The sequence below is a fragment of the Streptococcus sp. FSL L8-0526 genome (assembly GCF_038007145.1).
In the GTDB taxonomy this organism is placed as follows: Bacteria; Bacillota; Bacilli; order Lactobacillales; family Streptococcaceae; genus Streptococcus; species Streptococcus thermophilus.
In genome coordinates, this window is sequence record NZ_JBBOWP010000002.1 from 173015 (window position 1) to 230685 (window position 57671).

47 protein-coding genes and 7 pseudogenes (1 of these 54 cut by a window edge) are annotated in these 57671 nt (G+C 40.2%); 48 read left to right on the forward strand and 6 right to left on the reverse strand.

From position 1 onward, the window contains the following. The 3 genes from dapB to NSQ85_RS08145 all read left to right on the forward strand — a co-directional run. A protein-coding gene (dapB, locus tag NSQ85_RS08135) for a 4-hydroxy-tetrahydrodipicolinate reductase (RefSeq protein ID WP_179972680.1) crosses the window boundary here: on the forward strand, window positions 1-724 show its 3' portion. Its footprint begins 44 nt before the window's first position; only the last 724 of its 768 coding nucleotides appear in the window; its start codon lies beyond the left edge, outside the window; its stop codon occupies window positions 722-724. Beyond that, window positions 721-1923 (forward strand): CCA tRNA nucleotidyltransferase, encoded by a 1203-nt coding sequence (locus NSQ85_RS08140; RefSeq protein WP_340781643.1) that lies wholly within the window; start codon window positions 721-723, stop codon window positions 1921-1923. Before dapB ends, NSQ85_RS08140 begins: the two co-directional genes overlap by 4 nt. Window positions 1924-2007: 84 nt before the next feature. After that, complete coding sequence (locus NSQ85_RS08145) at window positions 2008-3888, forward strand: ABC-F family ATP-binding cassette domain-containing protein (protein ID WP_179974284.1); 1881 nt, start codon at window positions 2008-2010, stop codon at window positions 3886-3888. A gap of 81 nt (window positions 3889-3969) precedes the next feature. Here NSQ85_RS08145 and NSQ85_RS08150 read toward each other — a convergent pair whose 3' ends face one another. The 3 genes and pseudogenes from NSQ85_RS08150 to NSQ85_RS08160 form a co-directional block, all read right to left on the reverse strand. Then, entirely contained in the window at window positions 3970-4473 is a 504-nt protein-coding gene (locus NSQ85_RS08150) for an HdeD family acid-resistance protein (protein WP_179974285.1), read from the reverse strand. Window positions 4474-4542: 69 nt separating this feature from the next. Continuing rightward, window positions 4543-5304, reverse strand: coding sequence for an NUDIX domain-containing protein (locus NSQ85_RS08155; protein ID WP_340781648.1), 762 nt, complete (start codon window positions 5302-5304; stop codon window positions 4543-4545). Between the two features lie 63 nt (window positions 5305-5367). Next, a pseudogene (locus NSQ85_RS08160) lies at window positions 5368-6480 on the reverse strand (AAA family ATPase). Window positions 6481-6827: 347 nt separating this feature from the next. Between NSQ85_RS08160 and gdhA the strand changes: the two are divergent. The 21 genes and pseudogenes from gdhA to metG all read left to right on the forward strand — a co-directional run bounded on the left by gdhA (window position 6828) and on the right by metG (window position 27618). Beyond that, a complete protein-coding gene (gene gdhA / locus NSQ85_RS08165) occupies window positions 6828-8180 on the forward strand; it encodes an NADP-specific glutamate dehydrogenase (RefSeq protein WP_340781650.1) in 1353 nt (450 codons plus the stop codon). A 257-nt stretch (window positions 8181-8437) separates the two neighbouring features. After that, a complete protein-coding gene (locus NSQ85_RS08170; protein ID WP_100285038.1) occupies window positions 8438-8848 on the forward strand; it encodes a peptide deformylase in 411 nt (136 codons plus the stop codon). A gap of 189 nt (window positions 8849-9037) precedes the next feature. After that, complete coding sequence (locus NSQ85_RS08175) at window positions 9038-9481, forward strand: MarR family winged helix-turn-helix transcriptional regulator (RefSeq protein WP_340781653.1); 444 nt, start codon at window positions 9038-9040, stop codon at window positions 9479-9481. Between the two features lie 3 nt (window positions 9482-9484). Continuing rightward, window positions 9485-11299 carry an ABC transporter ATP-binding protein gene (locus NSQ85_RS08180; RefSeq protein ID WP_340781656.1) on the forward strand — a complete coding sequence of 605 codons (1815 nt, stop codon included), beginning with the start codon at window positions 9485-9487 and terminating at the stop codon, window positions 11297-11299. Then, complete coding sequence (locus NSQ85_RS08185) at window positions 11289-13067, forward strand: ABC transporter ATP-binding protein (RefSeq protein ID WP_179974288.1); 1779 nt, start codon at window positions 11289-11291, stop codon at window positions 13065-13067. Before NSQ85_RS08180 ends, NSQ85_RS08185 begins: the two co-directional genes overlap by 11 nt. A 156-nt stretch (window positions 13068-13223) precedes the next feature. After that, entirely contained in the window at window positions 13224-13661 is a 438-nt protein-coding gene (locus tag NSQ85_RS08190; RefSeq protein WP_232086205.1) for a GNAT family acetyltransferase, read from the forward strand. A 276-nt stretch (window positions 13662-13937) separates the two neighbouring features. Further along, a pseudogene (locus NSQ85_RS08195) lies at window positions 13938-14511 on the forward strand (GTP pyrophosphokinase). Between the two features lie 52 nt (window positions 14512-14563). Next, window positions 14564-15242, forward strand: a pseudogene (locus tag NSQ85_RS08200) (response regulator transcription factor). Window positions 15243-15254: 12 nt separating this feature from the next. Beyond that, window positions 15255-16487 (forward strand): annotated as a pseudogene (locus NSQ85_RS08205) (sensor histidine kinase). A gap of 235 nt (window positions 16488-16722) precedes the next feature. Further along, entirely contained in the window at window positions 16723-17460 is a 738-nt protein-coding gene (pyrH, locus tag NSQ85_RS08210; protein ID WP_179972689.1) for a UMP kinase, read from the forward strand. 14 nt (window positions 17461-17474) lie between these two features. Further along, window positions 17475-18032 (forward strand): ribosome recycling factor, encoded by a 558-nt coding sequence (gene frr, locus NSQ85_RS08215; RefSeq protein ID WP_024704207.1) that lies wholly within the window; start codon window positions 17475-17477, stop codon window positions 18030-18032. A 90-nt stretch (window positions 18033-18122) separates the two neighbouring features. Further along, window positions 18123-18980: an RNA-binding virulence regulatory protein CvfB gene (cvfB, locus tag NSQ85_RS08220; protein WP_340781658.1), complete on the forward strand. Its 858-nt coding sequence runs from the start codon at window positions 18123-18125 to the stop codon at window positions 18978-18980. Between the two features lie 8 nt (window positions 18981-18988). Then, window positions 18989-19204, forward strand: coding sequence for a YozE family protein (locus tag NSQ85_RS08225; protein ID WP_024704209.1), 216 nt, complete (start codon window positions 18989-18991; stop codon window positions 19202-19204). A gap of 240 nt (window positions 19205-19444) precedes the next feature. Next, window positions 19445-20818 (forward strand): CHAP domain-containing protein, encoded by a 1374-nt coding sequence (locus tag NSQ85_RS08230; RefSeq protein WP_340781659.1) that lies wholly within the window; start codon window positions 19445-19447, stop codon window positions 20816-20818. Between the two features lie 262 nt (window positions 20819-21080). Then, window positions 21081-21580 (forward strand): annotated as a pseudogene (locus tag NSQ85_RS08235) (hypothetical protein); the annotation flags it as partial. A gap of 79 nt (window positions 21581-21659) precedes the next feature. Further along, window positions 21660-22721 carry a PhoH family protein gene (locus NSQ85_RS08240; protein WP_100262384.1) on the forward strand — a complete coding sequence of 354 codons (1062 nt, stop codon included), beginning with the start codon at window positions 21660-21662 and terminating at the stop codon, window positions 22719-22721. Between the two features lie 926 nt (window positions 22722-23647). Next, window positions 23648-23857 carry a hypothetical protein gene (locus NSQ85_RS08245; RefSeq protein WP_340781660.1) on the forward strand — a complete coding sequence of 70 codons (210 nt, stop codon included), beginning with the start codon at window positions 23648-23650 and terminating at the stop codon, window positions 23855-23857. A gap of 69 nt (window positions 23858-23926) precedes the next feature. Beyond that, window positions 23927-24340 (forward strand): hypothetical protein, encoded by a 414-nt coding sequence (locus tag NSQ85_RS08250; protein ID WP_084828536.1) that lies wholly within the window; start codon window positions 23927-23929, stop codon window positions 24338-24340. A gap of 470 nt (window positions 24341-24810) precedes the next feature. After that, entirely contained in the window at window positions 24811-25017 is a 207-nt protein-coding gene (locus NSQ85_RS08255; RefSeq protein WP_232085841.1) for a hypothetical protein, read from the forward strand. Continuing rightward, window positions 25014-25421 (forward strand): hypothetical protein, encoded by a 408-nt coding sequence (locus tag NSQ85_RS08260; protein WP_231910734.1) that lies wholly within the window; start codon window positions 25014-25016, stop codon window positions 25419-25421. The genes NSQ85_RS08255 and NSQ85_RS08260 overlap by 4 nt, the downstream gene beginning before the upstream one ends. A gap of 193 nt (window positions 25422-25614) precedes the next feature. Beyond that, window positions 25615-27618, forward strand: a complete 2004-nt coding sequence (gene metG, locus NSQ85_RS08265) for a methionine--tRNA ligase (RefSeq protein WP_100273301.1) — start codon at window positions 25615-25617, stop codon at window positions 27616-27618. 277 nt (window positions 27619-27895) lie between these two features. On the opposite strand, the gene NSQ85_RS08270 is transcribed toward metG, so the two are convergent. Further along, window positions 27896-28792: a LysR family transcriptional regulator gene (locus NSQ85_RS08270; RefSeq protein ID WP_179974291.1), complete on the reverse strand. Its 897-nt coding sequence runs from the start codon at window positions 28790-28792 to the stop codon at window positions 27896-27898. A 1301-nt stretch (window positions 28793-30093) separates the two neighbouring features. Between NSQ85_RS08270 and NSQ85_RS08275 the strand changes: the two genes are divergently transcribed. From NSQ85_RS08275 to NSQ85_RS08310, 8 genes are all read left to right on the forward strand, one after another. Continuing rightward, window positions 30094-31053 (forward strand): competence protein CoiA, encoded by a 960-nt coding sequence (locus NSQ85_RS08275; protein ID WP_164135616.1) that lies wholly within the window; start codon window positions 30094-30096, stop codon window positions 31051-31053. Window positions 31054-31063: 10 nt separating this feature from the next. After that, window positions 31064-32869 (forward strand): oligoendopeptidase F, encoded by a 1806-nt coding sequence (gene pepF, locus NSQ85_RS08280; RefSeq protein WP_340781662.1) that lies wholly within the window; start codon window positions 31064-31066, stop codon window positions 32867-32869. A 181-nt stretch (window positions 32870-33050) separates the two neighbouring features. Continuing rightward, the gene (locus NSQ85_RS08285) at window positions 33051-33758 is read left to right on the forward strand and encodes an O-methyltransferase (RefSeq protein WP_179974294.1); all 708 of its coding nucleotides are present in this window, start codon (window positions 33051-33053) and stop codon (window positions 33756-33758) included. 61 nt (window positions 33759-33819) lie between these two features. Continuing rightward, entirely contained in the window at window positions 33820-34962 is a 1143-nt protein-coding gene (locus NSQ85_RS08290) for a peptidyl-prolyl cis-trans isomerase (RefSeq protein ID WP_179974295.1), read from the forward strand. A 341-nt stretch (window positions 34963-35303) separates the two neighbouring features. Continuing rightward, window positions 35304-37922 carry an alanine--tRNA ligase gene (gene alaS / locus NSQ85_RS08295; RefSeq protein ID WP_340781664.1) on the forward strand — a complete coding sequence of 873 codons (2619 nt, stop codon included), beginning with the start codon at window positions 35304-35306 and terminating at the stop codon, window positions 37920-37922. 194 nt (window positions 37923-38116) lie between these two features. Continuing rightward, entirely contained in the window at window positions 38117-38404 is a 288-nt protein-coding gene (locus NSQ85_RS08300) for a hypothetical protein (protein WP_232086201.1), read from the forward strand. Beyond that, a complete protein-coding gene (locus NSQ85_RS08305; protein ID WP_232086302.1) occupies window positions 38382-38735 on the forward strand; it encodes a hypothetical protein in 354 nt (117 codons plus the stop codon). Before NSQ85_RS08300 ends, NSQ85_RS08305 begins: the two co-directional genes overlap by 23 nt. Then, entirely contained in the window at window positions 38672-38920 is a 249-nt protein-coding gene (locus NSQ85_RS08310) for an SH3 domain-containing protein (protein ID WP_232087381.1), read from the forward strand. The genes NSQ85_RS08305 and NSQ85_RS08310 overlap by 64 nt, the downstream gene beginning before the upstream one ends. Window positions 38921-38942: 22 nt before the next feature. On the opposite strand, the gene NSQ85_RS08315 is transcribed toward NSQ85_RS08310, so the two are convergent. Continuing rightward, complete coding sequence (locus NSQ85_RS08315; RefSeq protein ID WP_014621307.1) at window positions 38943-39623, reverse strand: IS6 family transposase; 681 nt, start codon at window positions 39621-39623, stop codon at window positions 38943-38945. Window positions 39624-39695: 72 nt separating this feature from the next. Here NSQ85_RS08315 and NSQ85_RS08320 point away from each other — a divergent pair. From NSQ85_RS08320 to NSQ85_RS08365, 8 genes and pseudogenes are all read left to right on the forward strand, one after another. Further along, window positions 39696-40361, forward strand: a pseudogene (locus NSQ85_RS08320) (SH3 domain-containing protein); the annotation flags it as partial. A 386-nt stretch (window positions 40362-40747) separates the two neighbouring features. After that, a pseudogene (locus NSQ85_RS10750) lies at window positions 40748-41675 on the forward strand (SH3 domain-containing protein). Between the two features lie 132 nt (window positions 41676-41807). After that, window positions 41808-42596, forward strand: a complete 789-nt coding sequence (locus NSQ85_RS08340) for a carbon-nitrogen family hydrolase (protein WP_014608049.1) — start codon at window positions 41808-41810, stop codon at window positions 42594-42596. 9 nt (window positions 42597-42605) lie between these two features. Continuing rightward, window positions 42606-43787 carry a pyridoxal phosphate-dependent aminotransferase gene (locus tag NSQ85_RS08345; RefSeq protein WP_014608050.1) on the forward strand — a complete coding sequence of 394 codons (1182 nt, stop codon included), beginning with the start codon at window positions 42606-42608 and terminating at the stop codon, window positions 43785-43787. Window positions 43788-43914: 127 nt separating this feature from the next. Further along, window positions 43915-44937, forward strand: coding sequence for an N-acetyl-gamma-glutamyl-phosphate reductase (gene argC, locus NSQ85_RS08350; protein WP_014608051.1), 1023 nt, complete (start codon window positions 43915-43917; stop codon window positions 44935-44937). Window positions 44938-44965: 28 nt separating this feature from the next. Next, window positions 44966-46159, forward strand: a complete 1194-nt coding sequence (gene argJ / locus NSQ85_RS08355; protein ID WP_002949910.1) for a bifunctional glutamate N-acetyltransferase/amino-acid acetyltransferase ArgJ — start codon at window positions 44966-44968, stop codon at window positions 46157-46159. 26 nt (window positions 46160-46185) lie between these two features. Further along, the gene (gene argB, locus NSQ85_RS08360; RefSeq protein WP_084828546.1) at window positions 46186-46923 is read left to right on the forward strand and encodes an acetylglutamate kinase; all 738 of its coding nucleotides are present in this window, start codon (window positions 46186-46188) and stop codon (window positions 46921-46923) included. Window positions 46924-46926: 3 nt separating this feature from the next. Beyond that, the gene (locus NSQ85_RS08365) at window positions 46927-48057 is read left to right on the forward strand and encodes an acetylornithine transaminase (RefSeq protein ID WP_023909447.1); all 1131 of its coding nucleotides are present in this window, start codon (window positions 46927-46929) and stop codon (window positions 48055-48057) included. 40 nt (window positions 48058-48097) lie between these two features. Here the strand turns inward: NSQ85_RS08365 and NSQ85_RS08370 are convergent, their stop codons facing one another. Continuing rightward, window positions 48098-48976, reverse strand: coding sequence for a polysaccharide deacetylase family protein (locus tag NSQ85_RS08370; RefSeq protein WP_179974297.1), 879 nt, complete (start codon window positions 48974-48976; stop codon window positions 48098-48100). A gap of 173 nt (window positions 48977-49149) precedes the next feature. Here NSQ85_RS08370 and NSQ85_RS08375 point away from each other — a divergent pair, with 173 nt between their 5' ends. From NSQ85_RS08375 to NSQ85_RS08410, 8 genes are all read left to right on the forward strand, one after another. Then, window positions 49150-50436, forward strand: coding sequence for a homoserine dehydrogenase (locus tag NSQ85_RS08375; RefSeq protein WP_179974298.1), 1287 nt, complete (start codon window positions 49150-49152; stop codon window positions 50434-50436). A gap of 83 nt (window positions 50437-50519) precedes the next feature. Then, window positions 50520-51380, forward strand: a complete 861-nt coding sequence (gene thrB, locus NSQ85_RS08380) for a homoserine kinase (protein WP_179974299.1) — start codon at window positions 50520-50522, stop codon at window positions 51378-51380. Further along, window positions 51373-52257: an EamA family transporter RarD gene (gene rarD / locus NSQ85_RS08385; RefSeq protein ID WP_179974300.1), complete on the forward strand. Its 885-nt coding sequence runs from the start codon at window positions 51373-51375 to the stop codon at window positions 52255-52257. The genes thrB and rarD overlap by 8 nt, the downstream gene beginning before the upstream one ends. Before the next feature lie 112 nt (window positions 52258-52369). Next, a complete protein-coding gene (locus NSQ85_RS08390; RefSeq protein WP_340781672.1) occupies window positions 52370-52987 on the forward strand; it encodes a PepSY domain-containing protein in 618 nt (205 codons plus the stop codon). Window positions 52988-53121: 134 nt separating this feature from the next. Next, a complete protein-coding gene (locus NSQ85_RS08395) occupies window positions 53122-53325 on the forward strand; it encodes a hypothetical protein (RefSeq protein ID WP_179974302.1) in 204 nt (67 codons plus the stop codon). A 448-nt stretch (window positions 53326-53773) separates the two neighbouring features. Further along, window positions 53774-54349 (forward strand): flavin reductase family protein, encoded by a 576-nt coding sequence (locus NSQ85_RS08400; protein WP_179974303.1) that lies wholly within the window; start codon window positions 53774-53776, stop codon window positions 54347-54349. Further along, window positions 54336-54905: a GNAT family N-acetyltransferase gene (locus NSQ85_RS08405; protein ID WP_179974304.1), complete on the forward strand. Its 570-nt coding sequence runs from the start codon at window positions 54336-54338 to the stop codon at window positions 54903-54905. The genes NSQ85_RS08400 and NSQ85_RS08405 overlap by 14 nt, the downstream gene beginning before the upstream one ends. 29 nt (window positions 54906-54934) lie before the next feature. Beyond that, complete coding sequence (locus tag NSQ85_RS08410) at window positions 54935-57586, forward strand: valine--tRNA ligase (RefSeq protein WP_340781675.1); 2652 nt, start codon at window positions 54935-54937, stop codon at window positions 57584-57586. The last annotated feature ends 85 nt before the right edge of the window (window positions 57587-57671 follow it).

Sequence of the window (57671 nt, forward strand, 5' to 3'; positions counted from 1 at the left end):
TTCAACTGCGGTTGAAATGGTTAAGGGAGATGATGAATTGACCTTGGCTGCCTTGCTTGACCCGTTTGCGGCAGAAAAAGAAGTGGATGGTGTTCCTGTCTTCACGGATAAAGCTGATTTGGTTGGTTTCGATGCAGATGTTTGGGTAGATTTCACCATGCCTGCTGTTGCCTATGAAAATACCCGTTTTGCCTTGGAAAATGGCTTTGCACCGGTTGTAGGAACAACAGGCTTTACTGAAGCACAAATTCAAGAATTGATAGATCTTTCTAAAGACAACTCTATAGGTGGATTGATTGCTCCTAATTTTGCTATTGGTGCTATCCTTCTTATGAAGTTTGCAGCAGAAGCTAGTAAATATTTCCCAGATCTTGAAATCATTGAGCTTCACCACGATAAAAAGAAAGATGCCCCATCAGGTACAGCAGTGAAAACAGCTGAACTTATTCGTGAGGTTCGCGAGAGCAAACGTCAGGGAGCTGAGGATGAAATGGAAACACTTGCTGGAGCACGTGGTGCAGAGTTTGATGGTTTCCGTATTCATAGTGTTCGTTTGCCAGGTCTTGTGGCTCACCAAGAGGTTATCTTTGGTGCCCAAGGAGAAGGATTGACCTTGCGTCACGATTCTTATGACCGTATTTCTTTTATGAGCGGGGTCAATCTTGGTATTAAAGAAGTGGTTAAACGTGATCAGCTTGTTTATGGTTTGGAACATTTACTATGAAATTAAGTTATTTGCCTTCTGAATTTCAGAAGGCTTTACCAATATTAGAGAAAATTAAGTCTGCAGGGTTTGAGGCTTACTTTGTTGGTGGTTCAGTCCGCGATGCCCTTCTCAACCGTCCTATTCACGATGTTGACATTGCTTCGTCTTCTTATCCTGAGGAGACCAAACAGATTTTTGAGCGTACGGTAGATATCGGTATTGAGCATGGGACTGTTTTGGTTTTAGAAAATGGCGGTGAGTATGAGGTGACAACCTTCCGAACAGAAGATGTCTATGTGGATTACCGTCGTCCGTCTAGCGTGTCCTTTGTGCGTTCATTGGAAGAGGATCTTAAGCGTCGTGATTTTACAGTCAATGCTTTTGCTCTTAATGAAGATGCTGAGGTTATTGATAAGTTCAATGGTCTTGCTGATTTGGACAACCGTGTCTTAAGGGCTGTTGGTAAGGCTGAGGAACGCTTTAACGAAGATGCCCTTCGCATCATGCGTGGGCTACGTTTTGCAGCGAGCTTAGACTTCGATATTGAAGAAAAGACTTTTGAGGCTATGACTAGTCATGCTTTTCTTTTGGAAAAGATTTCGATTGAGCGATGTTTCATCGAGTTTGATAAGTTGCTCTTAGCACCACATTGGAAAAAAGGGGTTAAGGCTCTTCTAGCGACTAAGGTATATCAGTATCTGCCAGATTTTCAAGAGACAGCAGAGGAATGGCAGTCTTTTGTATCAGATTATACTGAAGACTTTAGATTTACGAGTTCTGAGCAGGCCTGGGCAGCAACTCTTCTGGCTCTCAAGCACGATAATCCACGCTCTTTTCTTAAAAAATGGAAGACATCTGTCAATTTTCAGAAGACCGTTCAGTCATTGATTGAGATTTTTAGATTCCGAATGGAGAGGGAAGTGACCAAACAAGATATTTATCAGTATGGTAAGGACCTCTTAAAGGAAGCTGAAACCTTGAGACAGGCTCAGAGATTGGATGTGGATTATGAGCGTATTGCCGAGTTGGATGGTCAGTTGCTCATCCATGATAAGCACGAGATCGTTGTTAATGGTGGCATGCTGATGAAGGAGCTGGGATTCAAACCTGGTCCAGATCTTGGTCGTACTCTCAGAGCTATCGAAAATGCTATCGTTGATGGTGAATTAGCTAATGATGAGGAAGCCATCATGACCTTTGTTCTAGCTATGAAATAAGTCTAAAGACATAATAAAAATGACACACCGCTACAGAAACATGCGTAGTATCCGTAGCGGTGTTATTTGTAAAAAGGAAGTAAGATGTCAGATTTTATTGTTGAAAAATTGACCAAGTCCGTTGCGGACAAGACGGTTTTTAAAGAGATTTCATTTATTATCCATGATCTGGATCGTATCGGGATTATTGGTGTCAATGGGACTGGTAAGACAACCTTGTTAGATGTTGTATCAGAGCGTATTGGTTTTGATGGTGACGTGTCACCTTTTACCAAGGCTAAAGGTTATAAGATTGCTTATTTAACTCAGGAGCCTGAATTTGATGATAGCAAGACAGTGCTTGATACGGTCTTGTCATCAGACCTTCGTGAGATGGCCTTGATTCGTGAATATGAGACCCTCGTGGCGGATTATTTTGAGGATAATCAATCTCGTTTAGAGAAGGTTATGGCTGAGATGGATAGTCTTGATGCTTGGTCCATTGAGAGCGAGGTTAAGACGGTTTTATCTAAGCTAGGTTTGTCAGACCTCTCTCAAAAGGTTGGAGACCTCTCAGGTGGTCTCAGACGTCGTGTGCAGTTGGCTCAGGTTCTCTTGAATGATGCTGATCTTTTACTTTTGGACGAACCAACCAACCATTTGGATATTAATACCATTGCTTGGTTGACTAATTTTCTCAAGTCTTCCAAAAAAACGGTCCTCTTTATTACCCACGACCGTTATTTCTTGGATAGTGTAGCAACACGCATCTTTGAGCTAGACCAGGCAAATCTGATTGAGTACCAAGGGAATTATCAAGATTACGTGCGACTCAAGGCTGAACAAGATGAGCGTGATGCTGCAGCTCTTCATAAGAAAAAGCAACTCTATAAGCAGGAGTTGACATGGATGCGAACGCAACCACAGGCACGTGCGACTAAGCAACAAGCTCGCATCAATCGTTTTAAGGAGCTTAAGGGTGAGGTTCACCAAACGCTCAATAATGACGATTTTGAAATTAACTTTGAGACTAGCCGTATTGGTAAGAAGGTAGTTAACTTCGAACATATCGATTTTGCTTATGAAGATGGTAAGCCAATTCTCAGTGACTTCAATCTTATCATGCAAAACCGTGACCGTATTGGTATTGTTGGGGATAACGGTGTCGGAAAATCAACCTTGCTCAATCTGATTAATGGTGACCTTGTTCCCACAGCTGGTGTCTTAGATATTGGTGAGACTGTACGTATTGGCTATTTCTCACAGCAAATTAAAGATATGGATGAGAGCAAGCGTGTCATTAACTACTTACAAGAAGTCGCAGATGAAGTCAAAACAACTGTTAGGACCATCAGTATCACAGAGCTCTTAGAGCAATTCCTCTTTTCTCGTTCTACCCATGGAACACAGATTGCCAAGCTATCTGGTGGAGAAAAGAAACGTCTTTATCTACTCAAAATTCTGATTGAAAAGCCTAATGTTCTGCTTTTGGATGAGCCGACAAATGATTTGGATATTGCGACTTTGACTGTTTTGGAGAATTTCCTCAATGGTTTTGATGGCCCTGTTGTAACCGTCAGTCACGACCGCTATTTTTTGGACAAGGTGGCTAACAAGATTCTAGCTTTTGAGGAGGGTGGGGTGCGTGAGTTCTTTGGCAACTATACTGATTACCTTGATGAAAGAGCCTTCTTACAAGAGCAATCAGCCCTTCTAGAGAAAGAAAAAGAGCAAGCTAGCGTTAAGGTTGAGAAAGTCAAAGAAGATAAAAGACGCATGAGCTATTTTGAAAAACGAGAGTGGGCAACTATCGAGGATGAAATTACCGACCTCGAAGCTAAAATCGAAGAGATTGAAGCAGCCATGCTTGAAAGTGCTAGTGATTATGGACAGCTAGCAAGTCTTCAACGTGATTTAGACACCGCTAATGAAACCTTACTTGAAAAATACGAACGTTATGAGTATTTGAGTGGGCTAGAGGGATAAACTCTTTAACATTCAAAGCACGCTAAAAGCCCTGCATATGCAAGGCTTTTTCATATTATTACGTAGTGAAATAACTTTGTTCTACCATAAGTGGAATGAAAAGGAGAGGACAGATACACCCACAAAGATAATGAAGGAAGCTGCAAAGCGACCAATAAGAAAGGCTGAGAAAAAGGGTGCACAAAAGAGCAAGACTCCAAATACTAAACAAATCAAGGCAATTGACAAAGCAGGTTGCACTGAAAAACCAAACTGACGTTGGCGATAAGCTTGGAAGCCTTGGGTAAAGGCTGAGACAAGGAGCCACCAAGCGATGATGGTCACAGCGACACCTGAGAGTACCCATGGCGATGCCAATAGCAAAATAACACCAAAAACAATCGAAATGACGCTTTGGAGTAATTCGAAGAAGGAACGGTTCTCGTTATCACGTTTGAAATAAACCATGAGACTTGAACCCCCAGAAATGAGCATCACTAGAGCAAAAATCCAACCAACAATGGCAAGAAGGCTTATAGGATTAGCGAAGAAAAAGATACCTAAAAGAATAATGAGAATCCCGCTAATTAATGTAAAAGTTTTCATATGTTATACCTCTTATTAATTTTTCTTAATACTACTGCGTAAGATAAAAATTGTCAAACAAAACCTACTTTAGATTGGTTGGGTCTGATAAGTGTAGGTAACAGCTTTTTTAGTTCTGGTAGCTACTTGGCGTCCTGTTTTTTGGAAAAAATGTTTAAATCGACGTAAGAAATTTGTTGAATCCATCTTAAGGTATGTTTCATTACAGGTCCCAAACAGCTGACGGTAGGCGGTCAAGGTATTTTCCTCTGGCATAATGTTGAGGATAGTTGGGCAGTATTCGAGTCTTCCCTTAATACGTTCCATAGCAATCAAAAGGATTTCCCAGTGGTCAAAGGCGAGGTCATCATGATACAGCGTCTTGTCACCATCAGTAAGCTGCAACTTGCCATTGACCATAGCGATATCTAACCAATGCGTAGACGCTGCATCATCGGCAGCCTTATCCATTTGAATATCATTAAAAGTCATGAAACAGAGGTAAGCTATTGTAATGGTCCACATACGAGGATCTCGATAAGGTGTTCCTACTGTAACGAGTTGCTCGATGTGATCAGTGTTCAGTTGAACTGATGTCTCCTTACGTACTTCACGACAGACAGCCGTATTGAGGTCTTCTTGCTCTTGAACGAAGCCACTACTAAGAGCATATTTTCCCATGTAGGGATAATTTTTTCGTTTGATAAGCAAGGTTTGGACTCTTCCTTCAAAATAGCGGAAGATGACTGAGTCTACAGTTACTGAGGGTTTGGCATACTTACCCAATTCTTCATTACTGTAGATTTTCAGGAAGTCTTTTTCGCTACCAGAATTTTCAAAGGTTTTAGACATATTTTTAGCCTCCTAGTCTATATTGTTAATTTTAAGTGAAAATGCTTTTGCTGAAGCAATCCATTAGATTTCGATATGCAGACGTTCTTTAATTGTCTTCTTGGCGTAATGGTAGTTGTCAGCAAAAAAAAACTGTCACTATCACAGTTTTCTCCTAAAATAACGATTTTATCCTTGAATGGTGATAGTAGGTCCAAGAGATGTTTGGTAAACCAATCCCGTGTTCGGTTATCAGCCATAGTCATGTCACGGGAACCATCATCTACATAGTTTGATTTTGGTAGTATCACAAAAATCAAATCCCACTTTTCACGAGCTTGGGTTACCTGATAGAGTGGATCTAATAGATCAAACTCTTCTTGTGAGATGTTTTCTTTCAAATAGTAGTCGATATATACCTTAGTGACCGTTGAGTTGGTGTCTGCAAAAATAAGCCATGAGTGTTGCCCCGTTGTCAATAATCTCAGCTGTCTGGGCATATTGATCGGTTAAGAGGTGAATATAATCATTGGTATCCAACTCGTCATCTCGAACATTATACTTCTCTTGATATTCTCTGGCATATTCAAGTGAGCAAGGGGCGTTGTAAGTACGAGCTAAATCCTTAACAAGGGTTGTTTTTCCTCCACTGGCATATCCGACAACTAGGACCTTACGAGTAAAGTGGCGACGGAAAGGTTTAGTGATAAATCGCCAATTTTCTATAGTATTATCGCGAATCTCAGTAGCAGAGATATTGATAATAGAACGCTCGATGAGTTCTACCTGAGCTTGAGGGTAGTAGCGATTGAGCTCGATCACGTACTCTGACTCTCCAACATAGAAGGTAATTTTTTCGGGACCATCCGTATTCTTAGTGATAAGGTCTTTGACGCGGTTAACCCATGGCACCCAACCTTCTGGATAGGGAGACATATCGGCTTCGTCTAGTTTATCCACAACGATTAGTTCATCATCATCGTAGAAAACTTCACGGACATTACGAAAGCGTCGGTTGAGCGACAGGCCTGTGCGTGTCCCACGATCTTTTTGTGTGTTGCTGCCACTTACGATGACAAGGACGTTGTCGTTAGCGCGTTTTTCCTTTGTGATGAGGTCGACATGTCCTACATGCATTGGTGCAAAGGTTCCAAAAACAATACCAATACTCTTTCCTGATAGATGTTTTCTTTTCATAGGGTTATCCTTTTTAAATATAGTAAATTTACTAAATTAATGGTGGTATAGTTTCGAGGTAATGTAAATAGATGAAATAGTAAAATAACTAAATTGTTTTTTCAAACAAATTCAGCTTCAAGTCTTTAAATAAGGAGAAAATTTTTGAAAGAATAACCCCAAAAAAATAAAACGCTTACATTATTGACGTGATAGTTTTTTACAAAAGAGGAAGAATTAGCTATGTCATAAATTCTAACATGCAAATCAAAAAAAATGACAAAAAACACTTGACAAGAAGATTCTGAAAATTTATACTATTCATGTGATTAAATTACTAAGGTAATTATTTGAAAGGAAACATTGATATGACAACAGGTAAAGAATACGTTGCTAGCGTTTTTGAAAAAGTGAAAGCTCAAAACAGCCATGAGGCTGAGTTCCTTCAAGCAGTTGAAGAAGTTTTCGATTCACTTGTCCCTGTCTTCGATAAATATCCTAAATATATCGAAGAAAACCTTTTGGAACGTTTGGTTGAACCAGAACGTATCGTTTCATTCCGTGTACCATGGGTTGATGATAAAGGTCAAGTACAGGTAAACCGTGGTTTCCGTGTACAATTCTCATCAGCTATTGGTCCTTATAAAGGTGGTCTTCGTTTCCACCCATCAGTAAACCAATCAATCATTAAATTCCTTGGTTTCGAACAAATCTTTAAAAACTCATTGACTGGTCAACCAATCGGTGGTGGTAAAGGTGGATCAAACTTCGATCCTAAAGGTAAATCAGACAACGAAATTATGCGTTTTTGCCAAAGCTTCATGACTGAGTTGAGCAAACACATCGGTGCAGATACAGACGTGCCTGCTGGTGATATCGGTGTTGGTGGACGTGAAATTGGTTACCTCTATGGTCAATACAAACGTATTCGTAACGAATACACAGGTGTTCTTACTGGTAAAGGTTTGAACTGGGGTGGATCACTTGCTCGTACAGAAGCAACTGGTTACGGTGCTGTTTACTTTGCAGAACAAATGCTTAAAGCACGTGGTGAAGACTTTAACGGTAAAACAGCAGTTGTTTCAGGTGCAGGTAACGTTGCGATTTACGCTATTAAAAAATTGCAAAGTCTAGGTGCTAAAGCTGTGACATGTTCTGATTCATCTGGTTTTGTTTATGATCCAGATGGAATCGACGTTGATTTGTTGAAAGAAATCAAAGAAGTTAAACGTGAACGTATCGTGAAATATGCAGAAGCTCGTCCAAATGCAACTTTCACACCTGCTGGTGGTGAAAAGACAGTTTGGTCTATCAAAGCTGACTTGGCTTTCCCATGTGCAACACAAAACGAATTGGATGAAACAGATGCAGAAACACTTGTAGCAAATGGCGTTATTGCTGTTTCAGAAGGTGCTAACATGCCTTCAACTTTGGGAGCCATTGATGTCTTCCTTAAAGCTGGTGTATCATTCGGTCCTGCCAAAGCTGCTAACGCTGGTGGTGTTGCTGTATCAGCTCTTGAAATGGCACAAAATAGCGGACGTACATCATGGACATTCGATGAAGTTGATGCTAAACTCTACAATATCATGAAGGGTATCTATGAAAATGCTGCAGCTGCTGCTAAAGAGTTTGGTCATGAAGGTAACCTTGTTGTGGGTGCCAACATTGCTGGATTCCTTAAAGTTGCAGATGCAATGTCAGCTCAAGGTATTGTTTAATTAATAGGCCTGACCTGGTTAATAAGCCTCTCTATAAAATAAGAAAAGAAGCCTGCGGGTTTCTTTTTTTAGCTGTTTTCCTAGAAGTCAGCTATTTTTGATATAATAAGTCGAGGAAATTATATATATAATTGAAATCCCTTGGTTCAGAGATAAGGACTGGGGTAGCTATTTTTTTATGTCATTGGATATGAAGCTGATAAATAAAGGACATGTGATTTCATAGTTTAGATAAGAAACAATATGGGAGTAAATAGATGATAAAAACTATCGTAAGGGATGTCTTTTTTCTAGGACAAAAATCGACAGAAGCGACTAAAGAAGACCTCTATTTGGCAAAGGATTTACGTGATACGCTGGAGTTTCATAAGGATGCCTGTGTGGGTATGGCGGCCAATATGATCGGAGTCAAAAAGCGTGTTATTATCGTCAATATCGGTTTTGTCAATCTGGTTATGTTTAATCCTGTTTTGGTAAGCAAGTCTTCATCTTTTCAAACGGAGGAGTCTTGTTTGTCTTTAGAAGGAAGTCGCCCAACCAGACGTTATGAATCGATTGAGGTTGCCTATTTAGATGAACGATGGATGCCAAAACAGTTGAGTTTTTCTGGTATGCCATCCCAAATTATTCAGCATGAATTGGATCATTTGGAGGGTGTTATTATATAGATAGCATGGTTTAGGAAGTGCTTGATATTAGATTTTGAAACATCGATTAGGATAGTTATGGGAGTGAGAGTAGAAACTAAAAATTTCTACCTCACTCTTTTTTAGTTCTCATAGGAACTTTTTTCTTGACTTTAGTTCTTACAAGAACTAAAGTAGTTTCCATGAGAATTATTTAAGGAGGAGCTTGCGATGCATGGAAAAGATCCTTTTAGTGACTTCAGAGAATTCATCAATATTATGGAGTCTCGCGTGCAAGAGTTAGGTAAAGCGTATGGTGTTGAGCATTTAGCTGGTCCACAAGGGTTTGCCGTTAGGTACTTGTTTGAGAACCAAGATAAAGAGATATTTATCAAAGATATTGAGAAAAAACTATCTATTTCCAAGTCAGTGGCTAGTAATTTGGTCAAACGTATGGAGAAAAATGGTTTTGTTAAATTGGTGACATCTGACAAGGACAAACGCTACAAGTGTGTTCATCTGACAGACTTAGGCAAAAAGAAGGCTCAAGACGTCGGACATTTCCGAGAGGCTATCCATGGACAGTTATTAGATGGTATTTCGAAAGAAGATGCTGAAACAGCATTTCGAGTCTTTCACCAAATTCGTAAGAATTTAGAGAAAAATAAGGAGTAACTTATGTTTAAAATTTTTAAACGTTTGACGGCAAAAGAGTTAAGTATGATTGTCTTAGCTGTGATATTTGTTTGTTTGAACGTCTATCTAAACTTGAAAATTCCAGACTATATGTCTGACATTACAACCCTCTTATCAACCAAGGGGACTAAGGCGTCGGATATTTTTGCTTGGAATACGGATACCCCAGGGATGCGAATGCTTTTAATGTCTTTTGCGGGCTTTATGGCCTCTGTCGTGGTTAGTTTTCTAGCTGCCAGAACAGCAGCTAGTTTTACTACTCGTCTTCGTGATGATATCTTCCATCAGGTTTTAGATTTTTCGGATGCCGAGATTAAGAAATTCTCTATTCCTAGTCTTTTGACTCGTACGACAAACGATATTACACAATTACAGCTGGTACTGACCATGGGATTACAGGTTATTACACAGGGACCTATTATGGCAATCTGGGCTATTACAAAGATTGCTGATAAAAATGGGAATTGGCTTATTGCCTTGCTTGTGGCTGTGGCAGTAATTGCCATTCTTATGCTCTTCCTCTTGATTATGGTCATGCCTAAGCAACGTTTGATTCAGACTCTGACAGATAAACTCAATAGTGTGACGCGTGAATCTCTTACTGGGATTCGTGTGGTGCGTGCCTATAACGCCGAGAGTTATCAAGAGGATAAGTTTGAAAAGGCCAATACTGATCTAACCCAAAACAATCTTTTCATCGGTCGTTCTTTTGCCTTGCTGACACCGGTAATGACTGCTGTATCTAGTGGTTTGACGCTAGCTATTTATTGGATTGGTGCGCATCTGATTGAAGATGTTAAGATTCCAACCGATCCAACTAAGATTGCTAGTGCTATGGAAGACAAGGTTCATCTCTTCTCAGACATGGTGGTTTACTCATCTTATGCCATGCAGGTTGTTATGGGATTCATGATGATGATTGTTGTCTTCTTCCTTCTTCCACGAGCAGTTGTAGCAGCTGGACGTATCAATGAAGTTTTAGATACTCAATCTTCAGTTTCTTACCCTGAATATAGTTCTGAAAAGCCTAAAGAAGTCGGAACTGTTGAATTTGAAGACGTTTCCTTCCGTTATTCTGAAACTTCAGAGCCTGTTTTGGAGCATGTTAGCTTCAAAGCTAAAAAAGGAGATACGGTTGCTCTTATTGGTTCGACTGGATCTGGTAAATCAACTCTTGTCAACCTTATCCCACGTTTTTACGATGTAACGCAAGGAACTATCAAGGTCGATGGTGTAGATGTGAGATATTACGATCACGAAACCTTGCACAATATTGTTGGTTATATCCCACAAAAGGCAGTACTTTTCTCAGGGGACATCACGTCAAATATGACGATGGGAACCAGCAATAACACCCCTCTTGATGACGCTAAAATTTGGGAAGCTCTCGAATTGGCTCAAGGAAAAGACTTTGTTGAAAATAAAGAAGGTCAACTTAAGGCAGAAGTGGCTCAAGCTGGGTCTAACTTCTCAGGTGGTCAGAAACAACGTCTGGCTATTGCGCGTGCACTTGCCCGTAAGCCTGAAATCTTGATCTTTGACGATTCCTTCTCAGCTTTGGACTATAAGACCGATCGCAAATTGCGTCAAGAATTGGCTGAAAAAACACAAGATATGACCAAGTTGATTGTTGCGCAACGCATTTCTACTATTATGGATGCTGACCAAATTTTAGTTCTTGATAATGGTAAGGTCGTTGGTCAAGGAACCCACGAGGAACTCTTGGCTAACAATGAGGTTTACCAAGAAATTGCCTATTCACAATTGCCTAAGGAGGAGTTAGAAAATGGAAAATAAGTCAAAAACATCGTCCTATAAACGTTTAAAACCCTATATTAAAGGTTTCCAAGTTCCCTTTGTCCTTGCGATCGTTGGAGCCATTATTTCAGCTGTTATAACTGTTATTGGACCTGATAAATTAAAAGAAATCACCAATCTTATTACAGATGGGATTACGCCGACTAAGACGGGGGTTATTCCGGGCATTGATTTAGACAAGGTGGGCAGTATTGCTTTAACCTTGGCTGTTTTATATGCCATTTCAGCCATTGTTGGTTACTTGCAAAGTTTTACCGTTGCAACAATTACGCAACGATTTTCACAACGTTTCCGTACAGCAATCCAAAAGAAAATCAACACCGTACCTCTTAATTATTTTGATAGTCATTCTCAAGGAGACACACTCTCTCGTGTGACTAATGACGTTGACCTTTTGGGACAATCGCTTAGTCAGGGCCTGGGTACTCTAATTACTTCAAGCGTTCTCTTGGTAGCAGCCATTATTATGATGTTCTACTCAAATGTTACTATGGCTTTCACTGCGATTGGTTCTGTCTTGATAGGATTTGTTCTAGTAGCCTTTATCATGGGCTTCTCGCAACCACTTTTTAAACGTCAACAAGAAAATTTGGCTAACATTAATGGGTACATTGAAGAAATCTACACAGGTCAAGCAGTTGTAACGAGCTACAATGCATCTAAAGAAAGCAGTCAAGATTTCAAGGGGCTTAATGATAAGCTCTATAATTCTATGTGGCAATCTCAGTTTATCTCTGGTATTATGATGCCACTTATGTTTTTCATCGGGAACTTTGGTTACGTCATGGTCTGCTTGGTAGGTGCGGTTAAGGTAATTGACGGAAGCCTGACCATCGGTGATGTGGTAGCCTTCATGACCTATGTTCGTATCTTTTCACAACCTCTTTCTCAAATTGCACAAGGGATTACACAACTCCAATCAGCAACTGCAGCTATTGGTCGTATCTTTGAATTTTTGGAAGAAAAGGATATGGACGACGAGTCAGTCAAGACAGCAGAGTTGACAGATACCAAGGGTCAAGTAGTCTTTGACCATGTTTCCTTTGGTTTTACTCCTGAAAAGACTATCATTCATGATTTTTCAGCTCTTGCCAAGCCAGGACAAAAGATTGCTATTGTTGGTCCGACGGGTGCTGGTAAGACAACCATTGTTAACCTTCTTATGAAATTCTATAATATCGATCAAGGCCGTATCACTATTGATGGTGTGGATACGAACGACATGAAGCGTGAGACCGTCCATAATCAATTTTCTATGGTACTTCAAGACACTTGGCTCTTTGAAGGAACGATTCGGGATAATTTGATTTACAACCAAGAAAATATCTCTGACGAGCAAGTTATTGCTGCAGCCAAGGCCGTGGGTGTTCATCACTTCATCACTACACTTCCAAAAGGTTATGATACCTATTTGGATGATTCTGTTACTTTATCAGTTGGTCAGAAACAACTTTTGACCATTGCGCGTGCACTTATTAAGGATTCCCCTCTTCTTATCTTGGACGAGGCAACATCATCAGTTGACACACGAACAGAAGAATTGATTCAGAAGGCTATGGACAAGCTTATGGAGGGTCGTACATCCTTTGTCATTGCCCACCGCTTATCAACCATTCGAAATGCGGACCTCATCCTTGTGATGAAAGATGGTAACATTATTGAACAGGGAAATCATGATGAGCTCATGGCAGCAGATGGATTCTATGCTGATCTTTATAATAGTCAGTTTACGAAAGAAGTGGCCTAGGATATTCTTATAAAATTATAAGATTTAACAAAATTCCATAAAACGTATGATTGTAAGTCATGCGTTTTATGTTATACTGAGAAAAAAACAGACAGATTATGAGATAAGATGCAATATTGCAAAGCAAGACAAGATGAAGTTTAAAAAGTGACATGAGTGTGCGCAGATGCTTTTGAAGATTATCCCTTCCTTTCGATGAATGCTAGTAATTTAAAGAATCCTGAACAGTATGATGAGTTTGTCTTAGCTTTGCAGAAAATATTGATCCGTTTTGCTATAAAAATGGACTCTTGTTTGGTGGCTGAAGAGGATGGTCACATTGTTGCAGCATCTATTTTACAGCATCAGACGGTATCTATGCTTAACAATCTTCAAAATGGGGCGATCAAGCTTTTCCGTTTTATAAGCATTATTAGATTGTTCAAGTATTTTAACTTCGTTGAAGAGTCTGAAAGAAATCTAGAAGATTCTGCAGAGTACGACTGGTACCTGATGATGTTGTCAGTGACTCCGGATTATCAAAGAGAAGGGATAGGGAGTCGCTTCTCGCTTGAACCCTTTTACGTAGTACAGGAGGTTACAGTTTTGGCTTGATTACCAACCGAGACTATAATGTGCCTTTCTACGAGAAGAATAACTACAAGAAATGCGGTTATAAGGTCTTGACTTACGCGAAACACAAATTGGGCAACTGACCTTTTGTCAAATCTCTTGATGAATAGTTAAGTGGGAATTAAGGTGAGATAGGAATGATGAAGCTAGCTTCGGCTGTTTTTTTCTTATTCTTTAAGAGTCTCTCGAAGCCGGCTTATTGCTTATTTTTAAACCTATTTATGCTATAATTAAGAAATGATATTAGAGGAGTTTTATATGTCAACTCCAAGTATTTATGGGAAATATGCTCTGCATCTCCCAAAAATTTTACAAGAAATAACAGACCCAATTATTGCGGCTAATATTGCTAGCAAAAAAGAAACAGGCTTTAAACTCTATGAACATTTCATTTCTAGAATTAAGGAAAGTGATTCTATGCGTGAAAAGTGTCGTAGGAAAAATTTGCCTGAGACTAAGTCAGTCTGCTCTCAAGGAAATCCGGGATAGTATTGGTATCCGAATTGTTTATGGTTTTGTGGACTATGTTTACAAGATTATCAATGTCATCAAGGTTATTCCAGGAGTCTCTATCTAAAACGAGAAGGATTATATTCTAAATGCCAAGCCAAATGGCTATCGCTCTTACCACCTCATTTTGCAAATGGAGACGGATTTTCCAGATGTTCTAGGCAATGATAAAGGGACCTATTTTATTGAGGTTCTGCTTCGGACCATTGCTCAGGATTCCTGGGCCAGTTTGGAACATCAGATGAAGTATAAACATGACATTAAGAATCCAGAAATGATTACCCGTGAGCTTAAGCGCTGTGCAGATGAATTAGCTTCATAAGATCTGACCATGCAAACTATTCGTAACTTAATTCAAGAAGGTGGTGACTAGAATGGCTCTGAAAATTTTATTGGCCCAGGACGAGGAAGCCTTATTTTGAGTTTACAAGGCGGATCTTGAGCATCAAGGTTTTGAGGTTGATCAGGCGTTTAAAGGTCAAGAGGCAGTCGAGTTAGCTACATAGAATGCCTATCAAGTAATGATTATGGATATTATGATGCCTATCAAAATAGGTATTGAGACCCTGAAAGAGATTCGCTCTTCTGGGGATACTACTCATGTCATTATGTTGACGGCCATGGCTGAAGTTGGTGATCCTGTGACAGGACTTGATGCTGGGGCAGATGATTACTTGACCAAGCCAATTTCCCTAAAGGAACTTCTGGCTCGTCTGCGGTCCTTAGAGCGTCATGTTAGTGAAACCTTTACTGCCAAAATTTTGAGACTCTTTGTTCTGTTCGCTTGGGCCAAGAGGAATAAGAGTTGGTAGCTAGCAACGCCATTAGACTTCCAAGTATAGAGACAAGTTAATGGCCCACTTCATGATTAACCCTACTAAGAAATTAACCACTAAACACCTTTTTAGAACTATCTGGGATGATGAGGAAGATATGGACGAGTCAATTGTCTGGGTCTGTATTTCCTATCTGCGCCAGAAATTGCAAGCCATTCAAGCGGATATCAGTATTCTTGGTGAAAAGGGTGGCGACTTCTGTCTTCTGCAAGATTAGAAAGGAGTAGCCATGTTTAGACGTTTACAATTTCAGTTTATAACGATTACTTCTTTGGCTATCCTCTTTATTTTGATCTTTACGGTGGAAATCATCAACACTGTGAGGTCTTTTTCAGACGGAGCAGGAAATTACTAAGGTCCTCAACACACTCACAGAGAATAATGGAGGCTTCGGAAAAACCATAAAAATTGAGATCAATCAAGGAGATGAGATTCCTTCGGACAGTTTTCGATTTTTCAGCGTTATTTTATCGGGTGATATGGTTGTTAGTAAGGATACCAGTCCTATGTTCCTAAAAAACGACGATGAAGTGGCTACATATGCCCTGACAGTTAGACGTTTGACCGATAATCTTGGAACGATTAGAGAAAAAATATTAATCTTAGCTATCAAGTTAGTAAGGTCAGTGAAAATAAGGTTTTGGTAGTCTTTTTGGACACGACCTCTTATTATAATTCTTCCCAAGCCTTGTTCAATCTTTCTATTCTTTTTTCACTGTTTGCTTTTATCTTTTTTATCTTTTTTGTCATCATTGTCAGTTCTTTGTCAGGAATCGTCATTCGCCCCTTCATTCGAAATTACGAAAAGCAGCGACGTTTTATCATCAATGCTGGTCATGAATTAAAGACACCGTTAGCTATTATTTCTGCTAATATGGAGCTACAGGAACTCATGACAGGGGAGAATGAATGGACCAAGTCAACTAATGAACAAGTGGCACGTTTGACTAATCTAATCAATTCTCTTGTGGCTTTATCTCGTCTGGAGGAGCAGCCGGACATTGTTCTTCAAGGTATGAATTTTTCCTATATTACAGAGGATGCAGCCGAGGACTTTAAGGGACCTGTCGTCCGAGATGGCAAATCCTTCGTTATGGATATCACTCCAGATATCCATGTAAAAGCCGAGGAAAAGTCTCTCTTTGAACTTGTAACTCTCCTAGTGGAAAATGCTAACAAATATTGTGATCCTGAAGGAACGGTTACGGTAAGACTTCATCAGATTGGAAGAACGTGTAAAAGGGCTCATTTAGAAGTGTCAAGTACCTATAAAGAAGGCAAGGAAGTTGATTATGGTAAGTTTTTTGAGCGCTTTTATCGTATTGATGAGTCCTATAATAACAAAGAGCACAGTGGTTTCGGCATAGGTCTATCCATGGCGCAAAGCATGGTCAAATTATTTAAGGGGCGAATCTTTGCCTCCTATAAAAATGACACCATCACCTTTACGGTCATATTGTAAACATATTTTTTTAAATATTTGACTAGGTGAAAATCCTAATTTATGATAAAATGGTAAGGATGAAGATTTAGTGTTTGCTTTGCAAAAAGAAACCATTTTCTTATCCTAATCGTCAAAAGGAGAAGGTCAAATGACTTCCTTTGCAACCTTTAAAATGATGGCAACTGATGGATTAGAAATGATAAATCTCAGCTAAGAATCAAATCAGAAATATAATAGTTAATAGGGAGAAATCATGGCAGAACCAAAATACAAACGTGTCCTCATTAAACTTTCAGGTGAAGCTCTAGCTGGTGAAAAAGGTGTTGGGATCGATCTTCCAACCGTCCAAGCTATGGCTAAAGAAATTGCTGAGGTAGCGGACTCAGGTATTCAAATTGCTCTAGTTATCGGTGGTGGTAACCTCTGGCGTGGAGAACCCGCAGCTGAAGCAGGAATGGATCGTGTTCAAGCTGACTATACTGGAATGCTTGGGACAATTATGAATGCTCTTGTTATGGCTGACAGTTTGAAACAATTGGGTGTCGATACACGTGTTCAAACAGCGATTGATATGAAATCTGTGGCTGAGCCTTATATTCGTGGCCGTGCCCTTCGTCACTTTGAAAAAGGGCGTATCGTTATTTTTGCCGCAGGTATTGGTTCACCATACTTTTCAACAGATACAACGGCAGCACTTCGTGCCGCTGAAATCGAATCCGATGCCATCCTTATGGCTAAAAATGGTGTCGATGGTATCTACAATGATGACCCCCGTAAAAACGCTGATGCTGTCAAATTTGACGAATTGACACATGTAGAAGTTATCAAGCGTGGTTTGAAAATTATGGATGCCACAGCTTCTACCCTTTCAATGGACAATGACATTGATCTTGTTGTCTTTAATATGAACGAACCTGGAAATATCAAACGTGTTATTTTTGGTGAACAAATTGGGACAACTGTATCTAACAAAGCAGAATTACGTAAATAAGAAAGAGAGAACTCATGACAAACGCAATTATTGAAAAAGCAAAAGAACGTTTTGCCCACACACACGAGTCATTGGCCCGTGAATTCGGAGCTATCCGTGCAGGTCGTGCCAATGCATCACTTCTTGACCGCATCACTGTGGAATACTATGGTGCTCCAACACCGCTTAACCAATTGGCTTCAATCACTGTTCCTGAAGCACGTGTTCTTTTGATTTCACCATTTGATAAAGGATCAATCGCTGATATCGAACGTGCCATCAATGAATCTGACCTTGGTATCAACCCAGCTAACGATGGCTCTGTAATCCGCTTGGTTATCCCAGCACTTACAGAAGAAACTCGGAAAGAGTTAGCCAAAGAAGTGAAAAAAGTCGGTGAAAATGCTAAAATCGCTATCCGTAACATCCGTCGTGATGCTATGGATGAAGCTAAAAAGCAAGAAAAAGAAAAAGAAATTACAGAAGATCAATTGAAAACTTTGGAAAAAGATATCCAAAAAGTAACTGATGATGCTGTTAATAAGATTGACAGCATGATAGCAGAGAAGGAAAAAGAACTCCTTACTGTTTAATCAATAGAAAATAAGGAGAATGGGACAGAAAGCAAAAGAGCATGGACTATGTTAGCTTCCTTGTCCGACTCTCTTTTTAGAGGAAAAAAGATGAATACACTACTTGGAACCATCATTACTGCTCTAGTAACTGATGAAAATGACCACTTTTACTTTGTTCAAAAGGATGGTGTGACCTTTGCTTTGGCTAAAGATGAGGGAGAACACGCCATTGGTGACATGGTGAAAGGTTTTGCCTATACAGATAGTAAGCAAAAATTACGTTTGACTCAAAAGGAAATCAAGGCAACTCGAGAATCTTACGATTGGGGAGAGGTCACTGATGTCCGAAAAGATTTAGGTGTCTTTGTAGACGTGGGAATTCCAAATAAGGAAATCGTTGTCTCTCTTGATGTTTTGCCTGAACTCAAAGAGCTCTGGCCCAAGAAGGGGGACAAACTCTATATAAAACTAGGTGTGGATAAAAAAGATCGTATTTGGGGGCTTCCTGCTGAACCTGAGGTCTTTCAACGCATAGCTGGCCCTGCTTACGATAATATGCAAAATCAAAAATGGCCAGCCATTGTCTACCGTCTTAAACTGTCAGGAACCTTTGTCTATCTGCCAGAGAATAACATGCTTGGCTTCATCCATCCATCAGAACGTTATGCTGAGCCTCGCTTGGGTCAAGTCCTTGAAGCGCGTGTGATTGGATTTAGAGAAGTTGACCGCACCCTTAACCTTTCTCTTAAACCACGTTCTTTTGAAATGCTCGAGAATGATGCACAGATGATTTTGACCTATTTAGAGAGTAACGGTGGCTTTATGGCACTTAATGATAAATCGTCACCAGCAGATATCAAGGCGACCTTTGGTATTTCTAAGGGACAATTCAAAAAAGCCTTGGGTGGTCTGATGAAGGCTAAAAAAGTCAAACAAGATCAGTTTGGAACAGAATTAATCGGTTAGGAGAAGGTATGAGAAAATCCTTTTATACTTGGCTGATGGCTCAACGTAATCCAAAATCAAATGAACCGGTATCTATTTTAGCCGATTTGGCTTTTGAAGATTCAACCTTTCCTAAGCATACCGATGATTTTGAAGAAGTTAGTCGTTACTTGGAAGATCATGCTAGTTTCTCTTTCAATCTAGGTCAATTTGACCAGATTTGGGAAGACTATCTAGCACATTGATAGGGATAGGGCTTTACCATAGGTGTAACTGTTTTTTACAATTTTTTATTAAGTGGTTAGCATTTGAATTGAAATAAATTGTTACATTTTTTTTACAAATATCTCAGATGTTTTTCAATAAATCAGGGTTGTTACAACTAGTTAGTAATTGCTTTAAAGAGCAGTAAGTCACAATTTTTTTGATGGAAAGTGTGGTATTATTGTAGATATTAAAATCATTAAAGAAGGAATGAATTATACATGTTATCAAAATCTAAAACTACAAAGGCACTTCTTTACTCGACTGCAGCACTTTCGCTTTTTGCTGCTAGCCACGTACATGCCGATGAAACTTCTCACTGGACAGCACGTTCAGTAGATCAAATCAAGGCAGATATCTCTGTAAATGATAATCAACAAACTTACACTGTTCAATATGGTGATACTTTAGGTAGTATTGTTGAAGCGATGGGAATCGATATGAATGTTTTAGCTAATATCAAAGAAATTACAAACATTGACTTGATTTTCCCTGGAACAGTTTTGACAACAACATACAACGCCGATAATCAAGCAGTATCAGTTAAAGTTAAAACACCATCTTCAGAAACTTCTGACACACCTGTAGTAGCAGAATCTAACTTGACAACTAACGAAGTGACTGTAAATGGTCAATCTGTAGTAGCATCTGATTTGTCAGCTCTAGTTGAAACTGTTAGCTTGACAGCTACTCAAGCACCTGCTAAAGAAGAATCAACACAAGTTGTTTCAGAAGTAACAGAGGCTATCGCATCAGCATCAGATGCTCCAGCTTACGCAGATACTGAACAACCAGTTGCAGACGCTATTGATCATGTTACTTCATCAGCTGAAGAAACACTTGCAGAAGAGGAAGCTCCAGCAACTGAAACATCTGCACAAGCTGAAACAACTGAAGTAGCAGCACACCCAGCAGCAACATCAGAAGCTGCATCAGAGGCACCAGAGAGTTCAGAAGATGCACAGGATCCGGTTTCATCAGAAACATCAGAAGCACAACCAGAATCAGCTGCACCTGCTTTTTCAGAAGTACCAGCAGAACAACTAGCAGCAGCATCAGAAGCACCAGCAGAACAACTAGCAGCTGCATCAGAGGCACCAGCAGCATCAGAAGCTCCAGCAGAACAACTAGCAGCTGCATCAGAGGCACCAGAGAGCTCAGAAGCTCCAGCAGAACAACTAGCAGCTGCATCAGAGGCACCAGAGAGCTCAGAAGCTCCAGCAGAACAACCAGCAGCAACATCAGAAGCTGCATCAACTCCTAATACATATCCAGTTGGACAATGTACTTGGGGTGCGAAATCATTGGCTCCATGGGCTGGTAATAATTGGGGTAATGCTAAAGACTGGATTGCTAGTGCGAAAGCAGCTGGTCACTCAGTAGGTACAACTCCAGTAGCTGGTGCGATTGCGGTATGGCCATATGATGGTGGTGGTTATGGTCACGTAGCTTATGTTACATCAGCATCAGGTGCAAATTCAATTCAAGTTATGGAATCGAACTATGCTGGTAACATGTTAATCGGTAACTACCGTGGTACATTTGATCCAACATCATCAGCGCATGGTGGTTCTGTATTTTATATTTATCCATAATGAGTACAACAAAAGCGATTCGGATATTCTCGAATCGCTTTTATTTTATATAAATAATATATTCATCCTGAGAAAATAATGGTGTTTGAAAAAAATTCTAGACTAAGGGGAAGTAAAGTATTTTTATCCTTGTTAAGTTCATGTGACACCATTTATTTGGCGTTGAAAATCAACTTAAAAAAGGTAGAATGGTCTAGTAGATATTTTGGAGGAAATCATGTCTTATACGAATTTAAAGTTATTTGCTTTGTCGTCTAACCAAGAATTAGCAGCAACATCAGAAGCTGCATCAGAGGCACCAGCAACATCAGAAGCGCAAGCAAAATAACCAGCAGTGACATCAGAAGTGGCTTTAGAAGCCCCAGCAACTTCAGAGACACCAGCAACACAACCTGCATCAACAAATACACTTCCAACGGATCCAAATCTTCAACCACAGGCTGAAGCTTTCCGTCAAGATGTAGCAGCAAAATTTGGTCTTACTAATATCGGTGGTTCCGTGAAGGTGACCCACAAGATCATGGTAAAGGACTTGCCGTTGACGTTATGGTACCAGTTGGTTCAGAAGTTGGTAATCAAGTCGCTCAATATGCTGTAGACAATATCGCAAATGCAGGTATCTCATATGTCATCTACAGACGACATTTCTACGCACCAGTAGATAATATCTACGGACCAACCAATACTTGGAACCAAATGCCTGATTGTGGTAGCATTACTGAAAACCACTATGACCACTTTCACGTATCATTCAATGCATAATTAAGAATTACAAAAAGTCACGCCTGGCGTGATTTTTTTGATATAATGGATAAAAATACTTAAGAAAGAGGAACTCTATTTGCAAGAGTATTCTGTTGAAATTACCCTAAATCACCCAGATGATGTCTTATCGCTTTTTGGAACCAATGAGCGTCATTTAAAACTCATTGAAGAAAACCTAAATGTTATCATACATGCTCGAACAGAGCGTGTGCAAATCCTTGGGGATGACGAAGAAAGTGTCGAATTGGCCCGCTTGACCATTCAAGCTCTCCTTGTTTTAGTGGAACGAGGAATGCTAGTTAACACTTCAGATGTTGTCGCGGCCTTAACCATGGCTCAAGATGGTTCGATTGACAAGTTTGTCGCTTTATATGAAGAAGAGATTATCAAGGACAACAGTGGTAAGCCTATTCGAGTGAAGACCTTGGGGCAAAAGGTTTATGTTGATAGCATTAAAAGCCATGATGTGGTCTTTGGGATTGGTCCAGCTGGTACAGGTAAAACCTTTTTAGCGGTCACTCTTGCAGTCACAGCTCTTAAACGTGGTCAGGTTAAACGTATTGTTCTAACACGTCCGGCGGTTGAGGCAGGTGAAAGTCTTGGCTTTTTGCCTGGCGATCTCAAGGAAAAGGTAGATCCTTACCTTCGTCCCGTCTATGATGCCCTTTATCAAATTCTTGGCAAAGAGCAGACGACTCGCCTCATGGAACGTGAAATTATCGAGATTGCCCCTCTTGCTTATATGCGTGGTCGTACCCTCGAAGATGCCTTTATTATCCTTGATGAAGCGCAAAATACAACCATTATGCAAATGAAGATGTTCCTGACCCGTCTTGGTTTTAATTCTAAGATGATTATCAATGGAGATATGAGCCAGATTGACCTTCCACGTCGTGTAAAGTCAGGTCTTATTGATGCTATGGAAAAACTAAAAGGAATCAAGGCTATTGATTTTGTCCATTTCTCTGCTAGTGATGTCGTACGTCACCCAGTTGTTGCCGATATCATTAATGCTTATGAAAAAGATGCACCTAAGTTTAATCTTGAGGAAAAATCAGAGGGATCAGACCAGGCTGAAGAAGTAGCATCAGGATTGACCGAATACCCAGTCATTGGTGCTGAGGATGTTAAAAAGTAAATAGATGAAAAGAGGTTTGAGAGTAAGTGTTCTCTACCTCTTTTGCTTTTATAGTCAAGTAACAGATTTTCTCTCTATTTTGTTAAAATAGTACTAAAGAATAGGCTAATTTAGAGGAATGAAGTATGACTAAAACCCAAAATGGAAGGTTGCTATTATTTTGGTTCTTGGTCTTATGGTGATAGTCTTAATAGCTATTAGAGGTGGAAGGTTTTGGAAGTATCAAGAGAACCATATTATAGATGGCACCTATCAGATGTTAAAATAGGAAGATACTTCGACATATTCAGATGAGTTGGTAAATTGGACTAAGCGGGGTAGAAAATAATGATACCTTACATAAAGAGTTTATAGTTGTTGAGAATATGAAATCTCAATTTTATTCTCTTTCTTATGGGGATGGGTAACCTTTTGTTTCACTAAAAGAATCTTGAAAAAAAGACTTATGAGAAAAGACCTAACGGATTCGTAATAAATGTTTATGATATGGATGTCAATATTTCTTCTTGAAGAGTTTTTGAGCGTTTGGATTCGAATGAAGCTGATGACCTTCATTTGGGTTATGAAAATGCATATAAATTTGTACTAGAGTATAGATTTGATTGGCGAACTGAAAGTGATTATCTCATCTGGCGTTGATAAGTAAACTGACCTAGTAGTTCTTTACTGTGTAGAATCATTGTCTAAAAAATTATAAAAAAAACTTACAGTCTATATGATAATTGTCAAATACTATTTGGTCATTTATTTTAGTACAATAAAACAGTAGACCAATAAAAAAGGAGATTATTATAAACCAGCAAGAGTGGATTGATTACTTTGAATTAGTCAACGGTCGTAAACCAACTCCGGCAGAGTTATATCAAGTTCAAGCAACAGACGAGTTTATACTTGAACGACCTAACATTTTAAGCTCAAATGGACAAGTGAGGGAACAAAGGCCGACTAAGCCAGCTGAATCTGTGATTGCTATGACACAACAGCCTCAGTTTGCCAAAACAGCAGCAACTTTCCAACAAGTAGTGTCCCCTAAAAGAGCTATGTTTAAGAAAACTAAGATTATTTTGGTATCAGTCTTAGGATCCTTGACAGCGATTTTACTTATCGTTGATGGTTACTCAATATGGCGTTACTAATCAGGTAAGATTGCGGATGGAACATACGAGGTAGTAGCCTATTCTTAACGTAATGATGATAAAGATAAGATGGTAGACGCTTTTGATGATGTTTACTTTTACTCTTTTGTAGAAGTTAAAAATAATAATTCTAGATACTATACTTATCTTGAAGACAATAAATCATCTTACGTTAGCTTGTTAGAGTATGAAAGTGATATCCCTCAGAAGTTTGATCCATGGAACAAGACTCAGACAGAGGTTTTAACGGTTGAAGAGTTTGAATCTACTACCAAAGATTTCGTGAAGAAACTGTCTAAGGATTATTCATTCTACACTAAAGATGCTGCTAAAGAAGCTGTTGAAGAATCTGTAAAATCATATAAGAAATCTCTAAAAGAAAAACGTACTTACGTCAAAACAGGAAACGAGTATACTCTGTCTATTTATGACAAGGATGGAGAACTTCAATCACGTGTTATTTATAAACGTATGAGTAAGTGAGACGCTGAGGAGCGCTGGGATGACTATAAGGATGCCATCAAAGATTATAAGAAAGATTTGAAAAAATATAGTGATCAATATGATAACTACAAGGATCACTTTGATTATGGTTATGGCAGTGATTCTGAATCAGGCTCTAACGATAGCGATAGTAGCAAAAAAAGGAATTGATAAAATCTAATCAGTTAATTTCATAAATAAGTAAAGTGGTATTAGAAAGAGACTTGAGTTTCTAATCTGGTATTGCTTTTCTTTGTATGAAAATAGTCAAATAGCTTAAAAGTCTCTTTTCTTGTAGAATGGAAAGATCAATAAAAAGGGGACTTTTATGAACAAAAAATGAGTGGTTAGATTATTTCAAAACAATCAATAATCGCAAACTAACCGAAAAAGAAATTCAACAAGCTAAAGCGAACGGCGAATTTATAGCCTCAGAGCCTGTGTCAGAGAATAGTCAGCCACAAGTTCATGTGAGTGAGCCAGTAACTGAACAAGTGACACCAGTTGTGGCATCTAAAAAAGGCTTATCTAAGAAAGTTACAATCGTTATTGCTTCTGTTATTGGAGCAGATGTAATAATTTCACTTTCTTTTGGTGGTTATGCTTATACCTACCTAGAGGGAGGTGAAATCTTAGAAGAAAATTATCGATATTATGATAAGGACAAAAAAAGATGATTGATGGTATGAAATTCTATGAGAAAAGTAAGTTAAAAGACGGTGATTTTGTTAAAGTTAAAGGCAATCAGTTGAAATTTTATGAATATACCTTGGCTGGTGAGGTTAACTTGGATTGTGATACTGAAAAAGCTTTCCGTTTTGACAACTGGTCTATAACGCTCGAACTAACAATATCTTTGGTCGATTATACAAAAGTCGTTGAGAAAGCTGTAGATAATCATTATAAGGTGGACGAACATACCACTAAATCTGATATCGACGATAGTAAAAAGTTTATATTAAGTCTTATAAGGAATTTCATAAAGAGACAGTTCACTATAAGGTTAATAGCGATAAAATCAATGTCCTTACCTATGATAAAAAAGGCAAACTTTCAGAAGAAAAAATCTTTAAACGTCTAACAAAAGAAGAGAAAAAACTGGATTACGACTATGAGCGTGATGTTAGGGACGATAAAAAATTCTTTCATTCCTAGGTGAATATTAAAAGAGCAAAAATCAGCTAGTCTGGTTTTTTTAGTGTCCAAAACGTGCTATAATAAGATGTTATATCATCAGTGTTAGCCCATTTGTTAACACATGAAAGGAAATTAAAATGACAAAAACATTCTACATCACAACACCTATCTACTACCCATCTGGTAAATTGCATATTGGTTCTGCCTATACAACCATTGCTTGTGACGTCTTGGCACGTTACAAACGTATGATGAACTATGATGTCTTCTACCTTACTGGGCTTGATGAACACGGCCAAAAGATTCAACAAAGGGCTGAAGAAGCAGGAATCACACCACAAGAGTATGTGGATAGTATGGCTGTTGGTGTTAAGGATCTCTGGCAACTTTTGGATATCTCATACGATAAATTCATTCGTACGACTGATGATTACCATGAAAAAGTTGTTGCTCAAGTTTTCGAGCGTCTCTTGGAAAAAGGTGATATCTACCTTGGTGAATACTCTGGTTGGTACTCAGTTTCAGACGAAGAATTCTTCACTGAAAGTCAGTTGGTAGAAGTTTACCGTGATGAAGAGGGCAATGTCATTGGTGGTGTGGCTCCATCAGGACATGAAGTGGAGCTAGTGTCTGAAGAATCCTATTTCTTTAAACTCAGCAACTACGCAGACCGTTTGACGGCCTTCTATAAAGAACACCCAGAATTTATCCAACCTGATGGTCGTATGAATGAAATGCTTAAAAACTTCATTGAGCCAGGCTTGGAAGATTTGGCGGTATCACGTACAACCTTCACTTGGGGAGTTAAAGTACCATCAGATCCAAAACATGTGGTTTATGTGTGGATTGATGCCCTTATCAACTATATTACTGCCCTCGGTTATGGCCAGAATGAGCATGGTAATTTTGACCTTTTCTGGCAAAATGATAAAAACCACGAAATCATCCACATGATTGGTAAGGACATCCTTCGTTTCCACTCAATCTACTGGCCAATCATCTTGATGGCACTTGATTTACCATTGCCTACACGTCTTGTTGCTCATGGTTGGTTTGTCATGAAAGACGGTAAGATGTCTAAGTCTAAGGGTAATGTCATCTATCCAGAAATGTTGGTAGAGCGATTCGGTCTTGATCCCCTTCGTTACTACCTCATGCGTAGTCTTCCGGTCGGTTCAGATGGCACTTTCACGCCAGAAGACTATCTGGCCCGTATCAACTATGAGTTGGCTAATGACCTCGGAAACCTTCTTAACCGTACAGTTGCCATGATTAACAAGTATTTCGATGGTCAAGTACCTGCCTATATTGAGAATGTTACAGACTTTGATGCTGATTTGGCTAAGGTTGTTGCTGAAAATATCGAAGAGTTCCACAAACAAATGAATGCTGTGGACTTCCCACGCGCCCTAGATGCTGTGTGGAATATCATCTCACGTACCAATAAGTACATTGACGAAACAGCCCCTTGGGTACTTGCGAAAGAAGATGGTGACGAGGAACAATTGAGAGCAGTGATGGCTCACTTGGCAGCTAGCCTTCGTGTGGTAGCCCACCTGATCCAACCGTTCATGATGAGCACTTCAAATGCCATCATGGAACAGCTCGGATTGCCAGTGGTATTTGACCTTGAAAATCTTGAACTTTCAGGTTTCCCAGAAAATGTTACAGTTATTTCAAAAGGAACTCCAATCTTCCCACGTCTTGACATGGACGAAGAAATTGCCTACATCCAATCTCAAATGAACGCAGGCAAACCACAAGAAAAAGAATGGAACCCAGAAGAAGTCAAACTTAAATCTGAAAAAGACCAAATCAAATTTGAAGACTTTGACAAGGTTGAAATCCGTGTTGCTGAAGTTAAAGAAGTAGAAAAAGTCGAAGGTTCAGATAAATTGCTCCGTTTCCGTCTTGATGCTGGTGACGGTGAAGACCGTCAAATCCTCTCAGGTATCGCTAAATTCTATCCAAACGAACAAGAATTGGTCGGCAAGAAACTTCAAGTCGTGGCGAACCTTAAACCACGTAAGATGATGAAGAAATATGTCAGCCAAGGTATGATTCTTTCTGCTGAACATGACGGTAAACTCACTGTCTTGACAGTAGATCCATCTGTTCCAAATGGAAGTGTTATTGGCTAACAGTAATTCTGTTTTATAGTATTTCCTTAAGTGGGAGTGGGAAAACGAATTGATTTTGAATGATAAGCCTTCCGTTCCATTCCTTATTTTGATTTCGTTGTATACCCCTACTCACCTAAGAGTAATGAAAAGAGATATTTTTAACATTAAAACGAGTTCAGTCGAACTCGTTTTTTTATACACTATATTTCAATAAATGTTTAATTTGTTCTACGTTTCCATCAGGTCCATAGGCATTAGGGTATCTGTTTAGTTTACTAATAGCATCAAGGTCTCCTTAGTGGTGGGTTAGTAAGCTATCTCGAATTTCTTCGATAAATGCTTGAATAATTGTAGATTGTTTTTGTTTATTGTTGGTTACAAAACCCAAAGTGTGCTTGGGACTATCCTTAAGTGGGATTAGGACAATCTGGTCCTTGATAAAACTGTTGACAATACCAAGGCCAGAAGCATAACTATCAGAGGAACATAGCAGATTCATGACACTGCCTCGGTCATTACTGTAGATAACTTGCTGGTCAGGCAGGACTTCTAGCGGATCCTCGGTGAGATGAATTCCAGAGCTTTCCTGACGAAAACGGACTTGTGGATATCCCTCTAAATCCTTGAGATTTAGAGATTTTTTCTTGGCTAAGGGATGTTGACGTCCCAAGAAAATCTTGGTTTCAAAGTCTCCAAGTGGGGTGAAAGTCAAATCCATGTGTTTGAAACTGCGCTCTAGGATGTGGACGTTATCTTCATCAAGATAAATAATCCCCAAGTCACTTTCGAAACTCTCTACGCTCTTGAGAATCTTTCTAGTTGTTGTTTCGATTAATTGAAATTCTTGATAATCACTACGGAAACGTTTGGCAATATGAGCCATGGGAAGTGACAAAAAATCATAGTGGTGACTGGCAATGGTGAACGATTTCTTAAAGGACTTGTGATAGCGTCCTTCTAGTAGATCCAGCTCCCTAAGGATACGTTTGGCGTATTTTAGAAAATCATGGCCATCATCAGTCAGTTTGGCTCCCGTATTGGAGCGCTCAAAGAGTAGAACTCCCAGTTCTTCCTCTAAATCACGAATGGATGCTGAAAGATTGGGTTGGGTCAAAAAAAACTTCTTAGCAGCCTTACTAAATGAGCCTGTTTCAGAGATAGTCTGAACATAGCGACATTGTTGAAAATTCATAAGCAACCCCTTTTTAAGATATGATTGTGACCTATATTATAACAAAATGAGAAGTCTAATATCAGTAAAATCCTGATAGGAATAGATGAAGACCTGATATGAAATTTTTATAAAGTCAGGTCTTATAGGAGTACTGATGGAATGCTGTATAAAGTGTCAGTTGCTAAGACGTCTAATGGCTTCCAATTTTTTAGGACGAATGAGGCAGAGTACTATGGTAATCAGTAGTAACCAGAGAATGAAATACCAGATACTTGTAGCTGGAGCAGCCTGTGTCGCTTGTGACAGAAGGAAACTAGTAAAAATAAACAAAAAGTGCAGAACAATAGTCCATCAGAGGATGCCAGTACGTAGATAAATAGCGGAAAAGAATATACCGATAGCCGAGGCATAGTAAACTTGAACAAGGGTTGCGTCTAAAGGTTGGTGGGTGAGATTTTCTAGACGAGCAAATCCAAAAAATCAGGATGATAAGAAGACGACTTCTAACACATGTTTTGGAGATCTAATCCCATTTTGGAAGGCGAGTTTAAGGGAGAGTACTCTTTAAAGGGAGAGGGAAAGAAAATAAAGCAGTACCTGCAAATAGATCTATCAGAAGGCGGACTAAATCTTTTCTTAACAGGTGGTATGTTTTGAGAGTAGCTATTTTAGCTGATACTCTTCTAGAAAATAGTATTTTGTACGCAGTGTGACGATTTGCACAAAAGCTAGAGGGAAAGCTTTTTAGATTGACTGACTATCAATCACAAGATACTCTTTGATAGAAACCATTTTGTACCAACACGGTTTTGCGTTTGTTGGTATTGAACTGCACCTAGGGAAATGGTGGTTCAATGTTAGTAAATAAGGATTTTGGATGGTGATTATCCAAATCTAAAAATTGTTTTATCTTGTTATTGACTAAAGGAAGTAAGTCCTTGATGAGAATTAGGAACTAGAGGGTAAGAAGCATATTGGAATGGTGTTTTAGAGATGGAATTTGACTAGATGTTTGTGAGAGCATCTGTCTGTCTATGCTACATTGACTATTTTCAATGGTCGTGTGGGATAGAGACTGTTTTCGACTTTTAATTTCAGGGTAGATTGGGGGAGTTACCTCTAGAAATTGAAAAGAGTTCAAATGGATTGATCGGCACTTGTATCTTAAAGTAGGTAATACACCTATGAACCTATGTTTCCATACATCAGGGAGCAAGTTTTAATTTGAATAGGGGATACATCTAGAGAAATCTAGATGCTTTTTTTCATTTTATGACATCTTTTGCGAATAAGTAATGGAGTGTATAAAGGAGGGAGTCATGTTAATCGCTAAAAATCAGAAAGGGCTCTTGGTTTCGGCTCTTGAAAATGGGTTGAATCGTGAGGAAATTTATAGGTGCCCTGGCTGTCAAGGAATTGTATTGTTGAGACAGGGAAAGGTATTATGCCCGCATTTTGCCCATAAATCTTTGCAGGATTGTCAGTTTTTCTCAGAAAACGAATCGGCCCAACATTTATCCCTAAAAGCCACTGTGTATCAATCCCTGGACAATCATGGTGAAAGAGTTTGTATTGAAAAGGTTCTGCCTGAGTTAGGTCAAATTGCGGATTTATTCGTTGGAGATTCCTTAGCTTTGGAAGTCCAGTGTTCTCGTTTATCACAGAAACGTTTAAGAGAGCGGACTTTAGCTTACCATCAAATAGGTTACGAGGTACGATGGCTTTTGGGGAAAGAACTGTGGTTGGGACAGCGTTTAACAGATCTACAGCGTGATTTTCTTTATTTTACAACTAAGATAGGTTTCCACCTCTGGGAACTTGATTGGGAGAGGGAAGAGATTAGACTTAAGTATCTCATCTATGAGGATATTTTTGGGAGAGTTTATTACTTAACTAAGACCTGGTCTTTAATAGAAAATCTCATGACCATATTACGTTTTCCTTATCAGGCCAGAAAGGTGGGGACTTATCAAGTGACTCAGCGAAAGAAAGTCTCACATGTTATTCAACGGGAATTAATGGGGAAAAATCCAAGATGGATGAGAAGGCAGGAGGAGGCTTATCTTAAGGGGATGAATTTGTTAAGTTTGTCCGATCAGGATTTTTTTCCACAAGTGCGGTTTCCAGAGTCTAAGCAAGGATTTGTCCAAATTAGATTATCTATTGATGGTTTTGAAAAGCTTTTTATGCAGTATTATCGAAAAAGGGATTTTTCTTACAAGCAAACCCTGTGCCCTCCCATCTTTTATGTTAAAATAGTAGAGTATAGACACAATTAAGGAGAATATTATGTCAGACAATCGTTGTCATTTAGAAGAAAAATATACATGGGATTTGACCACCATTTTTGCGACAGACGCTAATTGGGAGACTGAATATGAAAGCATTGTTCAGGATTTGAAGAAGGCTAGTTCCTTTGCTGGTCACCTCTTGGACTCAGCCAAGAATTTGCTTGAGGCAACAGAACTTTATATGAGTTTGATGCGTCGTTTGGAAAAAATCTACGTTTATGCGTCAATGAAAAATGACCAAGATACAACGGTAGGTCTTTACCAAGAGTACAAAGCCAAAGCCTCAAACCTATACTCACAGTTGAGTGAAGCCTTTGCCTACTTTGAGCCTGAATTTATGGCTTTGGAAGCTGAAAAAATAGTATCCTTCAAAGAACAAGAGCCAGGTCTTGGACTTTATGACCACTATTTCGAACGTCTTTTGGCAAACAAAGACCACGTTCTTTCTCAAGAAGCAGAAGAACTCTTGGCAACAGCTGGTGATATTTTTAATGGTCCAACGGATACCTTCAACGTCTTGGATAATGCTGATATCCTCTTTCCATGGGTATCGGATGGTCAAGGGGATGTGATTGAGTTGACACATGGTAACTTTATCACCCTCATGGAATCTAAGAATCGTGAAGTCCGTAAGGGAGCCTATGAAGCTATGTATGGAACTTATGAGCAGTTCCAACATACCTATGCACAAACACTTCAAGGCGTTGTCAAGGTTCACAATTATATGGCTAAAGTTCGTCACTATAATTCGGCACGTCATGCAGCACTTGCAGCTAACTTTATTCCAGAAAGTGTTTATGACTCACTCTTAGAATCAGTGAATAGGCATTTGCCACTTTTGCACCGTTACCTTGATTTGCGTAAGAAGGTGTTGGGACTTGATAAGCTTAAGATGTATGATGTTTATGCACCACTTTCTGAGGCAGAGACTGCTCTTACTTATGAAGAAGCCCTCAAGAAAGCAGAGGAAGTCTTGGCTATCTTTGGTGAGGAGTATAGTAAAGGGGTTCATACAGCCTTTACGGAACGTTGGATTGATGTTCACCCTAACAAAGGGAAACGTTCAGGTGCCTACTCAGGTGGTGCCTATGATACCAATGCTTTCATGCTTTTGAACTGGCAAGACACTTTGGACAATCTCTTTACCTTGGTTCACGAGACTGGCCACAGTTTGCATTCAACTTTCACACGTCAGACACAACCATATGTTTACGGAGATTACCCAATCTTCTTGGCTGAAATTGCGTCTACAACTAATGAAAATATCTTGACAGAAACACTTCTTAAAGAAGTTAAAGATGATAAGACACGTTTTGCTATCCTTAACCACTATTTAGATGGATTTAAGGGAACCGTCTTCCGTCAAACGCAATTTGCCGAGTTTGAGCATGCTATCCATGAAGCGGATGCATCGGGTCAAATCTTGACAGCAGACTTCTTGAATAAGCTTTATGCAGACCTCAATGAGAAATACTATAACCTTAAAGCTGAAGATAACTACGAAATTCAGTTTGAGTGGGAACGTATTCCGCATTTCTACATGAATTACTATGTCTATCAATATGCTACAGGATTTGCAGCAGCAAGCTACTTGGCAGAAAAGATTATTCATGGTAATGAAGAAGATAAAGAAGCTTACCTTACGTACCTTAAGGCAGGTAGCTCAGACTATCCTTTGGAAGTTATCAAGAAAGCTGGCGTTGACATGACCAACACTGATTACTTGGATGCAGCTTTCAAGGTTTTCGAAGACCGCTTAGTTGAATTGGAAGCTTTGGTTGAAAAAGGTGTTCATCTTTCTTAAAAAGAAGTCAGTATACTATATTGAGAGAATCATTCTGGAAAAGAGTGGTTCTTTTTTAGGTTTAAGAGTGGCTGTCTTAAATGTAGGTTTTTACAATCTAATGACTGGGAATGTCAAAAAAGATGTTTCTATTAATCAAAATCTCTAGCACTCGATAGGGATTTTTTATATAATAATACACATGGTTAAATCATATAGTAAAAATGCAAACCACAACATGCGTCGTCCTATAGTAAACAAGGATATCGTGGACTACATGCGAAAGCATCTTAAGGAGAGTACAGGGCACTTGGCTGAACTGGAGGTCTTTGCTCGTAAGGAGAATATTCCGATTATCCAACACGAGGTTGTTGCATATTTCCGATTTTTGTTGCAGACCTTACAGCCTAAGAAAATTCTTGAGGTAGGAACAGCTATTGGTTTTTCAGCCCTTCTTATGGCTGAATATGCACCTGATGCTCAGATTACGACAATTGATCGTAATGAAGAAATGATTGGCTTTGCCAAGGAAAATCTAGCTAAGTATGACAGTCGCAAACAAATTACCTTGGTCGAAGGAGATGCTGCCGAGGTATTGCAAGACTTAGACACAAATTATGATTTTGTCTTTATGGACTCAGCCAAGTCTAAATATATCGTCTTTCTGCCTGAAATCTTAAAACATCTTACAGTTGGTGGTGTCATTGTCTTTGATGATGTTTTCCAAGGTGGGGATATTGCCAAAGACATCATGGAGGTTCGTCGTGGTCAGCGAACTATCTATCGTGGCTTGCATCGCCTTTTTGATGCGACTTTAGATAACCCTGATTTGACTGCTAGTTTGATACCTATGAGTGATGGACTTCTTATGATTCGGAAAAATTCTGAAAATATTATTTTGCCAGATTAAGCATTATTTAAGTAAGTGTGGTATAATAATAGAGATTTTGACAATTTAAGGAGTAGATAAAATGGCTAAAGAAAATGAAAACCTTGAGTCAACAGAAGAAACTGTTGAAGAGGTTGTAGCAGATAAAGATACAGAACAAGAGCAACTTGATCGTCAAAAAGAAGAAGAGGAAAGCATTGCCCTCGCCAGAGAAAAAGCGAAAGAAAAAGCTAAACGTGTTAAAACTAAGAAAACTCGTGATGCCGTTAAAACAAGATCAGGTGCTCCCTTTCTCCGAGGTCTTGCCCTTGTAGCTGTTTCAGCCCTTGTTGGTGCTGGTGCTATGTATGTTTATCTAGGAAACAAAACGACTGAAGAAACAATCTTAGTATCTATGAAAGGTGATACTGTTACTGTTGGGGATGTCTTTAATTTGCTTAAAGGTAGCAACCAAACACAACAAAGTGTTTTGAGTGTAACGTTGCAAAAGGTTCTTGAAAAAGAATACGGTAACAAGGTCAGCAAAGAAGATGTTGATAAAGCCTATAAACAAGCTTCAAAACAATACGGAGACCAATTTTCACAAGTGCTTGCAGCCTATGGTCAGACAGAAGAGTCATACCGTACTCAAATCCGTACACAGAAATTGGTTGAGTACGCTGTTAACCAAGCTGCACAAAAATATTTGACGGAAGCAAATTACAAGGCTGCTTATGATAATTACATACCAAATACAGAGGTGCAAGTAGTTTCAACTACTGATAAAGCCGTGGCAGATAAAGTAGCTTCTGAAGCTAAAGCAGAAGGAGCAGACTTCTCGAAAGTTGCTAAGGATAACAACTTGAAAGTAACTTCTAAGACAGTTAACTCGGCTTCTCAAGACTTTCCAACAGATGTTTTGACAGCGGCCTTCAAGCAAGATGCTAATGCCGTTTCTGATGTAGTAACTGTTTCAAACAGCTCAACTGGTGCTGCAACTTACTACGTCGTCAAAACTGTTTCAAAATCTGAGAAAAATGCAGATTGGAAAAACTATAAAGATGATTTGACTAAGATAATCATCAATGGTAAGAAAGCTGATACTAATTTCACTAACTCAGTAATTGCCAAGGTTCTTAAAAAATACAATGTTAAGGTTGTAGATAAAGCCTTTAGTGGAATTCTTGACCAGTATGTGACTGGTTCTGGAGCTTCATCAAGTTCAACATCAAGCTCTAGCAAATAAATCATAAGATCAAGTTGATAATGTTGTTATCAACTTGACCTAAGACCTAAAACACGTTAAAATGGAAAGCAACAAAGAGTTTTAATGTTAGGAAACTCTGAGTCTTCCCTTTGAGAAAGGTAATCATTGATTCAGATACAGAAAAGTGGCGGTCGCTGCGAGCCATGGACGGATGAGATTACTTGCTACTCAAAGTTTATAATTAAAGAAAAATAAGAATGACAAGGTCATTGAATGAAGGTGGTACCGCGGTTCACGTCGCCCTTCGTTTAGTGGTTTTGTCTTTTATTCTTTTAGTATTTTCTAAATGGTATAAATTAAGAAATAATTAAGGAGAAATAATGAAACAACTTACTTCAGCACAAATTCGCCAAATGTGGCTTGATTTCTGGAAATCAAAAGGTCATGCTGTTGAACCATCAGCTAACTTGATTCCAGTTAACGACCCAACTCTTCTTTGGATTAACTCAGGGGTTGCCACTCTGAAGAAATATTTTGATGGCTCTGTGATTCCTGAAAATCCACGTATCACCAACTCACAAAAGGCTATCCGTACCAATGATATCGAAAACGTTGGTAAGACAGCTCGTCACCACACAATGTTTGAAATGCTTGGTAACTTCTCAGTTGGTGATTACTTCCGTGATGAGGCTATCGAGTGGGGTTATGAGCTTTTGACAAGCCCAGAGTGGTTTGATCTTCCAAAAGACAAACTTTACATGACTTATTACCCGGATGATAAAGATTCATACAACCGTTGGATTGCTTGTGGAGTTGAGCCAAGTCACTTGATTCCAATCGAAGATAATTTCTGGGAAATCGGTGCAGGTCCTTCTGGACCAGACACTGAGATCTTCTTTGATCGTGGAGAAGAATTTGACCCTGATAATATTGGTATTCGCTTGCTTGAAGAGGATATTGAAAACGACCGTTACATTGAAATTTGGAACATTGTTTTGTCACAATTTAATGCAGATCCAGCTGTTCCACGTTCAGAATACAAAGAGCTTCCTAATAAAAACATTGATACGGGTGCAGGTCTTGAACGTCTTGTAGCCGTAATGCAAGGGGCTAAAACAAACTTTGAAACAGACCTTTTCATGCCTATTATTCGTGAAATTGAAAAAATGTCTGGTAAAGCTTATGATCCAGATGGTGAAACATTGAGCTTCAAAGTTATCGCAGACCACATACGTTCATTGGCCTTTGCTATCGGTGATGGTGCCCTTCCAGGTAATGAAGGCCGTGGTTATGTTCTTCGTCGTCTTCTCCGTCGTGCCGTAATGCACGGTCGTCGTCTTGGTATTTCTGATGCTTTCTTGTATAAACTTGTCCCAACTGTTGGTCAAATCATGGAAAGCTATTACCCAGAAGTTCTTGAGAAGAAAGACTTTATCGAGAAAATTGTTAAACGTGAAGAAGAAACCTTTGCACGTACTATCGATGCAGGTTCAAGCATGCTTGATGAACTTCTTGCTAACCTTAAGAAATCTGGTAAAGATACGCTTGAAGGTAAAGATATCTTTAAACTTTACGATACTTACGGATTCCCAGTGGAATTGACAGAAGAATTAGCTAAAGACGAAGGCTTCAAGATTGACCATGAAGGTTTCAAAGCTGCCATGAAAGAACAACAAGACCGTGCGCGTGCTAGCGTGGTTAAAGGTGGGTCTATGGGTATGCAAAATGAAACTCTTGCTAACATCACTGAACCATCTGAGTTCTTGTATGAAGCGGAAACTGCAGAAAGTCGTTTGAGCGTAATAGTTGCTGATGATGCTCGTCATGATAGTGTAAATTCTGGCCAGGCTCTTCTTGTCTTTGAACAAACACCATTCTACGCTGAAATGGGTGGACAAGTAGCAGACCACGGTACTATCTCTGATGCAGCGGGTACTACTGTTGCGCGTGTTGTTGATGTTCAACGTGCACCAAATGGACAAGCTCTTCATACTGTTGAGGTTGAAGGTGAACTTGTTGTCGGAGCTAACTACAAACTTGAAATTGACCACTCACGTCGTCACCGTGTTATGAAAAACCACACAGCAACTCACCTCTTGCACGCTGCCCTTCACAACATCGTTGGTAATCATGCAGTCCAAGCCGGTTCTCTTAACGAGCAAGAATTCTTGCGTTTCGACTTCACTCACTTTGAGGCGGTAACTCCAGAAGAATTACGTGCTATCGAAGAACAGGTCAACGAAGAAATCTGGAAAGCAACTCCAGTAACAACTATTGAAACAGATATTGACACTGCTAAGTCAATGGGAGCTATGGCCCTCTTTGGTGAAAAATATGGTAAGCGTGTTCGTGTTGTTTCAATCGGTGACTACTCTGTTGAGCTTTGTGGTGGTACTCACGTTGCCAACACAGCTGAAATCGGTATGTTCAAGATTGTTAAAGAAGAAGGTATCGGTTCAGGAACACGTCGTATATTGGCTGTTACATCACGTGAAGCTTACCTTGCTTATCGTGAAGAAGAAGATGCCCTCAAATCAATTGCAGCAACACTTAAGGCTCCACAATTGAAAGAAGTGCCTAACAAGGTTGCTAGCCTTCAAGAGCAATTGCATGCCCTTCAAAAAGAAAATGCTACTCTTAAAGAAAAAGCAGCTGCCGCGGCCGCTGGTGACGTGTTCCAAGATGTTAAAGAAGCTAACGGTGTTCGTTACATTGCTAGCCAAGTAGAAGTTTCTGATGCTGGTGCCCTTCGTACTTTTGCTGATCAATGGAAGCAAGCAGACTACTCAGATGTTCTTGTCCTTGCGGCTCATATCAGCGAAAAAGTTAATGTCCTTGTAGCAAGTAAGTCTGAAAACGTTCACGCAGGTAATCTTATCAAGGTTCTTGCACCAATCGTATCAGGTCGTGGTGGTGGTAAACCAGATATGGCTATGGCCGGTGGTAGCGATGCTAGCAGGATCCAAGATCTTCTCTCAGCAGTAGCAGAACAGTTTTAAGATGTGATACAATAAAAGAAACTTAAAAGGTAGGATGAAAATCCTATCTTTTTTCTTAAAAAAATTAGTAATAATATTGAAATAATTGTAAAAAATATTTCAAATTTCAAAGGAGTATAATAAAATAGTGAAAACGGTTCCTATTTTTTATCAAACAGCCTAGAAGGTGAGAGTGATCAAAAAGAGAAAGGCATATGTTTTTAAGGAACGTCAATTTTAGTCAATACGTAAATATTCTTTTGGAGCTACATCAAGTCTTGATTGGTGCAAGTTTGATGCTCGGTGGACATGTTTTGGATCAGGAACAAGCCAATAGCGTAAGTTCCAGCAAGGACTATGAAGTTATTGTAAATAATTCTGAAGCACCACAATTTGAGCAGGCAACTTCGGAAGCTGTTACCGATGTTCTCAATGAACCTGTGTCAAAATCGGAAGCATCAAGACCTAATCTTACCAGCAGTGAAGTTTGCTTCTGTTTCTAAATCAGAAGTGGCTAGCCCACGTTCTGAAGCGACATCAGTGGCTAGTTCAGAAGTGACAAGTGAAATTGATCGTTTAGCGACTTCAGAAGTTGCTGAAGCTAGACCTACTGACCGTGAAGCTGTCGATACTAGTCTTCGGACTGTCTTAACTAATGCTAGTCATCCTGATGCAGATTGTCTAGTGACTGCTGTGATGTTTCTCTTGATATCCCATCAAACGGTACGTTTTATTTCCGTCGTACAACTGAAATTCATACAGCTCCAGTCCTGGATATCAAACCTACTTTTGTCTTTAGTTCAGGCGACCATGTTATCTATGACAAGATCTTGAAGAGAGACAATCACCAATGGATTTCTTATGTGTCATACAATGGTACTCGTCGTTATGTCGACCTAGGTGTTGTCGTAGAGTCTCTGGCTAAACCAAGAGGCGACATGGCTATTGAAAGTCATGATAATGGTGACTTTAGCGTGGTTATCAGTGGTTCTGTTGCAAAGTTTCCCAAAAGAGTATAGAAGTCCTAGTTTAACATTTTGACTATGCTGGGATCCCCATCAGAACTTTAATTTCAGTCGACACCGAAAATCCGAAGAGCGTTCCGTTTCTTCGGTTCTTTTTGTATATTCCTCGAATAGTCTCCATGCCCTTAATCGTGGTTGAGGCAGTTCGTAAACTTCGATAAAATTTATTACGGCGCTTAATTGGACGATGGTCCTGCTCAATTAAATTATTGAGATACTTCACTGTCCGATGTTCTGTCTTGGTATATAAACCGTTAATCTGTAGCTTTCTGAATGCAGAACTAATCGATGGTGCTTTATCGGTTACAATCACTCTAGGTTGTCCAAATTGTTTATGGAGCCGTTTTAAGAAAGCATAAGCCGCCTGAGTATCCCGTTTCTTTCGTAACCAAATGTCTAAAGTTAATCCATCAGAATCAATTGCACGATAGAGATAATGCCAACGTCCTTTAATTTTGATATAGGTTTCATCCATTTTCCACGAATAGAAGGACTGTCTATTTTTCTTCTTCCAAAGATGATAGAGGACTTTACTGTACTCTTGAACCCAGCGATAAATCGTAGTGTGACAGACATTGATACCACGGTCATACAGTAGTTCTTGAACTTCACGATAGCTCAGATTGTAACGTAGATAATATCCCACAGCGACAATAATCACATCTTTTTGAAATTGTTTCCCTTTAAAGTGGTTCATTACTCTGTCCTCACTGTCTTTTTACTGAATTTTATACTAAAATAGATTTATTGGTCAACTTTGCAACAGAACCTTATCAGTAATGTATCAGATCAAAATGGTGTCGTAGGAGTGTCTGTTCCAATCTGGTCTGAAAGGAATGGCCAAGATGACATCATTTGGTACAATGCGACTCGTCTTAATAATCGTAACTACAAGGTTAATGTCGGTCTAAGTGACCACAAGAATGAACGTGGTCTCTACAATGTACATCTTTACTTTGTTGAAACTAATGGTAAATTAGTTGGTGTGGGTGGCACAACTCACACAGTTCCTGCCAAGGTTGAAGAAACTCATATAACTACTGGCCATAGCCTTCCTGACTCAGGAACTTATACCTTCAAAGAACGTTCTATTATTAAAGCAGAACCAAGTGTCGTAAGCCCAGAGTTGGCCTACTATGATGCTGGTATGTCTGTTAACTATGACAAAGTGGTGACTGCAGATGGTCATACATGGCTCTCTTATGTTAGTCGTGGAGGTAACCGCCGTTACATTGCTATTGATGGTAAGGCAACAGCAGTTGCTCAATCAGCAAGCCCAAGCCTAGCGATAACTGGAACCTATACCTTTACAAAACCTAGCTCTATTAAGGCTCAACCAAGTGTTGCTAGCCCAGAGTTAGCCTACTATGATAAGGTCATGTCCGTTCGCTATGACAAGGTCCTAACAGCTGATGGCCACACCTGGTTGTCTTAAGTAACCTATAGCGTTTAAGACGCTATGTGGTGGATATTTCTTAAGAGTTGTAACATCACTCTCTTTAACTAGTACGAAAAAGATTACTATTTGTTTAGTAATCTTTTTACTTTTGATTTTTAGAAAATAACGAATATATAAATATAAGTCGGTCATTTTTGTCGATTATGACGAAAATCGGATAGTTTATGAGTTTATGATTAAAGTGGGAACAAGTCAAAAAAATTGGTATACTAGTGGGCAAGTGAGAAATATTTAGTAATATTTTGTAAAACACTTGTAATGTTTGTTACCTAGCGTTACAATCAACCTGTAACATCAATTTGATAGGGAGAATAATTGATATGAAACGAGAAAAATTTTTACACGAACAATAACGTTTTTCAATTCGTAAATATTCTTTTGGGGCTGCGTCAGTTCTTTTAGGAGCTAGTTTGGTCTTTGCGAGCCAAGCTTTGGCTGACGAACACCACGAAGTAGCAACAACCTCAGATACCATTTTGCGTGCGACTTCAGATAGTGATGCTATGACAGCGACTGATATTTTCAGTGGCGTAGCAACAGATGGAGTAGCGTCAAGTAATAAAGCAAGCCAAGTCTCAACAACTAGCCAAACCGCTAGTGAAGCTGCTACTAGCGAGGCTACAAGTGAAGTGAGTGCTAGTATCTCACAAGCAGCATATAAAACATCTGAATCAACAGTTGCCAGCTCAGAAGCAGCAAGTGGTACAAATACTTCATCTGAAACAGTCACTAACTTTGATGTATCTGCCTTAACGAGAGCAGCTGTCAATACTAGTTTGGTGAGCCAACCGGATACAACTACAGCAAGCGGCCTTCTAAGCCAAGGAACTTATGTCTACAAGGAGCGTACAGAAATAAAGAATCAACCGAAGGTTTCTGCCAAGGCTGAATTCTATGTGAATCCAGGGGGACAGCGTCTTTTACGACCAAGTCGTGACAGCTGACGGCTACCAATGGATTAGCTACAAATCATACTCTGGTGTGCGTTATTATGCTCAAGTGAAACCGGTGGAAGCTGGTAGTGGTGACGGTAATAGTGGTAATGGGAATGGGAATCCTTCTAATGACGCTTAGGCCACAACAGGTGCTTTGAACATCCCAGCGACAGGAACTTTCTACTTTACACGCGATACAGATATTAAGAAGGAACCAAAAGAAGACCTCAAACCCACTTTTGTTTTTGGCAAGGGAGACCATGTCATCTATGATAAGGTTTTGACAGCCGATGGCCGCACATGGCTCTCATACATGACAATGAGTGGTGCTCGTCGTTACGTCAATATTGCTTAATGAGATAAAAAGTCTGGTTAGACAATGTGTCCAGCCTTTTTTGATAGCCTCTCTTTATCAGATGATTGAATTTTTCAATTTTTGTGATGTCTTTTGGAGTGCTATAATGGTTAACATAGAATCGAGGTTACTATGAAAATTGCATTGGTACAGATGGATGTTGCCCACGGACAGCCTGTGGAAAATAAAAAGCACGTGAAAGAGATGTTGGAAAGAGCACTTGTTGCTAATCCCGATGTCATTGTACTTCCTGAAATGTGGAATACAGGCTACGCTTTAGATGAACTGGATGGGCTTGCAGATAAGGAAGGTTTGGAATCTCAAGAATTCTTGTCTCAGTTTGCCAGAGAACATGCTGTTGCTATTCTTGGAGGGTCTGTTGCTATTGAGAGAGACGGAAAATTCTACAATACGACTTATGTTTACAACAAGTCTGGGAACCTAATCAATATCTACAGTAAGGTCCATCTCTTTGGTCTTATGGCAGAGGACCGGTATATGTCTGCTGGGGATGCGGAGTCTATTTTTGAGCTTGATGGTGTGATAGCGGCAAGTGTCATTTGTTATGATATTCGTTTTCCTGAGTGGGTGCGAACACAGATGGCACAAGGGGCCAAGGTGCTTTTTGTGGTAGCGCAGTGGCCAGAACCTCGAGTGCAGCAATGGGAGATTTTATTAAAGGCGCGTGCGGTTGAAAATCAAGCCTTTGTGGTAGCCGTTAACCGTGTCGGAGCAGGACCAGATCCAGATGATGTCTTTTCAGGGCATTCTATGATTATAGATCCACTAGGAAATGTAGTCTTGCAGGCTAAGGAATATGAGGAGGGCATTTTTACGGCTGAGATTAATCTTGAAGAGGTGGACCGAGTGCGAGGTCAAATTCCCGTTTTTGAGGACCGTCGCACGGACTTGTATTATTAGGGAGATTTTATGTTATTTGAAGAATCGGATTTATTGAAAGAATTGCCAGAACAGTTTTTTGCAGGGTTGGTTGCTAAGGTGAATGCCAAGGTGGCAGAAGGAGCAAATATTATCAATCTTGGTCAGGGAAATCCCGACCAACCGACCTATGACCATATTGTTGAGGCCTTGCGTGTCTCAGCGAAAAATCCTGCCAGTCACAAGTATTCGCAGTTTCGTGGCAATCGTCCTTTTAAGGAAGCAGCTGCTAGTTTTTACAAGAACCATTATGGGGTTGATTTGGATTCGGAGCGTGAAATTTGTGTCATGGGTGGGGCTAAGATTGGTCTTGTGGAATTGCCTCTAGCTTTGATGAATCCTGGTGAGCTCCTGCTCTTACCTGATCCAGGTTATCCTGATTACTTGTCGGGAGTGAGTCTGGGTCGTGTAGCCTATGAAACTTTTCCTTTGACGGCTGAAAATGATTTTTTGCCAGATTTGGAAGCTATTCCTGAGGGGACAGCTCGCCGTGCTAAGTTTATCTATATCAATTACCCTAATAATCCTACGGGGGCTGTAGCGACAAAGGCTTTTTATGAAAAATTGGTTGCCTGGGCTAAGACCTACGAGGTAGGGGTGGTGAGTGATCTGGCTTACGGGGCTTTGGGCTATCAGGGTTATGAGAATCCTAGTTTTTTGGCAACTCCTGGTGCCAAGGATGTAGGCATTGAGTTTTATACTTTCTCAAAAACCTTTAATATGGCAGGTTGGCGTTTGGCATTTGCGGGTGGAAATGCTGAAATGATTGAAGCCTTGAATCTGATTCAAGACCATCTTTTTGTGGGGATTTTTCCCGCTTTGCAGGAAGCTGGGATTGCAGCCCTCTTAGATCCTAAATCTGAAGAAGCAGTGGCCCAACTAAATGCGGTTTATGATAGCCGTCGAGATGCTTTTGTTCAGGTAGCTGCTAATATTGGCTGGCAAGCCTTTCCATCCAGAGGTTCCTTTTATGCTTGGATGCCTGTACCTAAGGGCTATACCAGTGAAAGTTTTGCAGATCTTTTGCTTGAGAAGGCCCATGTTGCTGTGGCACCAGGAAAAGGGTTTGGACCAGCAGGTGATGCTTATGTTCGTATCGGGCTTTTGGTAGAGCCGGAGCGTCTGGTCGAAGCTGTCAATCGTATTGCTGACCTGCATTTATTTAATAACTAGATAGCAATTATGAAAACAAGCAGCTAAAAAATACTGCTTGTTTTTTCATGTTTTTGCATTTCCCTCTTGACAAATGAATAAAAATTCAATAAACTAATCACATATTTATTCAAAAAGGAGTGCGTAAATGAAAGTTTCAATCGTTGGTATCACTGGTTATAGTGGTTTAGAGTTAGTTAAAATTTTGAATAATCATAAAAAAGTAGAACTTGTTTCTATTCACGCAACCAAGGAAGTGGGCCGACGATTGTCTGATGTGTACCCCTATTTGGCAGGTGTTTGTGATTTAAAAATAGAATATTTTGATGCGCAAGAGATTATAGAAAAGGCAGACTTAGTCTTCTTTGCTACACCTTCTGGAGTTGCTAGTTCGCTAGCAGAGGAATTTGTTCAGGCTGATTTTCCTATTATTGATTTGTCTGGTGATCATCGCTTGCCAGCAGATGTTTATCAAGAATGGTATAAAAAATCACCTGCCAAGAAAATGATTTTGAATAAATTTACATATGCATTGTCAGAATATACAGATGTTAAGGGTAAGAAATTTATTGCCAATCCTGGATGCTATGCGACAGCGACAGAGTTAGCCATGATTCCTTTGGTGGCAGCCGGTCTTATTGAGACTGATAGTATCATTGTAGATGCCAAGTCTGGTTTAACTGGTGCGGGTAAAGCTTTGAGTGAGTCTAGTCATTTTGTTAATGTTCACGATAATTACATGACTTATAAGCTCAATCATCATCAGCATATTCCAGAGATTGTACAAACTTTGCAGGCTTTTGATGCTGATATGCCGGAGATTCAGTTTTCAACGTCGCTTTTACCGGTTAATCGTGGAATCATGGCTACAGTTTATTGCAAATTGAAGAAGGACGTAGCTGTCTCTGATATCGCTTCAGCCTTTGCAAAAGCCTATGATGATAAACCTTTTGTACGTGTACAAGAAAACTTACCAGAACTACATAATGTCATTGGATCGAATTTTACAGACATCGGCTTTGCCTATAATGAGAAAACCAATGTTATGACAGTTATTTCAGTCATTGATAATCTGCTAAAAGGAGCATCTGGACAGGCAGTGCAAAATCTCAACCTCATGCAGGGGTGGGATGAGACGGAAGGTTTACATATGAAACCGTCATACTTGTAGATGTAAGCATAGAGTTAGGAGAAAAAATATGAAAGTCATAGATGGAACAATTGCTAGCCCGCTAGGATTCTCAGCAGATGGGCTACATGCAGGATTTAAAAAGAGAAAGATGGATTTTGGTTGGATTGTCTCTGAAAAGCCAGCTAGTGTTGCAGGTGTTTACACGACCAACAAGGTTATTGCAGCTCCTCTGATTGTAACCAAGACCTCGGTGAAAAAAGCTGGTAAAATGAGGGCTATTGTCGTTAACTCAGGTGTAGCCAATTCTTGTACAGGGACCCAAGGCTTAGAAGATGCATACACCATGCAGGAGTGGACAGCTGAAAAGCTAGGTGTTGAACCTGATATGATTGGTGTGGCTTCTACAGGGATTATCGGTGAGTTGCTACCAATGGATACCTTGAAAAATGGTCTTTCCAAGTTGGTGGTAAATGGAAACGCGAATGATTTTGCCAAGGCGATTTTGACGACAGATACAGCGACTAAGACTATTGCTGTGACGGAGACTTTTGGACGTGATGTAGTCACTATGGCTGGTGTTGCTAAGGGCTCAGGTATGATTCACCCTAATATGGCGACAATGCTTGGGTTTATTACTTGTGATGCTAATATTTCTAGCGATACTCTTCAATTGGCCTTGAGCCAAAATGTTGAAAAGACCTTTAATCAGATTACGGTTGATGGGGATACTTCGACCAATGATATGGTTCTTGTCATGTCCAATGGTTGCGCGCTCAATGATGAGATTCTGCCAGATACACCAGAGTTCGATAAATTTTCGAAAATGCTTAATTTCGTGATGCAAGAACTGGCTAAGAAGATTGCCAAGGATGGTGAAGGCGCCAATAAGCTCATCCAGGTTGATGTGGTCAATGCTCCTAATGCCCTTGATGCCCGTATGATGGCAAAATCTGTAGTCGGTTCAAGTCTGGTCAAAACAGCCATCTTTGGTGAAGATCCTAACTGGGGGCGTATTTTAGCTGCTGTTGGCTATGCCGGTGTGGATGTGCCTGTGGACAATGTTGATATCATGCTTGGCGGTCTGCCAGTCATGCTAGCCTCTAGTCCTGTGACCTTTGATGATGAAGAAATGAAAGACATCATGCACGGGGATGAAGTGACCATAACAGTAGACCTTCATTCGGGCCAAGAAAAAGGGACGGCATGGGGTTGTGACCTCTCTTACGATTACGTTAAAATTAACGCTCTCTACCACACCTAGACTATTTATGACAAAGGAGTTAACTAATGACTACCGAATATATTGTAATTAAGATTGGTGGAGTAGCCAGTAAACAGCTAACTCCTGAGATACTGGCTAAACTGTCAGAATGGCAGCAGGCTGGTCAAAAAATAATCATCGTCCATGGGGGTGGCTTTGCTATCAATCAACTCATGGAGGAACATGACATCACAATTCACAAGGTCAATAGTCTACGTGTGACGAGTCAGTCAGATATGGTCTTAATTAAAGAAGCCTTGGTTGACATAGTTGGGAAAAACTTGGCGGGTCAGTTGACACAAGCGGGTTTTCCAATCTATCAGGTTGTAGATGAGCTGCCAGATCTTGTTCATGCTGATTTTTTAGATCAAGAGATCTATGGTTACGTGGGAGAGGTCAAGTCTATTACTAATCAGACCCTAGTGGCACTTCTATCTCAAGGCAAGATACCATTGATTCCTAGCTTAGGTTACAGTGAGCAGGGTGATTTGCTGAATATCAACGCCGATTACCTTGCAAGAGCGGTGGCTATTAGTCTAGGAGCCAAAAAGCTTATTCTCATGACAGATGTCAAGGGTGTTTTAGAGAATGGGCAGGTTTTGAATCATTTGAATATTGTAGATGTTCAGAAAAAAGTAGATTCAGGTGTGATTACTGGAGGCATGATTCCTAAAATTCAAAGCGCTGTTCAGACGGTTGAATCTGGTGTTGATCAGGTCATTATTGGTGATAACCTTACAGATGGTACAATAATCAAGGAGTAAACGATGACAAAATTATTTTCAAATTATAAACGGGCAGCGATTGATTTTGCTTCGGCTCAAGGCAATTATTTGACAGATACCACTGGCAAGACCTATTTGGATTTTTCATCTGGTATCGGGGTGACTAATCTTGGCTATCATCCCCGTGTCAATCAAGCTCTAACAGATCAGGTAGGCAAGATTTTGCACCAGCCTAACCTTTATTACAATCAGTTGCAAGAAGATGTTGCCGGTCTTTTAACTGGTGACAAGGACTATCTGGCCTTTTTCTGTAACAGTGGTGCAGAAGCCAATGAGGCAGCCATAAAAATCGCCCGTAAGGCATCGGGTAAACAAGAAATCATTACCTTCCAAAATTCCTTCCACGGTCGAACCTTCGGATCCATGTCTGCCACTGGTCAGGATAAAATAAAACAAGGTTTTGGTGAAGGCGTGCCCCACTTTAGCTATGCCATTTTTAACGACATGGACAGTGTTAAGGCTCTAGCCAATAAAGAAACGTCGGCCATTATGCTTGAGTTGGTTCAAGGAGAATCAGGTGTTCAACCAGCGGACAAGGCCTTTGTCAAGGCTTTGTCTGATTACTGTCAGGAAACTGGTATTTATCTCATCGTAGACGAAGTTCAGACTGGTATTGGTCGTACTGGCAAGCTCTTTGCTTATGAACATTACGATATTGAGCCAGACATCTTTACCCTGGCCAAAGGTTTGGCAAATGGTGTACCAGTTGGTGCCATGCTTGCTAAGTCATCTCTTGGAGGGGCTTTCTCTTATGGAAGTCACGGCTCTACTTTTGGTGGCAATAAACTATCTATGGCAGCGGCCAAGGCTACGCTTGAAGTCATGTTGACTCCAGGTTTTCTGGATACTGCCCTTGAAAATGGGAACAAGCTACAAGTTAAATTGCAAGAGGTCTTGTCTGATAAAGAGACAGTGACCACTGTGCGTGGATTGGGCTACATGATTGGAATTGAGACTACTGGAAATCTAAGTGAACTGGTACAAGCTGCTAGAGATAAGGGATTAATTGTCTTAACTGCAGGGACAAATGTTATCCGTCTTCTGCCTCCAATCACTCTAAGTGATGCTGGAATCGAAAAAGGTGTGGCTATCCTATCAGAAATATTTGACTAGACAAGAAGAAATCACTTGATTTACAGTCAAGTGATTTCTTTTACTTATTGTCAGTAGTAATCTTGCTTAGAAGTCCTTTAGCTGTTGTTGTCGGCAGAATACGGACACGATTAAGTGAGAGAAGGCCATCATTGGCACTCGCTAATCCTTCGTTAGTTGTCAGGCCTAACTTGTAAGTTTTCTTAGCTAGGTCCAGTGTTGTTTGATTGTAGCGACCTGATGGATAAGCAATGGTGTTGACCTTGGTGTTGAGTTTGTCTTCAAGAAAGTCAATAGAATTCGTTAATTCATCCTTTTGCGTCGCCTTGTCAGTGACAGACAAATCAGGGTGGTTGACCGTATGAGATTGGAAGCTCATGCCGTGTGCCATCATTTCTTTCATCTGTTTAACGGTCAGATTTCCAACGTTCCCTTTCTTGACAAAGCCAGTGATTATATTATTGGTTGCCTTCGCCTTGTATTTTTTGAGAATTGGGTAGGCAATTGTATAGAAGTCTTCGTTACCATCGTCAAAGGTCAGCCAGACAACCTTATTAGCAGGTAGGGCATTTTCAGAGAAGGCTTTGTAGGCTTCTTCAGGCGTTAGAAAGTAGTATCCAGCATCTACCATGGCCTTAATTTGCGCTTCAAAATTGTCCGGAGCAACAATGAGGTTAGCGTTAGAGGCCTCAGATGGATCCATAACGTGAACAGCATGGTACATGAGGATAGGGATTTGAACAGGATCATCATAGGTTTTCCACTTAGCTGTACTCTTAGATTGACTGGTCTGATTCTGTTGTTGGTTGTTTGTCGACTGATTTGGTCGGTTTAGCATAAAAACGGCCAATAGACCAAGAAGGACGAGGTTTAGGACAAGCAGAAGTAGTTTCAATTTTTTTCTTTTAACTTGACTTGTTTTTTTCTTTTGAGAAGTCATTGTATCCCCTTTCAAATAGGTCAAGCTATTATTCTAACAAAAATAGGGTGAAAATGCACAGAATTTTCAGTAAAAAAGAATACTTGTCTCCTTAAATGGCAGAAATATTCTGTCAATTACGATAGAAATATGGTACAATTAAAAAAATGTATGTTTTTAAGGAGAGATCATAAATGTCTATTAAAATTGGATTGCTTGGCTTTGGTACAGTAGCTAGCGGTATTCCTTTTCTCTTGAAGGAAAATGGTGAAAAGGTTTTTGCAGCTTCACGTGACCAACTTGAAATTGCCAAAGTTTTGGTTAAAGATGACGAGGAAAAAGATCGTCTTATCGCTGCCGGAAACGACTACAATTTTGTCACAAATGTTGACGAAATCCTTAACGATGAAGAGATTCAAATCGTTGTAGAATTGATAGGACGTATCGAGCCAGCTCGTACCTTCATCACAAAAGCGCTTGAAGCAGGTAAAAACGTTGTCTCTGCCAATAAGGACTTGATTGCTACTCATGGAAAAGAGTTAATTGCTCTTGCTGAAGATAAGGGTGTGGCTTTCTACTATGAAGCTGCTGTTGCCGGTGGTATTCCAATTTTGCGTACTTTGGCTAACTCTTTGACATCTGACAAGGTGACTCGTATCCTTGGTGTGCTTAACGGTACATCTAACTTTATGATGACTAAGATGGTTGATGAAGGTTGGTCATATGAGGACGCCCTCAAGACTGCTCAAGAACTTGGTTATGCTGAAAGTGATCCAACCAACGACGTTGAAGGGTATGACGCCGCTTATAAAGCTGTTATCCTTAGCCAATTTGGTTTTGGTGCTACAATTGATTTTGACGACGTATCTCACAAAGGCATTACGAACATCTCTACAGACGATGTGGCTGTTGCTCAAGAATTGGGTTATGTTATCAAATTGGTTGGTGATGTGCGTGAAGTGGAATCAGGTATTTCAGCAGAAGTATCACCAACATTCTTGCCAAAAAATCACCCACTTGCTAGCGTCAACGATGTTATGAATGCAGTCTTTGTTGAATCTATCGGTATCGGTGAATCTATGTATTACGGTCCAGGTGCTGGTCAAAAACCAACAGCAACATCTGTTTTGGCAGACATTATCCGTATTGCTCGTCGTCTTTCAGATGGCAATGTGGGTAAACCATTTAATGAGTTCCATCGTGACTTGCCATTAGCTAATCCAGCGGACGTTAAGAGCAATTACTACTTTGCCCTTGATACGCCAGATGAAAAAGGTAAAATCCTTCACTTGTCTGAAATCTTCAACTCAGAAGATATTTCATTTGAACAAGTCTTGCAACAAAAAGCAAATGGCACAACAGCTCGTATCGTTGTGATTACACATGCTATGTCTAAGACACAACTCAAAGCTGTTACTGAAAAACTTGAAGCAGCAGAAGATTTCACAGTTGTCAATACATTGAAAGTTTTGTCTAACTAATTGATAAGCCCATACTGGTGCGTATAAGAAAGGTATTCAAGGAGAAAAGTCGCTAATAGCTTTCCTCCTTTTGGTGTGTTATTATGAAAATTACTGTTCCAGCAACATCTGCCAATATTGGTCCAGGTTTTGATTCTGTGGGTGTTGCCGTCTCTAAATATTTGACAATTGAGGTGCTTGAACCAGCAGATGTATGGTTTATTGAACATGATTTGGGAGATATTCCTTCAGATGAAAATAACCTCCTCATTTCAACTGCCTTGCAAGTTAAGTCTGATTTGCAGCCCCATAAATTGGTGATGGCCTCAGATATTCCCTTGGCGCGTGGGCTAGGTTCTTCTAGCTCAGTTATTGTCGCAGGGATTGAGTTAGCCAATCAATTGGCAGATCTGAAGCTCTCAGATGACGATAAACTTGATATTGCAACCAAGATTGAAGGTCACCCAGACAATGTTGCCCCAGCTATCTTTGGAAATCTCGTTGTAGCCTCTTATGTGAATGAACATGTTAATAGCATCGTTACAGAGTTTCCAGAGTGTGCCTTTGTCGCCTTTATTCCGAGCTATGAACTTAAGACGTCTGATTCACGTGGCGTTCTTCCAAGTGATTTGTCTTACAAAGATGCTGTGGCTGCATCATCTATTGCCAACGTTGCCATTGCGGCCCTTTTTGCAGGGGATTTGGTTAAAGCGGGACGTGCCATCCAAGGAGACATGTTCCACGAGCGCTACCGCCAAAAATTGGTTAAAGAATTTGCAACTATTAAGGAATTGTCAGGTCAATACGGTGCTTATGCGACCTATCTTTCAGGCGCTGGCCCAACAGTTATGACCTTGACACCAAATGATCAAGCTGAGGCTCTAAAAACGGCTATCGATGGTCTTGGTTTAGATGGTGAAACCCTCATCCTATCTGTGGATAAAGGAGGTGTTGTCGTTGACTAGAAAAAATCAAGGGCTACTCTTTGGTCTAGCCACCTATATTCAATGGGGATTTCTATCCCTTTTTTGGAAGCTTTTAGCAGGTGTTTCGGCTTACAACACCTTCTCGTGGCGGATTGTTTTTACAGTGGTGACTATGCTGACTTACGCCCTAGTCGCTAAGCAAAATACACGTTTCAAAAAGGAACTTGTAGAACTTTGGCAAGATAAGAAAGCCTTGCTTCGTATGCTACTTGCTAGTTTTTTCATAGCAGCTAACTGGTTGATTTATATCTATGCTGTGGGTCATGGTCAAGCGACGCAGGCTAGCCTGGGCTATTACATTTTGCCTATTGTTTCTATCCTGTTTGCCCTCATTTTTCTTCGTGAATCATTGAGTAGGACCATGTGGGCAGCAGTAGTATTGGCCTTTATAGGAGTATTGGTTCTTATTGCCAATACAGGAAAACTTCCCATGGTTTCATTGGGGTTAGCTCTGAGCTTTGGTTTCTATAGTCTAATCAAAAAAGGGGTTAGGATTTCCAGTGACGTAGCCATGCTAGTAGAAAGTGGCTTGCTACTACCTTTTGTAGCTATCTATCTCGTTTTCTTTTCTCCAGAATCATTTTCTTCCTATTCGAGCATGGAAATGTTTCTCCTAGCCATATCCGGTGTGGTGACGGCCGTTCCATTGCTTTGCTTCTCAGAGGCAGTCAAAAGGGCACCGCTTAACCTTATTGGTTTCATCCAGTATCTTAGTCCTACGATTCAACTTCTCGTAGCCATCCTCATTTTTGGTGAGAAGGTCAGCTTTGGAGAGTTGAAAGGCTTCTTCTTTATCTGGATGGCTATACTAGTCTTTGTAACTGGCCAAATAGTAACATTTCGTAGAAGTTCCTGATAGCTATCGGGAACTTTTTATAATGCCGATCTAAAAATGAGCCAAGTTTATCTGACAATTTTAGAACTTTAAGATATAATAGTAGTATTAGATTAAAATAGAGGAGAATTTTATGCGAAAAATGAAAAAGCTAGTGAGGTATCTGCTTCTGCTCGCTATTCCAGTTGCCATCGCTGCAGCCTTGTTTGTTTTTAACGGCTCAGGTTATCGCTTGTCAGAACAAGATGCTGCAGACATTGCTTACAAAAATGCAGGTGTCAAAACTTCTGAGATATCTCAATCAATAGTCTCAAAATCACGTTCTGGATTTCATGGAAATTATGAGATTAGTTTCACAACGTCAGACAATCATTTTGAGTATACGATTGACGGTCTGTCAGGGTCTATTTTGAAACATAAGAGTGACCATCTAATGTCTAAAGATGTTGATGGTGCTCAAAAAGGTGGAGAGCCTAAAGACGAGACTCAATCTAGCGAAAGTAAGGACGAGACGGCAGTGTCCAAAGAAACTGCACAAACGACAGCTCTTAATCATGCTGGCCTAGATGAAGGTTCTGTAACAAACTTGAAAACTGAGTTGAAGACCAAAGGAGACGGTAAAGTCTACAATATCAGTTTTGATTATGCTGCTAGTGGACTACGTTATAAATACGCGGTAAATGCTGATTCAGGAGCTATTGTAGTCTATACGACAGAGTATCTCACAGGAGCTACTGCAGCTGCGCAATAGATCCATAGATAGTGGGAAAGTTCTCCTTATTTATTAAGGAGAAGCCTTGCAATTTCTCTGAAATGTTGTAAACTTAAAGTGAAAACGATAACAGCAATTTTAGAGGGTGCCATAGAATCAAGGAGGATTTGACCATGAAAGAATTCCAAGCATTTAAAGATACGCTTAGTAATAAGGCTCTCAAAGACATTTACGATGAAAGTAAGTTGGAAGTCCAAAATGAAACAACTGAAGGTACGGAAGCCTTCTCAGTTGCCTTGGCAACCCAAATGGCTATAAATCTGCTTGAAAGCTATGAAAAATGGCTCAAAGAAGAAAGAACTAAGGAAGAAAAGTAAGATGAGATCCTTATCGACAGACAGGATTTTTCTAATGAGAATATAATATAATGAGGACATGGGTTCATCTTTTAAGGTGAAATCGGTAGTCTAACTTATTTGCAAATTCAGGTCCCCACAATTTCATTTGTCTTGAGATTAAAAATGTGATAGAATAAGACCATTCAGAGGTGCTTTGAAGCCCATTTGTCACAGGAAGCGGTGGTACTGAGAAATCCGCACAAATGTCAAAGCTGGTTGCTGATGGTCAAATTGAATAAAGAAAGCTGTGAGTGGTTGCCACTCAAAACTGGGTGGTACCGCGGATACATATTCGTCCCTGTCATGTTTATGGCAGGGATTTTTTATAGCTTTAAAAGAACCAAGACCGAAGGTCGCAGGTGAATTTAAAGATATTGGTGCAGACGGAGCGAAAGCGAGGTCAACATTGCTAGCAAAGGAGGGTGACATGAAACAATCTTTTGAGACTAGTAAATTGTATTATGATTTTCCTATTTTTATCTTGGGTTATCAGGATCAGACCTATGGTTATAATGTAACGACCTGTAGTTCTTCCTGCAGTTTAGGGGATTGGCTTGTCTTCGGGGTAGGTAGCGAGGAAAATGCAGCAGACCAGATTAAACATTATCAGAAGTTCACTGTGAATATTCCTGAAAGTTTCATGCTTCAGATGGAGCAGGCTGGATTTATTAGTCACCGTGAAAAGATTGCTGAACTCCGCTTAGATTTCCGACCTTCTAAACTGACACAAGCACCTATCTTGGATGCCTGCCCAGTCGTTCTAGATTGTAAGGTTGACAGAATTATTGAGGAAGATGGTACCTGCCATATCTTTGCTAAGATTTTAGATCGCCTTGCAGATTCTGATTTGCTAGATGGCAGGGGCCATTTTAAAAATGACTGCTTTGCCCCAACTTACTTTTATGGGGACGGCCATCAGCGTTTTTACCGTTATCTAGATGACCGAGTCGACCCTATGGGAAGCTTTATCAAGAAAGCGAGGAAGAAGAATGACAAGAACTGAGTTACCTGAACGAATCGAGACGGAGCGTCTGATCCTGCGAGTCCGTACAGTCGCGGATGCGGAGGATATCTATGCCTACGCTAGTCTCCCAGAGGTCTCTTGTCCAGCGGGCTTTCCGCCCGTTAAGACCTTGAAAGATGAGATTTATTACCTAGAACATATCCTTCCAAAGCGCAATCAAAAGGATAATCTCCCAGATGGTTACGGCATCGTGGTCAAAGGAACCGATAACATCGTCGGCTCTGTTGATTTCAACCATCGCCACGAAGATGATGTACTTGAGATTGGCTATACCTTGCACCCAGACTATTGGGGCCGAGGTTATGTACCAGAAGCAGCGCAAGCCTTGATTGATCTGGCTTTTAAAGAATTGGGGCTTCACAAGATTGAACTAACTTGCTTTGGCTATAACCTTCAAAGTCAACGAATCGCAGAGAAGCTTGGTTTCACCCTTGAAGCTTGCATAAGGGATCGCAAAGATGCCCAAGGCAACCGTTATGACAATCTGATATATGGATTGCTGAAGAGTGAATGGGAAGTCAAAGATCAACATTAAAAATAGAAATAACTAGAAAGGACACGCACATGTCTAAAGAACTTTCACCTAAATACAATCCAGCTGAGGTTGAGGCTGGTCGTTACCAAAAATGGCTCGATGAAGATGTTTTCAAGCCTTCAGGCGATAAAAAGGCTAAGCCTTATTCCATTGTCATTCCACCGCCAAACGTAACCGGAAAACTTCACTTGGGTCACGCTTGGGATACAACTTTGCAGGATATCATTACCCGTCAAAAACGTATGCAAGGTTTTGATACGCTTTGGCTTCCAGGTATGGACCACGCTGGAATTGCCACTCAAGCTAAGGTTGAAGCTCGTTTGGCCGAAAGTGACATTTCTCGATATGACCTTGGTCGTGAGAAATTCCTTGATAAAGTCTGGGAATGGAAAGACGAGTATGCGGTAACTATCAAGGAACAATGGGGTAAGATGGGGCTCTCTGTAGACTACTCTCGTGAGCGTTTCACCCTTGACGAGGGGTTGTCAAAAGCTGTTCGCAAGGTCTTTGTAGAGCTTTACAAAAAAGGTTGGATTTACCGTGGTGAGTTTATCATCAACTGGGATCCAAAAGCCCGCACAGCCCTTTCTGATATTGAAGTCATTCACAAGGATGTGGAAGGTGCTTTCTACCACATGAACTACATGTTAGAAGACGGTTCACGTGCCCTGGAAGTGGCAACAACTCGTCCTGAAACCATGTTTGGGGATACTGCCGTAGCCGTTAACCCAAATGATGATCGTTATAAAGACTTGATTGGTAAAAATGTTATCTTGCCAATCTTGAACAAGCCAATCCCAATCGTTGGCGATGAACACGCAGACCCAGAATTTGGTACTGGTGTGGTTAAAATCACTCCTGCTCATGACCCTAACGACTTCTTAGTTGGTCAACGCCATAACTTGCCACAAGTCAATGTCATGAATGATGATGGTACCATGAATGAATTGGCTGGCGAATTCAACGGTATGGACCGCTTTGAAGCACGTAAGGCCGTTGTTAAGAAGTTGGAAGAAATAGGTGCCCTTGTCGAAATCGAAAAGATGACTCACTCAGTTGGTCACTCAGAACGTACAGGTGTGCCTGTTGAACCACGCTTGTCTACACAATGGTTCGTTAAGATGGACCAACTGGCTAAAAATGCCATCGCTAACCAAGACACAGACGATAAGGTTGATTTCTATCCACCTCGTTTCAATGATACCTTCCTTCAATGGATGGAAAATGTCCACGACTGGGTTATCTCTCGTCAGCTTTGGTGGGGTCACCAAATCCCTGCTTGGTATAATGCTAAAGGTGAAATGTACGTTGGCGAAGAAGCACCAGAAGGTGACGGCTGGAAACAAGACGAAGATGTCTTGGATACTTGGTTCAGTTCTGCCCTCTGGCCATTCTCAACTATGGGCTGGCCTGATGTTGACTCAGAAGACTTCAAACGTTACTTCCCAACCTCAACACTTGTCACTGGTTATGACATCATCTTCTTCTGGGTGTCTCGTATGATCTTTCAATCATTGGAATTCACTGGTCGCCAACCATTTAAGAATGTCCTTATCCACGGTCTTATCCGTGACGAGCAAGGACGTAAGATGTCTAAGTCCCTTGGTAACGGCATTGACCCAATGGATGTTATCGAAAAATACGGTGCTGATGCCCTTCGTTGGTTCCTTTCAAACGGTTCTGCACCAGGTCAAGACGTGCGCTTCTCCTACGAGAAAATGGATGCTTCTTGGAACTTCATTAACAAGATTTGGAACATCTCTCGTTACATCCTTATGAACAATGAAGGGTTGACCTTGGATGCGGCGCGTGAAAATGTAGCTAAAGTGGCTGCTGGTCAAGCAGGTAATGTCACAGACCGTTGGATTCTCCACAATCTCAACGAAACTATCGGAAAAGTTACTGAAAACTTTGACAAGTTTGAATTCGGAGTGGCTGGACACATCCTTTACAACTTTATCTGGGATGAGTTTGCGGACTGGTATGTTGAGTTGACTAAGGAAGTGCTTTACAGCGATAACGAGGACGAGAAAGTCATCACTCGTTCTGTCCTACTTTACACTTTGGACCAAATCTTGCGTCTCCTTCACCCAATCATGCCATTCGTGACAGAGGAAATCTTTGGTCAAATCTCAGAAGGCTCTATCGTCACAGCTGAATACCCAGTGGTTCGTCCAGAATTTGAAAATGAAGAAGCGGCAGCTGGCGTTGAGGCCCTTAAAGACGTGATTCGATCAGTTCGTAACTCACGTGCAGAAGTTAACGTAGCGCCAAGCAAGCCGATCACCATCTTGATTAAGACTAGCGACAGCAAGCTCGAGGCCTTCTTTAATGACAACATCAATTACATCAAACGCTTCACAAATCCAGAACACTTGGAAATTGCAGCAGATGTCGAAGTACCTGACTTGGTTATGTCAAGCATCATCACAGGCGCAGAAATTTACTTGCCACTCGCAGACCTTCTCAATGTCGAAGAAGAGTTGGCTCGTCTTGAAAAAGAATTGGCTAAATGGCAAAAAGAACTTGACATGGTTGGTAAGAAACTCTCTAACGAGCGCTTCGTAGCCAATGCCAAACCAGAAGTCGTCCAAAAAGAACGCGCCAAACAAGAAGACTACAAAGCTAAATACGATGCGACTGTAGTGCGTATTGATGAGATGAAGAAATTGGTGAAATAGACAAAGAGACACGGTGAAATGCCGTGTCTTTTATCAAAAGTAAACGCTTACACAAAAAAATGAAAATGTCAGGCAAAGTCAGTGA

Bases quoted from the DNA above. Each gene is read 5' to 3' on its own strand.
- NSQ85_RS08315 (WP_014621307.1), bottom strand. From the start codon at position 39,623: ATGAACCACTTTAAAGGGAAACAATTTCAAAAAGATGTGATTATTGTC.
- NSQ85_RS08260 (WP_231910734.1), top strand. From the start codon at position 25,014: ATGATTGATGGTATGAAATTCTATGAGAAAAGTAAGTTAAAAGACGGT.
- frr (WP_024704207.1), top strand. From the start codon at position 17,475: ATGACAAACGCAATTATTGAAAAAGCAAAAGAACGTTTTGCCCACACA.
- NSQ85_RS08185 (WP_179974288.1), top strand. From the start codon at position 11,289: ATGGAAAATAAGTCAAAAACATCGTCCTATAAACGTTTAAAACCCTAT.
- argB (WP_084828546.1), top strand. From the start codon at position 46,186: ATGACTACCGAATATATTGTAATTAAGATTGGTGGAGTAGCCAGTAAA.
- NSQ85_RS08225 (WP_024704209.1), top strand. From the start codon at position 18,989: ATGAGAAAATCCTTTTATACTTGGCTGATGGCTCAACGTAATCCAAAA.
- NSQ85_RS08170 (WP_100285038.1), top strand. From the start codon at position 8,438: ATGATAAAAACTATCGTAAGGGATGTCTTTTTTCTAGGACAAAAATCG.
- NSQ85_RS08370 (WP_179974297.1), bottom strand. From the start codon at position 48,976: ATGACTTCTCAAAAGAAAAAAACAAGTCAAGTTAAAAGAAAAAAATTG.
- gdhA (WP_340781650.1), top strand. From the start codon at position 6,828: ATGACAACAGGTAAAGAATACGTTGCTAGCGTTTTTGAAAAAGTGAAA.
- pepF (WP_340781662.1), top strand. From the start codon at position 31,064: ATGTCAGACAATCGTTGTCATTTAGAAGAAAAATATACATGGGATTTG.
- NSQ85_RS08405 (WP_179974304.1), top strand. From the start codon at position 54,336: ATGACAAGAACTGAGTTACCTGAACGAATCGAGACGGAGCGTCTGATC.
- thrB (WP_179974299.1), top strand. From the start codon at position 50,520: ATGAAAATTACTGTTCCAGCAACATCTGCCAATATTGGTCCAGGTTTT.
- NSQ85_RS08290 (WP_179974295.1), top strand. From the start codon at position 33,820: ATGGCTAAAGAAAATGAAAACCTTGAGTCAACAGAAGAAACTGTTGAA.
- cvfB (WP_340781658.1), top strand. From the start codon at position 18,123: ATGAATACACTACTTGGAACCATCATTACTGCTCTAGTAACTGATGAA.
- argJ (WP_002949910.1), top strand. From the start codon at position 44,966: ATGAAAGTCATAGATGGAACAATTGCTAGCCCGCTAGGATTCTCAGCA.
- metG (WP_100273301.1), top strand. From the start codon at position 25,615: ATGACAAAAACATTCTACATCACAACACCTATCTACTACCCATCTGGT.
- alaS (WP_340781664.1), top strand. From the start codon at position 35,304: ATGAAACAACTTACTTCAGCACAAATTCGCCAAATGTGGCTTGATTTC.
- NSQ85_RS08400 (WP_179974303.1), top strand. From the start codon at position 53,774: ATGAAACAATCTTTTGAGACTAGTAAATTGTATTATGATTTTCCTATT.
- NSQ85_RS08365 (WP_023909447.1), top strand. From the start codon at position 46,927: ATGACAAAATTATTTTCAAATTATAAACGGGCAGCGATTGATTTTGCT.
- NSQ85_RS08410 (WP_340781675.1), top strand. From the start codon at position 54,935: ATGTCTAAAGAACTTTCACCTAAATACAATCCAGCTGAGGTTGAGGCT.
- pyrH (WP_179972689.1), top strand. From the start codon at position 16,723: ATGGCAGAACCAAAATACAAACGTGTCCTCATTAAACTTTCAGGTGAA.
- NSQ85_RS08175 (WP_340781653.1), top strand. From the start codon at position 9,038: ATGCATGGAAAAGATCCTTTTAGTGACTTCAGAGAATTCATCAATATT.
- NSQ85_RS08140 (WP_340781643.1), top strand. From the start codon at position 721: ATGAAATTAAGTTATTTGCCTTCTGAATTTCAGAAGGCTTTACCAATA.
- NSQ85_RS08145 (WP_179974284.1), top strand. From the start codon at position 2,008: ATGTCAGATTTTATTGTTGAAAAATTGACCAAGTCCGTTGCGGACAAG.
- NSQ85_RS08270 (WP_179974291.1), bottom strand. From the start codon at position 28,792: ATGAATTTTCAACAATGTCGCTATGTTCAGACTATCTCTGAAACAGGC.
- NSQ85_RS08345 (WP_014608050.1), top strand. From the start codon at position 42,606: ATGTTATTTGAAGAATCGGATTTATTGAAAGAATTGCCAGAACAGTTT.
- NSQ85_RS08275 (WP_164135616.1), top strand. From the start codon at position 30,094: ATGTTAATCGCTAAAAATCAGAAAGGGCTCTTGGTTTCGGCTCTTGAA.
- NSQ85_RS08390 (WP_340781672.1), top strand. From the start codon at position 52,370: ATGCGAAAAATGAAAAAGCTAGTGAGGTATCTGCTTCTGCTCGCTATT.
- argC (WP_014608051.1), top strand. From the start codon at position 43,915: ATGAAAGTTTCAATCGTTGGTATCACTGGTTATAGTGGTTTAGAGTTA.
- NSQ85_RS08230 (WP_340781659.1), top strand. From the start codon at position 19,445: ATGTTATCAAAATCTAAAACTACAAAGGCACTTCTTTACTCGACTGCA.
- NSQ85_RS08300 (WP_232086201.1), top strand. From the start codon at position 38,117: ATGTTTTTAAGGAACGTCAATTTTAGTCAATACGTAAATATTCTTTTG.
- NSQ85_RS08285 (WP_179974294.1), top strand. From the start codon at position 33,051: ATGGTTAAATCATATAGTAAAAATGCAAACCACAACATGCGTCGTCCT.
- NSQ85_RS08155 (WP_340781648.1), bottom strand. From the start codon at position 5,304: ATGTCTAAAACCTTTGAAAATTCTGGTAGCGAAAAAGACTTCCTGAAA.
- NSQ85_RS08340 (WP_014608049.1), top strand. From the start codon at position 41,808: ATGAAAATTGCATTGGTACAGATGGATGTTGCCCACGGACAGCCTGTG.
- NSQ85_RS08395 (WP_179974302.1), top strand. From the start codon at position 53,122: ATGAAAGAATTCCAAGCATTTAAAGATACGCTTAGTAATAAGGCTCTC.
- NSQ85_RS08180 (WP_340781656.1), top strand. From the start codon at position 9,485: ATGTTTAAAATTTTTAAACGTTTGACGGCAAAAGAGTTAAGTATGATT.
- NSQ85_RS08375 (WP_179974298.1), top strand. From the start codon at position 49,150: ATGTCTATTAAAATTGGATTGCTTGGCTTTGGTACAGTAGCTAGCGGT.
- NSQ85_RS08150 (WP_179974285.1), bottom strand. From the start codon at position 4,473: ATGAAAACTTTTACATTAATTAGCGGGATTCTCATTATTCTTTTAGGT.
- NSQ85_RS08250 (WP_084828536.1), top strand. From the start codon at position 23,927: ATGGTAGACGCTTTTGATGATGTTTACTTTTACTCTTTTGTAGAAGTT.